57 protein-coding genes and 1 tRNA gene (1 of these 58 running past the window's edge) are annotated in these 55,936 nt (G+C 66.4%); 26 read left to right on the top strand and 32 right to left on the bottom strand.

The window, feature by feature from the left end; all coding sequences use genetic code 11:
• Positions 1–1,102 carry the 5' portion of a phosphoribosylamine--glycine ligase gene (gene purD / locus ACIA75_RS05915; RefSeq protein WP_397100324.1) on the bottom strand. The gene continues 170 nt to the left of window position 1, outside the view, so the window shows 1,102 of its 1,272 coding nt (coding positions 1–1,102); the start codon lies at positions 1,100–1,102; its stop codon lies beyond the left edge, outside the window.
• 189 nt (positions 1,103–1,291) lie between these two features.
• On the opposite strand from purD, the gene ACIA75_RS05910 reads away from it, so the two are divergent.
• Entirely contained in the window at positions 1,292–1,669 is a 378-nt protein-coding gene (locus tag ACIA75_RS05910; RefSeq protein WP_397100322.1) for a PH domain-containing protein, read from the top strand.
• Positions 1,670–1,718: 49 nt separating this feature from the next.
• The gene (locus ACIA75_RS05905; RefSeq protein WP_397100320.1) at positions 1,719–2,144 is read left to right on the top strand and encodes an HIT family protein; all 426 of its coding nucleotides are present in this window, start codon (positions 1,719–1,721) and stop codon (positions 2,142–2,144) included.
• Position 2,145: 1 nt separating this feature from the next.
• Here ACIA75_RS05905 and ACIA75_RS05900 read toward each other — a convergent pair whose 3' ends face one another.
• From ACIA75_RS05900 to ACIA75_RS05885, 4 genes are all read right to left on the bottom strand, one after another.
• Positions 2,146–3,579 carry a sensor histidine kinase gene (locus tag ACIA75_RS05900; protein WP_397100988.1) on the bottom strand — a complete coding sequence of 478 codons (1,434 nt, stop codon included), beginning with the start codon at positions 3,577–3,579 and terminating at the stop codon, positions 2,146–2,148.
• Positions 3,580–3,638: 59 nt separating this feature from the next.
• On the bottom strand, positions 3,639–4,364 hold the full coding sequence (locus ACIA75_RS05895) for a response regulator transcription factor (RefSeq protein ID WP_397100318.1): 726 nt from the start codon (positions 4,362–4,364) through the stop codon (positions 3,639–3,641).
• A gap of 416 nt (positions 4,365–4,780) precedes the next feature.
• Positions 4,781–6,403: a trehalose-6-phosphate synthase gene (locus ACIA75_RS05890; RefSeq protein ID WP_397100986.1), complete on the bottom strand. Its 1,623-nt coding sequence runs from the start codon at positions 6,401–6,403 to the stop codon at positions 4,781–4,783.
• Between the two features lie 201 nt (positions 6,404–6,604).
• Complete coding sequence (locus ACIA75_RS05885) at positions 6,605–6,775, bottom strand: hypothetical protein (RefSeq protein ID WP_168433875.1); 171 nt, start codon at positions 6,773–6,775, stop codon at positions 6,605–6,607.
• A gap of 144 nt (positions 6,776–6,919) precedes the next feature.
• Here ACIA75_RS05885 and ACIA75_RS05880 point away from each other — a divergent pair, with 144 nt between their 5' ends.
• The 4 genes from ACIA75_RS05880 to ACIA75_RS05865 all read left to right on the top strand — a co-directional run bounded on the left by ACIA75_RS05880 (position 6,920) and on the right by ACIA75_RS05865 (position 8,898).
• Complete coding sequence (locus tag ACIA75_RS05880) at positions 6,920–7,753, top strand: alpha/beta fold hydrolase (RefSeq protein WP_397100315.1); 834 nt, start codon at positions 6,920–6,922, stop codon at positions 7,751–7,753.
• Between the two features lie 138 nt (positions 7,754–7,891).
• Positions 7,892–8,122, top strand: coding sequence for an MbtH family protein (locus tag ACIA75_RS05875; RefSeq protein ID WP_030522889.1), 231 nt, complete (start codon positions 7,892–7,894; stop codon positions 8,120–8,122).
• A 243-nt stretch (positions 8,123–8,365) separates the two neighbouring features.
• Positions 8,366–8,438: transfer RNA gene (locus ACIA75_RS05870), tRNA-Thr, on the top strand.
• 55 nt (positions 8,439–8,493) lie between these two features.
• Positions 8,494–8,898: an HNH endonuclease gene (locus tag ACIA75_RS05865; protein ID WP_397100313.1), complete on the top strand. Its 405-nt coding sequence runs from the start codon at positions 8,494–8,496 to the stop codon at positions 8,896–8,898.
• Between the two features lie 5 nt (positions 8,899–8,903).
• On the opposite strand, the gene ACIA75_RS05860 is transcribed toward ACIA75_RS05865, so the two are convergent.
• The 12 genes from ACIA75_RS05860 to ACIA75_RS05805 all read right to left on the bottom strand — a co-directional run bounded on the left by ACIA75_RS05860 (position 8,904) and on the right by ACIA75_RS05805 (position 20,991).
• Positions 8,904–9,464 (bottom strand): h domain protein, encoded by a 561-nt coding sequence (locus ACIA75_RS05860; protein WP_397100311.1) that lies wholly within the window; start codon positions 9,462–9,464, stop codon positions 8,904–8,906.
• On the bottom strand, positions 9,461–10,369 hold the full coding sequence (locus tag ACIA75_RS05855) for a hypothetical protein (RefSeq protein WP_397100309.1): 909 nt from the start codon (positions 10,367–10,369) through the stop codon (positions 9,461–9,463). The genes ACIA75_RS05860 and ACIA75_RS05855 overlap by 4 nt, the downstream gene beginning before the upstream one ends.
• Positions 10,366–11,835, bottom strand: coding sequence for an MCE family protein (locus tag ACIA75_RS05850; RefSeq protein WP_397100307.1), 1,470 nt, complete (start codon positions 11,833–11,835; stop codon positions 10,366–10,368). Before ACIA75_RS05850 ends, ACIA75_RS05855 begins: the two co-directional genes overlap by 4 nt.
• Complete coding sequence (locus ACIA75_RS05845) at positions 11,832–13,121, bottom strand: MCE family protein (RefSeq protein WP_397100983.1); 1,290 nt, start codon at positions 13,119–13,121, stop codon at positions 11,832–11,834. The genes ACIA75_RS05850 and ACIA75_RS05845 overlap by 4 nt, the downstream gene beginning before the upstream one ends.
• On the bottom strand, positions 13,121–14,440 hold the full coding sequence (locus ACIA75_RS05840; RefSeq protein WP_397100305.1) for an MCE family protein: 1,320 nt from the start codon (positions 14,438–14,440) through the stop codon (positions 13,121–13,123). The genes ACIA75_RS05845 and ACIA75_RS05840 overlap by 1 nt, the downstream gene beginning before the upstream one ends.
• Positions 14,441–14,531: 91 nt before the next feature.
• Positions 14,532–15,593: an MCE family protein gene (locus ACIA75_RS05835; protein ID WP_397100303.1), complete on the bottom strand. Its 1,062-nt coding sequence runs from the start codon at positions 15,591–15,593 to the stop codon at positions 14,532–14,534.
• Positions 15,590–16,615 (bottom strand): MCE family protein, encoded by a 1,026-nt coding sequence (locus tag ACIA75_RS05830; RefSeq protein ID WP_397100301.1) that lies wholly within the window; start codon positions 16,613–16,615, stop codon positions 15,590–15,592. The genes ACIA75_RS05835 and ACIA75_RS05830 overlap by 4 nt, the downstream gene beginning before the upstream one ends.
• Positions 16,612–17,919 carry an MCE family protein gene (locus ACIA75_RS05825; RefSeq protein ID WP_397100299.1) on the bottom strand — a complete coding sequence of 436 codons (1,308 nt, stop codon included), beginning with the start codon at positions 17,917–17,919 and terminating at the stop codon, positions 16,612–16,614. The genes ACIA75_RS05830 and ACIA75_RS05825 overlap by 4 nt, the downstream gene beginning before the upstream one ends.
• A gap of 5 nt (positions 17,920–17,924) precedes the next feature.
• Complete coding sequence (locus tag ACIA75_RS05820) at positions 17,925–18,782, bottom strand: MlaE family ABC transporter permease (protein ID WP_397100981.1); 858 nt, start codon at positions 18,780–18,782, stop codon at positions 17,925–17,927.
• 5 nt (positions 18,783–18,787) lie between these two features.
• A complete protein-coding gene (locus ACIA75_RS05815) occupies positions 18,788–19,552 on the bottom strand; it encodes an MlaE family ABC transporter permease (protein WP_397100297.1) in 765 nt (254 codons plus the stop codon).
• A 300-nt stretch (positions 19,553–19,852) separates the two neighbouring features.
• Positions 19,853–20,758, bottom strand: a complete 906-nt coding sequence (locus ACIA75_RS05810) for a 3-oxoacyl-ACP reductase (RefSeq protein ID WP_397100295.1) — start codon at positions 20,756–20,758, stop codon at positions 19,853–19,855.
• Between the two features lie 44 nt (positions 20,759–20,802).
• Positions 20,803–20,991 carry a ferredoxin gene (locus ACIA75_RS05805; RefSeq protein WP_357237955.1) on the bottom strand — a complete coding sequence of 63 codons (189 nt, stop codon included), beginning with the start codon at positions 20,989–20,991 and terminating at the stop codon, positions 20,803–20,805.
• Between the two features lie 249 nt (positions 20,992–21,240).
• Between ACIA75_RS05805 and ACIA75_RS05800 the strand changes: the two genes are divergently transcribed.
• Entirely contained in the window at positions 21,241–22,434 is a 1,194-nt protein-coding gene (locus tag ACIA75_RS05800) for an acyl-CoA dehydrogenase family protein (RefSeq protein ID WP_397100292.1), read from the top strand.
• 33 nt (positions 22,435–22,467) lie between these two features.
• Positions 22,468–23,574 (top strand): acyl-CoA dehydrogenase family protein, encoded by a 1,107-nt coding sequence (locus ACIA75_RS05795; RefSeq protein ID WP_397100290.1) that lies wholly within the window; start codon positions 22,468–22,470, stop codon positions 23,572–23,574.
• 155 nt (positions 23,575–23,729) lie between these two features.
• Here the strand turns inward: ACIA75_RS05795 and ACIA75_RS05790 are convergent, their stop codons facing one another.
• Positions 23,730–24,839 carry an alpha/beta hydrolase family protein gene (locus tag ACIA75_RS05790; protein WP_397100288.1) on the bottom strand — a complete coding sequence of 370 codons (1,110 nt, stop codon included), beginning with the start codon at positions 24,837–24,839 and terminating at the stop codon, positions 23,730–23,732.
• Between the two features lie 233 nt (positions 24,840–25,072).
• Complete coding sequence (locus ACIA75_RS05785) at positions 25,073–25,900, bottom strand: SDR family NAD(P)-dependent oxidoreductase (protein WP_397100286.1); 828 nt, start codon at positions 25,898–25,900, stop codon at positions 25,073–25,075.
• A gap of 72 nt (positions 25,901–25,972) precedes the next feature.
• Between ACIA75_RS05785 and ACIA75_RS05780 the strand changes: the two genes are divergently transcribed.
• The 3 genes from ACIA75_RS05780 to ACIA75_RS05770 are packed head-to-tail and all read left to right on the top strand — an operon-like array spanning position 25,973 to position 27,058.
• Positions 25,973–26,371, top strand: a complete 399-nt coding sequence (locus tag ACIA75_RS05780; RefSeq protein ID WP_397100284.1) for a winged helix-turn-helix transcriptional regulator — start codon at positions 25,973–25,975, stop codon at positions 26,369–26,371.
• Positions 26,372–26,411: 40 nt separating this feature from the next.
• On the top strand, positions 26,412–26,651 hold the full coding sequence (locus ACIA75_RS05775) for a type II toxin-antitoxin system prevent-host-death family antitoxin (RefSeq protein ID WP_397100282.1): 240 nt from the start codon (positions 26,412–26,414) through the stop codon (positions 26,649–26,651).
• Positions 26,648–27,058 carry a type II toxin-antitoxin system death-on-curing family toxin gene (locus ACIA75_RS05770; protein ID WP_397100280.1) on the top strand — a complete coding sequence of 137 codons (411 nt, stop codon included), beginning with the start codon at positions 26,648–26,650 and terminating at the stop codon, positions 27,056–27,058. The genes ACIA75_RS05775 and ACIA75_RS05770 overlap by 4 nt, the downstream gene beginning before the upstream one ends.
• Positions 27,059–27,120: 62 nt before the next feature.
• Here ACIA75_RS05770 and ACIA75_RS05765 read toward each other — a convergent pair whose 3' ends face one another.
• Positions 27,121–28,770, bottom strand: a complete 1,650-nt coding sequence (locus ACIA75_RS05765) for an acyl-CoA synthetase (RefSeq protein WP_397100278.1) — start codon at positions 28,768–28,770, stop codon at positions 27,121–27,123.
• A 61-nt stretch (positions 28,771–28,831) separates the two neighbouring features.
• Between ACIA75_RS05765 and ACIA75_RS05760 the strand changes: the two genes are divergently transcribed.
• Positions 28,832–29,614: a crotonase/enoyl-CoA hydratase family protein gene (locus tag ACIA75_RS05760; RefSeq protein ID WP_397100276.1), complete on the top strand. Its 783-nt coding sequence runs from the start codon at positions 28,832–28,834 to the stop codon at positions 29,612–29,614.
• A gap of 147 nt (positions 29,615–29,761) precedes the next feature.
• On the opposite strand, the gene ACIA75_RS05755 is transcribed toward ACIA75_RS05760, so the two are convergent.
• A complete protein-coding gene (locus ACIA75_RS05755; RefSeq protein WP_397100274.1) occupies positions 29,762–30,181 on the bottom strand; it encodes a VOC family protein in 420 nt (139 codons plus the stop codon).
• 366 nt (positions 30,182–30,547) lie between these two features.
• Between ACIA75_RS05755 and ACIA75_RS05750 the strand changes: the two genes are divergently transcribed.
• The gene (locus ACIA75_RS05750; RefSeq protein WP_397100272.1) at positions 30,548–31,552 is read left to right on the top strand and encodes a sigma-70 family RNA polymerase sigma factor; all 1,005 of its coding nucleotides are present in this window, start codon (positions 30,548–30,550) and stop codon (positions 31,550–31,552) included.
• A 394-nt stretch (positions 31,553–31,946) separates the two neighbouring features.
• The gene (locus tag ACIA75_RS05745; RefSeq protein WP_397100270.1) at positions 31,947–33,206 is read left to right on the top strand and encodes an ATP-binding protein; all 1,260 of its coding nucleotides are present in this window, start codon (positions 31,947–31,949) and stop codon (positions 33,204–33,206) included.
• Positions 33,207–33,315: 109 nt separating this feature from the next.
• On the opposite strand, the gene ACIA75_RS05740 is transcribed toward ACIA75_RS05745, so the two are convergent.
• The 4 genes from ACIA75_RS05740 to ACIA75_RS05725 are packed head-to-tail and all read right to left on the bottom strand — an operon-like array spanning position 33,316 to position 36,008.
• On the bottom strand, positions 33,316–33,981 hold the full coding sequence (locus ACIA75_RS05740; protein ID WP_397100268.1) for a hypothetical protein: 666 nt from the start codon (positions 33,979–33,981) through the stop codon (positions 33,316–33,318).
• Position 33,982: 1 nt separating this feature from the next.
• Positions 33,983–34,504, bottom strand: a complete 522-nt coding sequence (locus ACIA75_RS05735) for a hypothetical protein (RefSeq protein ID WP_397100266.1) — start codon at positions 34,502–34,504, stop codon at positions 33,983–33,985.
• Positions 34,501–35,133 carry a DUF397 domain-containing protein gene (locus ACIA75_RS05730; protein ID WP_397100264.1) on the bottom strand — a complete coding sequence of 211 codons (633 nt, stop codon included), beginning with the start codon at positions 35,131–35,133 and terminating at the stop codon, positions 34,501–34,503. The genes ACIA75_RS05735 and ACIA75_RS05730 overlap by 4 nt, the downstream gene beginning before the upstream one ends.
• On the bottom strand, positions 35,130–36,008 hold the full coding sequence (locus ACIA75_RS05725; RefSeq protein ID WP_397100262.1) for a helix-turn-helix domain-containing protein: 879 nt from the start codon (positions 36,006–36,008) through the stop codon (positions 35,130–35,132). Before ACIA75_RS05725 ends, ACIA75_RS05730 begins: the two co-directional genes overlap by 4 nt.
• A gap of 663 nt (positions 36,009–36,671) precedes the next feature.
• On the opposite strand from ACIA75_RS05725, the gene ACIA75_RS05720 reads away from it, so the two are divergent.
• On the top strand, positions 36,672–36,998 hold the full coding sequence (locus ACIA75_RS05720) for a hypothetical protein (RefSeq protein WP_397100260.1): 327 nt from the start codon (positions 36,672–36,674) through the stop codon (positions 36,996–36,998).
• Between the two features lie 93 nt (positions 36,999–37,091).
• Here ACIA75_RS05720 and ACIA75_RS05715 read toward each other — a convergent pair whose 3' ends face one another.
• Complete coding sequence (locus ACIA75_RS05715) at positions 37,092–38,132, bottom strand: LLM class F420-dependent oxidoreductase (protein WP_397100258.1); 1,041 nt, start codon at positions 38,130–38,132, stop codon at positions 37,092–37,094.
• Positions 38,133–38,193: 61 nt separating this feature from the next.
• On the opposite strand from ACIA75_RS05715, the gene ACIA75_RS05710 reads away from it, so the two are divergent.
• Genes ACIA75_RS05710 through ACIA75_RS05690 form a run of 5 tightly spaced genes read left to right on the top strand, consistent with a single transcriptional unit; the run spans position 38,194 to position 42,797 of the window.
• The gene (locus ACIA75_RS05710) at positions 38,194–39,207 is read left to right on the top strand and encodes a Zn-ribbon domain-containing OB-fold protein (RefSeq protein WP_397100256.1); all 1,014 of its coding nucleotides are present in this window, start codon (positions 38,194–38,196) and stop codon (positions 39,205–39,207) included.
• A gap of 13 nt (positions 39,208–39,220) precedes the next feature.
• Positions 39,221–40,288 (top strand): thiolase domain-containing protein, encoded by a 1,068-nt coding sequence (locus tag ACIA75_RS05705; RefSeq protein ID WP_397100254.1) that lies wholly within the window; start codon positions 39,221–39,223, stop codon positions 40,286–40,288.
• Positions 40,285–41,451: a thiolase domain-containing protein gene (locus ACIA75_RS05700; RefSeq protein WP_397100252.1), complete on the top strand. Its 1,167-nt coding sequence runs from the start codon at positions 40,285–40,287 to the stop codon at positions 41,449–41,451. Before ACIA75_RS05705 ends, ACIA75_RS05700 begins: the two co-directional genes overlap by 4 nt.
• Before the next feature lie 2 nt (positions 41,452–41,453).
• On the top strand, positions 41,454–42,329 hold the full coding sequence (locus ACIA75_RS05695) for a TIGR03619 family F420-dependent LLM class oxidoreductase (protein WP_397100979.1): 876 nt from the start codon (positions 41,454–41,456) through the stop codon (positions 42,327–42,329).
• A gap of 51 nt (positions 42,330–42,380) precedes the next feature.
• Positions 42,381–42,797, top strand: a complete 417-nt coding sequence (locus tag ACIA75_RS05690; RefSeq protein WP_397100250.1) for a nuclear transport factor 2 family protein — start codon at positions 42,381–42,383, stop codon at positions 42,795–42,797.
• A 364-nt stretch (positions 42,798–43,161) separates the two neighbouring features.
• Here ACIA75_RS05690 and ACIA75_RS05685 read toward each other — a convergent pair whose 3' ends face one another.
• The gene (locus ACIA75_RS05685) at positions 43,162–44,418 is read right to left on the bottom strand and encodes a cytochrome P450 (protein ID WP_397100977.1); all 1,257 of its coding nucleotides are present in this window, start codon (positions 44,416–44,418) and stop codon (positions 43,162–43,164) included.
• A 158-nt stretch (positions 44,419–44,576) separates the two neighbouring features.
• Between ACIA75_RS05685 and ACIA75_RS05680 the strand changes: the two genes are divergently transcribed.
• Together ACIA75_RS05680 and ACIA75_RS05675 are read left to right on the top strand one after the other, a co-directional pair.
• Complete coding sequence (locus ACIA75_RS05680; protein WP_397100248.1) at positions 44,577–45,740, top strand: steroid 3-ketoacyl-CoA thiolase; 1,164 nt, start codon at positions 44,577–44,579, stop codon at positions 45,738–45,740.
• Between the two features lie 434 nt (positions 45,741–46,174).
• The gene (locus tag ACIA75_RS05675) at positions 46,175–46,591 is read left to right on the top strand and encodes a helix-turn-helix domain-containing protein (protein ID WP_014348820.1); all 417 of its coding nucleotides are present in this window, start codon (positions 46,175–46,177) and stop codon (positions 46,589–46,591) included.
• 234 nt (positions 46,592–46,825) lie between these two features.
• On the opposite strand, the gene ACIA75_RS05670 is transcribed toward ACIA75_RS05675, so the two are convergent.
• The 5 genes from ACIA75_RS05670 to ACIA75_RS05650 form a co-directional block, all read right to left on the bottom strand.
• Entirely contained in the window at positions 46,826–47,848 is a 1,023-nt protein-coding gene (locus ACIA75_RS05670) for a hypothetical protein (protein ID WP_397100245.1), read from the bottom strand.
• Positions 47,845–48,387: an ImmA/IrrE family metallo-endopeptidase gene (locus ACIA75_RS05665; protein ID WP_397100243.1), complete on the bottom strand. Its 543-nt coding sequence runs from the start codon at positions 48,385–48,387 to the stop codon at positions 47,845–47,847. The genes ACIA75_RS05670 and ACIA75_RS05665 overlap by 4 nt, the downstream gene beginning before the upstream one ends.
• A gap of 5 nt (positions 48,388–48,392) precedes the next feature.
• Complete coding sequence (locus ACIA75_RS05660; protein ID WP_397100241.1) at positions 48,393–49,508, bottom strand: hypothetical protein; 1,116 nt, start codon at positions 49,506–49,508, stop codon at positions 48,393–48,395.
• A gap of 890 nt (positions 49,509–50,398) precedes the next feature.
• Entirely contained in the window at positions 50,399–51,310 is a 912-nt protein-coding gene (locus ACIA75_RS05655) for an SDR family oxidoreductase (protein ID WP_397100239.1), read from the bottom strand.
• Positions 51,311–51,407: 97 nt separating this feature from the next.
• Positions 51,408–52,214 (bottom strand): SDR family oxidoreductase, encoded by an 807-nt coding sequence (locus tag ACIA75_RS05650; RefSeq protein WP_397100237.1) that lies wholly within the window; start codon positions 52,212–52,214, stop codon positions 51,408–51,410.
• Positions 52,215–52,280: 66 nt separating this feature from the next.
• Here ACIA75_RS05650 and ACIA75_RS05645 point away from each other — a divergent pair, with 66 nt between their 5' ends.
• The 4 genes from ACIA75_RS05645 to ACIA75_RS05630 are packed head-to-tail and all read left to right on the top strand — an operon-like array spanning position 52,281 to position 55,799.
• Positions 52,281–53,045: an enoyl-CoA hydratase family protein gene (locus ACIA75_RS05645; protein ID WP_397100975.1), complete on the top strand. Its 765-nt coding sequence runs from the start codon at positions 52,281–52,283 to the stop codon at positions 53,043–53,045.
• Positions 53,046–53,086: 41 nt separating this feature from the next.
• Positions 53,087–53,965 carry a CoA transferase subunit A gene (locus tag ACIA75_RS05640; RefSeq protein WP_397100235.1) on the top strand — a complete coding sequence of 293 codons (879 nt, stop codon included), beginning with the start codon at positions 53,087–53,089 and terminating at the stop codon, positions 53,963–53,965.
• The gene (locus ACIA75_RS05635; RefSeq protein ID WP_397100233.1) at positions 53,962–54,720 is read left to right on the top strand and encodes a CoA-transferase subunit beta; all 759 of its coding nucleotides are present in this window, start codon (positions 53,962–53,964) and stop codon (positions 54,718–54,720) included. The genes ACIA75_RS05640 and ACIA75_RS05635 overlap by 4 nt, the downstream gene beginning before the upstream one ends.
• A complete protein-coding gene (locus ACIA75_RS05630; RefSeq protein WP_397100231.1) occupies positions 54,717–55,799 on the top strand; it encodes an NAD(P)H-dependent flavin oxidoreductase in 1,083 nt (360 codons plus the stop codon). Before ACIA75_RS05635 ends, ACIA75_RS05630 begins: the two co-directional genes overlap by 4 nt.
• The last annotated feature ends 137 nt before the right edge of the window (positions 55,800–55,936 follow it).

Below are 55,936 nucleotides of genomic sequence, written 5' to 3'. Positions count from 1 at the left end.
CGTCCTCGCGGAGGGCCGTCCCGGCGTGCAGCACCGCCGCCGCGTCATCGGTTGCCGCATCACTCGCACCGGTGATCAGATCGCCGGTGCGCGGCCGCCCCGGATAGTTTTCGGCGGCCAGCACCACCGTGACCGCCGCCCCGCCGTGCCAGCGCGGCGCGGGAGCCTCGGCCAAGGTACCGGTCGCGGTGGCGTACAGCAGTTCTCCGAGCGGACTGTCCAACAGGGCCAGCACCGCCTGGGTCTCCGGATCACCGAACCGGCAGTTGAACTCCACCACCGCCGGTCCGGCCGCGCCCATCGCCAGCCCGGCGTAGAGCAGACCGCTGAACGGATTCCCGCGCCGGACCATTTCCGCCGCCACCGGTGCCACGACCTCGGCGACGATCTGCTCCACCATGCCCTCGGGCAGCCACGGCAACGGCGTGTACGCACCCATACCACCGGTATTGGACCCGGTGTCCCCGTCACCGACCCGCTTATGGTCCTGGGCCGGCAGCAACGGAACCACAGTTTCCCCGTCGACCAGGCAGAACAGCGATACCTCGGGCCCGTCCAGGAACGACTCCAACAGCACCGGATGCCCCTGTTCGAGCAGTTCGGCGGCGTGATCGCGGGCGGCCAGCCGGTCCGGGGTGACCACCACCCCTTTACCCGCGGCCAGTCCGTCGTCCTTCACCACCCAGGTCGGGCCGAATCGGTCCAGCGCGGCATCCAGCTCGGCGGGCGTATCCACCACCTCGCTGTGTGCGGTACGCACACCGGCCGCGGCCATCACATCCTTGGCGAATGCTTTCGAGCCCTCGATGCGGGCGGCATCGGCCGACGGACCGAAACACGCGATCCCGGCCGCGCGCACGGCGTCCGCCACGCCCAGGACCAGCGGCACCTCGGGTCCGATGACCACCAGATCGGCAGCCGCATCCCGGGCCAGCGCGACCACTGCTTCGGCGGACCCGGCATCCACCGGCCGCACCTGGGCGTGCTGGGCGATACCGGCGTTCCCCGGTGCCGCGACGAGAGCACTCACCGCCGGGTCACGGCGCAGCGCAAGGACGAGGGCGTGTTCACGGGCTCCGGAACCGATGACGAGTACTCGCACCGGGACAGCTTATAGGGGCCCGCTCCGCCGCCACCGGGCCAGGTTCCTCCCGGCCCGGCCGGTACCAGCAGGTTCACACCGACCGCGGCCGCGCACCGCCGACTTGTGGATGATGGTGGTGAAACATCCGGAACGGGTGGACAACTCGCGCGCCGAAGAGCGCGGCGCGCGCACGGGAGGATCGACATCATGGGTCTGATGGACGGAATCATGGGTAACGCCGGGCAGATCGAACCGGCCCGTGCCCAACAGGAATACCAGCGGTTGCTCGGCAACGGCGAACAAATCTATTCGGCCTACATCCTGGTCCGCGACGCCATGCTGTTCACCAACCGCCGTCTCATCCTCGTCGACAAACAAGGCCTGTCCGGCCGCAAGGTGAGCTACCACAGCATCCCCTACCGCTCCATCACCCATTTCGCGGTGGAAACTGCCGGCACCTTCGACTTGGACGCGGAACTGGTGCTCTGGATCTCCGGCAGCGACACCCCACTCCAGAAGAAATTCAACCGCCAGGTCGACATCTACGAGGTCCAGGGCGTCCTGTCCCACTTCGTCGGCGTGTAGACCCCCGGGCCGGGGCACGCAGGCGCCGGAGCCGCAATAAGCTCACCTCATGGCTTCTGTTTTCAGCGCGATCATCGCCGGGGATCTGCCGGGCCGGTTCGTCTGGGAGGACGACGAATTCGTCGGTTTCCTCACCATCGCACCGGTGACCCCCGGGCACACCCTGGTGGTACCCCGCAAGGAAATCGACCAGTGGCAGGACATCGAACCGGAGACCTTCGCCCGGCTCAACGGGGTGGCGCAGAAGATCGGGCAGGCCGTGCGGGCCGCCTGGGACGCGCCCCGGGCGGGTCTGCTGATCGCCGGACTCGAGGTTCCGCACCTGCACGTGCACGTCTTCCCGGCCTTCACCATGGGCAACTTCGATATCTCCGGTGCCGACCCGAACCCGGCACCGGAAACCATGGACGACGCGCAGACCAGGATCAAGCAGGCACTGCGCGACCTCGGTTACGGCGCGAACGTCCCCGCCTGACTCATTCACCGGCCCCGACCACGGGTTCGGCCGCCGGCCGGTGGCGCGGGAGCCGGACCGTGAAGGTCGTGCCCCGGCCGAGTTCGCTGTGCACCGCCACGCCGCCGCCGTGCGCGGCGACCAGCGCCTGCACGATCGACAGCCCCAGCCCGGACCCGCCGCTACCGCGGCTGCGCGAATCATCGGCGCGATAGAAACGTTCGAACACCCGCTCGGCCTGTTCCGGCGACATCCCCGGACCGGTGTCGGCGACTTCCAACAGGACCTCGTCCGGCCCCGGGGTGAGCCGGACCGTCACCTTCGCCTCCGGCGGAGTGTGCACCAGCGCGTTGTTCAGCAGATTCGCCAGCACCTGCCGCAGCCGGGCCGCGTCCCCCGGAACCTCGGCGGTGCCGGTACCCGGCCGCACCTCCAACCCGATCGACCGGCGCGAATCGCCATCCTCCTGCGTCGCGGCCACCGCGCGGGCACTGTGCACGGCGTCGCTGGCCAGCGACAGCAGGTCGACCGGCGCGTACTCCACCGGCCGTTCGGCATCCAGCCGGGCCAGCATCAGCAGATCCTCGACCAGCAGACCCATCCGCTTCGATTCCCGTTCGATGCGGTCGAGCAGCATATCGGTATCGCCGGTGGCGCCCTGCCGGTACAGCTCCGCGAAACCCTTGATCGTGGTCAGCGGGGTGCGCAGTTCATGGCTGGCATCCGCGACGAACCGGCGCATCTTCTCCTCCGACCGCCGCGCCGCCTCCTCCGACGCCTCGGTGGCGGCGAAACCACGCTGGATCTGGGCGAGCATAGAGTTCAGCGACCGGGCCAGCCGATCCACCTCGGTATTCGTCGGACGCATCGGCACCCGGCGATGCAGATCCCCGGCCGCGATATCGGCGGCGGTCTCCTCGACCTGCTCCAGCCGGCGCAGACTGCGCCGGATCACGAAATACGCGGCCACCGCCAGCACCGCCAGCACCGCCACGCCGATCACCAGTTGCAGCACGATCAGGCGCTCGACGATCGCCTCGGTCTCGTCCAGCCGCAGGGCGACCAGGCTGGTGCCCTCGGCGTTCTCGGTGTATTCGACCCGCCACTCACCGGAATCCTCTCCGGTGGACCCGGTGGTGAACGTGCCCGGTTTCAAGTCGTCGGGTAGATCGGGGGCGCCGTTGCGATCGTCCTGCAGGAACATCCGCCCGCCGGAGTCCTGCACCCGCGTGTAGAACTTCACCGGCGGTCGCTCGCGCCCCGGCTCCCCCGGCAGCGGTACGGGCGGCCGCAGTCCGCCGGGCCGGGCCCAGCTGTGCGCCGCCTCGTCGAGCTGCTGATCGACCCGATCGATCAGCGCATCCCGCAGGGCCGACGTCACCGCCACCCCGGAGGCCAGCAGCCCCACCGCGGAGAGCACGACCAGCGCCAGCACCAGCGTCACCCGCAACGGCATCGCCGCGAACCGACCGGTCAGACCGCTCAGCCGACGATCCGCCGTCGCGACGTTGCCGCTCACGACCGGACCGCGGGCAATTCCCGCATCACGTACCCGACCCCGCGCAACGTATGGATCAGCCGCTGCGGCCCGGTGTCGACCTTCTTGCGCAGATAGGAGACATAGGTCTCCACCACTCCGACCTCACCGCCGAAGTCGTAGCGCCACACATGATCCAGAATCCGCGGTTTGCTGAGCACGGTCCCCGCGTTCACCATGAAGTACCGCAGCAGCGTGAACTCGGTCGGCGACAGCGCGACAGGCTCGCCGGCCTTGAACACCTCATGGGTGTCATCGTCCAGCTCGATATCGGCGAACCGGATCCGCGACCGCTCCCGCTCCGGCGCGACCGCACCCGCTCGCCGCAGGATCACCCGCAGCCGGGCCACCACCTCTTCCAAGCTGAACGGTTTGGTGACATAGTCGTCGGCGCCGAGGGTCAGTCCGGTGACCTTGTCCTGCACATCGTCGCGGGCGGTCAGGAACAGCACGGGAGCGTCGATCCCGTCGGCCCGCAGCCGCCGCAGCAGCCCGAACCCGTCCATTCCGGGCATCATCACATCGACGATGAGCGCATCCGGCCGGAACCCCCGGGCCACGTCCAGCGCCTGCGCCCCATCGGACGCGGAAGCCACCTCGAACCCCTGGAACCGCAGGCTCACGGTCAACAGCTCGACGATCATGGCCTCGTCGTCGACCACCAGCACCCGGGCCTCCGGGGCTGCATCCGGCGCACCACTCATGACCCCATCCTGAACCAGTCCCCTGGTACTCGGCTGCACGCTCCCTGTGAACACGCTGTGTTATCGGCGCGCTGGCGCGCGCGGGGGTTTTGGCCCCCTTGGGCCCTGCTTTCAGCCCTCGAGACTCGCGGCTGCGCCGCATGCGCTTCGAGGGCTGAAAGCAGGGCCGGGCCAAAACCTCCAAGGGCCTCGCTGAACTCGGCACCGCCGCTGGGCACGTCAGGTTCGATCGGGGTTATGAGATCGCCAAGGGCCTCGTAAGACTCGGCGGCGCCGCTGGGCACGTCAGGTTCGGCCGCGGCCATGGGACCGCCGAGGGCCTCACCGAACCCGGCGCCGGGCACGTTCGGGACAGGGGTGGCCCACGGGATAGGGCCCCGGGGGCTCAGCAACCACAGCGGCTGGCGCCGGCGACCCTACTCGGAGTATTCCTGGTCGGCGTCGGCCATCAAGGCTTTGCCCGCGACCTGGCCCTTCGCCAGGGCATCGAGGAAGGCGCGGGCCCAGCGGTCGACATCGTGCGCCAGGACCTGGCGGCGGAGGGAGCGCATGCGGCGGCGGCGGGTTTCGTGATCGTCGGTGATGGCCGAGATGATGGCGTCTTTCACGCTGTCCAGGTCGTGGGGGTTGCACAGGTAGGACTGGCGGAGTTCGGCGGCGGCACCGGTGAACTCACTGAGCACCAGGGCGCCGTTGAGGCCGCTGTGACTGGCCACGTACTCCTTGGCGACCAGGTTCATCCCGTCGCGCAGTGGGGTCACCAGCATGACGTCGGCGGCGACGAAGAAGGCGATGAGCTCCTCGCGCGCGATCGGGCGGTGCAGGTAATGCACGACGGGATGTCCGACCTGCGCGAACTCCCCGTTGATGCGGCCGACCTGACGTTCGATATCGCCTCGCATCTGGATATAGCTTTCCACCCGCTCCCGGCTCGGGGTGGCCAGCTGCACCATGACCGTTTCGGCGGGATCGACGCGGCCCTCGTCGAGCAGTTCTTCCAGCGCGTTGAGCCGGATATCGATGCCCTTGGTGTAATCGAGCCGGTCCACGCCGAGCAGGATGTTCTTCGGGCTGCCCAGTTCCGAACGGATCCGGGCCGCACGTTCCTTCACCGAGCGGCGCCGCGAATGCTCGTCCAGCCCGGCGGAATCGATGGAGATCGGGAACGCGCCCACCCGGACGGTCCGGAAGCCGACCTGCACCACACCCATCTTCGAGCGCACCCCGACGGTGCCGCGCGAGGTGGGCTGTCCGGCCAGCCGCCGGGCCAGATACAGGAAGTTCTGCGCGCCGCCCGGCAGGTGGAAACCGATCAGATCCGCTCCCAGCAGGCCTTCCACGATCTCGGTGCGCCACGGCATCTGCATGAACAGCTCGACCGGCGGGAAGGGAATATGCAGGAAGAAACCGATGGTGAGGTCCGGGCGCAGCATCCGCAGCATCTTCGGCACCAGCTGCAACTGGTAGTCCTGGACCCAGACCGTCGCGCCTTCGGCCGCGACCTTGGCAGTCTCTTCGGCGAAGCGCCGGTTCACCTGCACATAGGCCGACCACCAGGCCCGGTGGTAGACCGGACGGACGATCACGTCGTGGTACAGCGGCCACAGCGTCGCGTTGGAGAAACCCTCGTAGTAGTCGGTGACCTCCTGCGCCGACAGCGGCACCGGAAACAGCTCCAGCCCGTCCTCGACGATCGGTTCCACATCCACGTCCGGAACGCCGGCCCAGCCCACCCAGGCACCTCGGTTGCTGCGCAGAACCGGCTCGAGTGCGGTCACCAGACCACCCGGGCTGCGCTTCCAGCGGGTGCTCCCGTCGGGCAGTTTCTCCAGATCGACGGGGAGGCGGTTGGCCACGACCACGAACCCTGAACCGGCGCCGCGCTCGCGCAGCGGTTCGGCCTCCACCGGCTCGGGAACCGCCACCGCCGGGGCTATCGGCGCGGCGACCGGACCGGAACCGTTGCGGTCACCGGGCAGGTCCGCGGATACGCCGGTTTCATCCTGGGGGGTGGAATCGCTGGACGGCTGATCGGTCATCTGGTCCACTCACGCATCCTTTGCGCGGCGCTGTACGCCGTGTATCGCTGGTGGCATGAGCGAGACCGGCGATCGGTCCGCTTACTCCCGCGGAGGCCGAAGCGCAGGCGAAGGTATCGCACTACCGCCTCCGGGCCTGTCTCGCTCATGGCATGTAGTTGTGTGGATCCGCGGACGTCGCCGTTGGCGCCGGCGGTTCTCTTATTCGGTGCGGGCGCCCGGGCCGATACCGAGCATCGACAGAAGCATCCGGCATTCGTCGGCATCAGCGGCGTAGGCGGCCACGACCCGCTGCGCCTGACGAGCGGTCTCGTCGGCGAGGGGCTCCAGTTCGTCGTCGGCGATACCGTTGGCGCTGCTCTTCGCGGCCATCTCAATCCTCCCGGCAGGTGCGCTGGTATGTGAAATGCCCATGGTATATGTGCCGCCACACGGTCGCTGCGGGCGCGGTAACACAGCGGCACCGATGTGGCTATACCGTGGGCAAGCGGAAACGATCAGGAAGGGGCCGTCAGCATGCCGTTGGCCACGGTGAACGGAATATCGATCAATTATCAGGTCAAGGGAGACCGTTCCAAGGGCACCGATGTGAAAGGCGGCGGCCCGCTCGTGGTGATGATCATGGGAACCGGCAGCCCAGGGCGGGTATGGGAGCTGCATCAGGTCCCCGCGCTGGTCTCCGCCGGTTACCGGGTCTGCACCTTCGACAACCGGGGTATCGCGCCCTCCTACGAGGCCGCCGACGGGATGACCATCCATGAGCTGGTGGCCGATACCGCGGGGCTGATCGAATTCCTGGACGAGGGTCCGGCGCTGGTCGCGGGCACATCGATGGGTGCGCGGGTAGCCCAGGAGCTCGCCTTGGCCCGGCCCGATCTGGTGCGCAAGGCCGTATTCCTGGCCGGGCACGGCCGGCTGGACCAGTTCCAGAAGACCTTGTCGCTGGGCGAGCACGAGATGGACGCCAACGGGGTGAAGCTGCCGCCGAAGTACGATGCCGCGATCACCGCGGTGATGAATCTCTCGCCGGCCACGATGGCCGATCGGAATGCGGCCCGGGACTGGCTGGACTTGTTCGAGTTCACCGGCGGTCCGGTCACGCCGGGCATCCGGGCCCAGCGCAAAATGGATCACGAATTCGACCGGCTCCAGGCCTACCGGGCAATCCGGGTGCCGTGCCTGGCGGTGGGCTTCGCGGACGACCGGATGATCCCGCCGTACCTGTCCCGCGAGGTCGCCGAGGCCATCCCCGGCGGTCGCTACCAGGAGGTTCCGGACGCGGGCCATTATGGCTACCTGGAGCGGCCGGATACAGTGAACAAGATCCTCCTGGAGTTCTTCGCCTCCTGAGGGGAGGCCCACAGTTAACGCCGGCCTTGCTAGGGTCGACACATCGTTGGGTTCGTGACACGGCAGCCGAAGGCCGACCGTCGTCGCGGCGCCCGGACAGATCCGTACACATACGCGCGAGCACCCCTGTGAGGTGAAATGAGCACCAACCCGTTCGACGACGAGGACGGCCGCTTCTTCGTTCTGGTCAACGATGAAGAACAGCACTCCCTGTGGCCGGCGTTCGCCGAGGTCCCGGCCGGCTGGCGGGTCGTCTTCGGTGAGGACAGCCGCGCTGCCTGCGTGGAGTACGTCGAGCAGAACTGGACCGATATGCGGCCCAAGAGCCTGCGTGACGCCATGGCAGCCGACGAAGCGGCTCGCAAGTAGTTCCGACTCCGCAGGCCCGGCCGGCACAGACTCCACCCTGTGCGACACCGATCAGGTGCCGCGTGGGAAGGTTTGTTCGCGCGCAACGGCCGGGCTTGCGCCGTCTCCCGGCCCGGCCCACGACTGCGGCAGGGGGAGTCGCAAAAACCGAACCTCGCATATGGTGATTGTGAATCGGTTTCGCGAACCCGGTGGCGGCCCCGTATGATCGGCTGCCGAGCGTCTCGATATTCGAGCCGCTCCGCCGCCTTGGCGCAACTGGCAGCGCAACGTACTTGTAATGCGTAGGTTGGGGGTTCGAGTCCCCCAGGCGGCTCTTGTTTCGTTCCGGCCCACCGACAATGTCGGTGGGCCGGAGTAATTTCCGCACCATGAGGCGATGCCGGGGGTGCTCCGCGCTACTGATCAAACGCAGCCAGAAGCTGTATTGCGCAACGAGCTGTCAGCAGGCAGCACAGCGCCGAGAGAAGACGCGGCAGTGGCTCGCCACGGGCGTGGCCGATGTCGGTAGCTACCAGGGCCATTACATCCGTGACTATCTCACCCGGGTCCAGGGGAATCGCTGTGCTCTCTGCGAGATCGACAACGAATGGTGCGGAAAACCGCTCAACTTCGTACTCGATCACGTCAACGGCGAATCGACCGACAACCGGCGCGAGAACCTCCGTCTCATCTGCCCGAACTGTGATTCCCAGTTACCGACGTACAAAAGCCGCAACCGTGGGAAAGGCCGGCATCTTCGTCGCGCGCGATATGCGCGCGGCCAGTCCTACTAGATGATTCAGATGGGGGTTACCGAGGCTACGAGCCACTGGTCGTCGGATTTGTCCAGGGCGACCCGGACCCGGCTGCCTGTGGTGGTGCCCTGCGGGCTCTCCTTGCTGGTGGTCAGCTGGTTCAGGAACAGGAGTACCACCGCGTGTGCCCGGTCCGCGGAGACCACTCCGCCGGCTTGTGTGGTGGCCTTGACGGTGAGTTCTTTCTCCTTGGCACCGGGCACGATCGCCTGGTCGATGAGCTGGAGATAGTCCGCCTTGAATTCGGGAGCGAGATTCTCCGCGGCCTTGGGCAGTTCCTTTTCCACCGTCTGGAATTCGTAGCTGAACATGGACGAGACCGTGCTGGTCGCGGCGGCGACGGCGTCGGTGCGCGATTGTTCCGACTGGCGGTAGTCCCAATAGCGGTAGCCGCCGATTCCCGCGACGACAGCGGCCGCGACCACCACGACCGCGGTGAGGCCGATCAGGATCTTGTTGCGCATCTTCATGCCGGTCCTCTCGGCGGAACGCTTTTCCTCGGTCGTGCTGTGCCCATCGGGCAGAACAGGGCCTGACTCGCTCATGCCACGAACTCCACGTCGGAGGCGGTCAGGGTTCCGTCGTCCGCGCGCTGCACGGTGACCCGGAACCGGTAGAACCGTTGCTGTTCGCCTTCGGCGCCCGCGTTGGTGAGCGTTTGTTTGGCGGCGACCAGGACGACCCCGGACTTCTCGTCGTCCCGTTCCACCGCGGCCTCGACGACCTCGCCCGTGGAGACGACCTTGGCCTGTTTGACGATTTCGGTGAACGGGTCGATCCGGCCGTCGAACTCGGTTTTGAATTCGCCGGAGGCCATGGTGAGGATTCTGTCGATATCCTCTTTGGCCGTATCGGCCCGGATGGTGGTCAGGTTGAGCACCGTCTGCCGCGCCGTCGCGACGTAGTCGGCGCGGCGCTCGTCTCGCTGCGCGGTGGACTGGACGGCGATCATCGACACCACCGCGGCGCCGACCAGTCCGATCACCAGCACAGCGGCCGCGGTGAGCGCGACAACCCGCTTCCAGGTACGCCGGGGGCCGGCCTTCTCCGCCTGCTCGCTGTCGAGATCGGTGGAGCCGGGTTCGGGCGTTGCTTCCTTCGCGAGCGTGACGACGACGGTGGGTGCGTCGGATTCCTTGTCGCCGGTACCCGACGGTTCCGCGTCGGACTTGCCGAGCCGGACGGTCGTCGCGGCAGCGGTGTGCTCGGAGATCGCCTCGGACTCTTCGCCCGCGACTCCACCGGCTGGTTCGGCAGGGCTCGCGTCGCCGGTATCCGTCGGCGCAGCAGGCGTGGACTCCGTCTCAGCGATGGTGAGCTTCTCGGTCGCGGCCGTCTGGGGAGCGGCCGCGGTACCGGCGTCGAGCTGCTCGGTCACGTCCTCGACCGGCGGACCCGCTGTCCGGCTCGCCCGCCTGCGGGAACGGCGGGGGTCCTTGGTTTCGCTCATTGTTGCTGCTCCTCGAACATTGCCTGCCAATCCGCGGGTACGGCGCCTGATCCGCCGGGTGAGATATCGCCCTGACGGTAGCTGCGACCGTCGGTGCCGGTATATACCCCGGTGGCCGGATCGTACGAGAGAGCGGCGGCGGGGGTGCTTGCGCCCGAGAAACTAGCAGGTGCGGGGGGTACTCCCGCAACCCCGGGCCCTGAATCGGGCGCGGCGGCCGGGGCCACGCCGGGTGCCGGCGGTTCGGTCGGGGCCACCGGTTGCGGCGGCCCGAACGGCGGATTCGTGCCTTCCGGAACATATCCGGTGCGGCACAGTTCGGGGGTCGGTGCGCGGCGGCCCGGGTATTCCATACACGGCGTGTTGCGAATACCGCGCACCGCGCTCTTGTCGTCCTGCGGAGTCTTGCAGTACAGGCCCTTGGGTGTAGGGATCGTGTCGACCTGGTCGGGTCCGCGGCGTTGATCGGGCGGCAGGAAACCGGTCGTACAGGCCGGCGGATCGTTGAGCACCGTCATGAAGTCGACCAGCGCGCCGTATTCCATGGGGCCGCGCACCGCCGTGAGCAGCGCGGCGATCAGCGGCGGGTAGACGACCAGGATCTGCTCCAGGCCGGGGTGGTAGGTGACACCGACCTGACCCAGACTCACCAGATTGTTCAGCAACAGCGGCAGAGTCGGCCGCAGTTCGTCGAACTGCTGGGTGACCCGGTCCAGTGCGGCGGGGCCGTTGGCGAGAATGCTGCGCAGAGCTGGATCGTGGGCACGCAACTGATCGGTGACGACCGCCAGATCACGGGTCCACGATCGGATCGCGGCATCCGAGTTCACCTGGGTGTCGAGCAGTGGGCCGATCTGTTCGATGAGCTGTTTGGTCGGCTCGACATTGTCGTTCGCTTCCTGCACCAGCAGGGCCGCGGAGTCGAGGAACCGTTGCAGATCCGGTCCGGCACCGTTGAAGGCCCGGAACGCCTCGTCGATAACCTGGCGCAGCCGGGTATCGGCAACGCTGGCCAGCAGCCGATCGGCCTGGTCCAGCAGGGCTCCCACGTCTTGCGGCAGCTCGGTGCGGTCCACCGGGATCACGCTGCCGTCATACAAGTTGGCATCCCCGGGGTTGTCCGGCGGGACCAGGTCGACGTACTGCTCGCCGATCGCCGAGACGCTGCGCACCAGCGCGGTGGAATCGGCCGGAATCTTGTAGTCGCTGTCGACCGACAGCCGGGCTTCCACACCGTCGCTGGTGAGCCGGACCTCGCGCACCACACCGACGTTCGTGCCACGGTAGGCGACGTTGGAGTTCTGATAGAGCCCGCCGGTGGCGGCGAGTTGCAGCGTGACCTCGTAGCGCCCGATGCCGAACATGGCGGGTACGCCCAGGTAGGTGCCGCCCATGACGGTCAGGCCGACGACCGTCAGGATGGCGAAGATGGTCAGCTGGATGCGGACGAATCGACTGAGCGTCACTGGCCTTCGCCCCCTTGCGGCTGCGCGGGCAGCGGCACCGTCAGCCCCGGAATGGCGGGCAGGCCGGGGATGGGCGGCAGCCCGGGGATGGTCGGTTGCGGCTGGTCACTGGGCGTGCCCGGGGGCGGTGCCAGCGGAGTCGTGAGCGGGTTGCCCTGTTCGCCGGCGGGTCCGGCCACCTGTCCGAGCGCGAGTTCCACGCCGCCGAACTTGCCACCGAGGCCGGTGCCGGTGAGGAAGTTCGAGTCCAGCCGTGCGGCGGTCATATCCACCGTCATGAACAGATTTAAGTAGTCGCCCTTGATCGCGTTGTCCAGGTTCTTCAGCGGGAACGGGAACGAGGCGATGATTTTCAGCGATTCGGTGAGATCGGTGCCGGTGTCGGCCAGCGTCTGCAGGACCGGGGCCAGGTTGGCCAGGTTCGCTTTCAGATCGTCGCCGCTGGCGGTGATCAGCCGGTTCACCACATCACTGAGTTCACCGAGTTTGGTGATGGTGGTGGTGATGTTCTGCCGGCGATCGGCCAGCACGGTCAGCGCGGGATGGATTTCCTCGATCGCCGCTTCCACCACATCGGTCTGCTCGACGAATTGCCCGGAGAGCCGGTCCAGTCCGCTTATCGCGGCGATGATGTCGTCGCGCTGCGCGTTCAGGTTGCCGATCAGATCGTTCATCTGCGGGATCAGGTCCCGGACCTCCTCCTCGTTGCCGACCAGGGCCGAGTTGAGTTCGCGGGTGATGTTCTCCAGCTGTGAGATACCGCCGCCGTTGAGCACCACCGACAGCGAGGACAGCACCTGCTCGGTGGTCGGGTAGACACCGGCCCGGTCCAGCGGGATCACATCACCGTCGGCGAGCCGTCCCTCGGGGGCGATACCCGTCGGCGGCGCCAGTTCCACATGGTTGCTGCCGAGCAGACTGGTCTGGCCGATCTTGGCGGTGGCGTTCGCGGGCAGCACCACATCGGGGTTCAGGGAAACCGTCACCAGCGCGTGCCAGCCCTCGACCTCGATATCGGTGACCGCCCCGACCGAGACATCGTCGACGCGTACCGGTGAATTCCGGGTCAGCGTCGTGACATTAGGCATCTGGATCTGCACCGTGTAGGAGCCTTCGCCGGTACCTTCGGTACCGGGCATCGGTAGCGAGTTGAGCCCGTCGTACTGGCAACCCGTGATCGGTAACGCCAGTGCGAGCCCGACGGCGAGGGCTGCGGCCCGGCGCCGGAAACCCGGCGCGGACAATGCCGGCCGGATATCCGGCGCCCACAACGCGAGTCGGCGCATCATCGTCCTCCTCCGGGCAGGCCGGGAACTTCGGGAAGCGGAAGGCCCGGGATCGCCAGCCCCGCGACACCGGCCGGAACCGATATGGGTGCGGGCGCGGGCGCCGCCGGGGGTCCCACCTTCTGCGGATCCACCCGCCCGGGCAGGTCCGGGGTGGTGTAGTCCAACTGGTTCGGGAAGGCGGTCACACCGGTCGCGGGGTTGGTCATGATCGGCACGTAGTTCATCGCCAGCGAACTGATCACCGGAGCGAGATATTGGGCGCACAGGTCGGCGGTGGTATCGGATTCGTGCTGTTCCAGGGACCGCACCGAACCGCACAGGAAGCTCACCGGATCGGCGAAGTTGTTCAGCGAGATGGCACCGGTCAGCGTGCCCTGGGCGGGCTTGTAGATCTGGTAGAAGTTCACCAGCGCGGTCGGGCCGGAGTGCAGCGCCTGTTCCAGCTCCGGCCGTTTGTCGACCAGGATCTGGGTCACGTCGGCCAGCCGCTGGACACCCTCGGTGAGCTCGGTACCGCTGCCGTCGAGGAACCGCCGCACATCGGTCAGTGCCAGGTCCAGGTTGTCCAGGCCGGCGCCCAGATCCTGTGACACTCCGGCCAGCACGGAGGACACCGAAGCCAGCCGCCCGCCGAATTCCACGATCTGGTCGTTGCTCTTGGACAGCACGTCCACGAACTTCTGCAGATTGCGAATGGTGCCGAACAGGTCGGTGCGGCCGTCGGACAGTGTGGTCAAGGTGGCGGACAGTTCCCGCAGGGTGCTGCGGAAGGCGTCGCCGTTCCCGTCGAGGTTGTTCGCGGCCGTGTCCACGAAGCGCCCGAAGGAGCCCTGGGGGTCGTCGCCGACCGGGCCGAGCGCGGTGGAGAGTTTGTTGAGCTCGGTTTTGATGTCGTCCCACTCCACCGGGACCGCGGTCCGTTCGAGGGGGATCTCCGCACCGTCGCTCATTTTGTCCCCACCGGTGTAGGCGGGAGCGATCTGGATGAAGCGGGCGGAAACCAGCGACGGCGCGATGATCACGGCCCGCGCGTCGGCGGGCAGGTCGACGCTGCCGTCGACCGTCATGGTCACCTTCGCCTGGTCCTTACCGGGCTCGACGGAGTCGATCTTGCCGATGGGTACGCCCAGCACCCGCACATCGTCGCCCGGGTAGATACCGCTGGTGGAGGTGAAATACGCGGTGATCTCGTGTTTGGTGAGCCGGTTGTATGCGGCGTAACCACCGACGACCACCAGCGCGATCACCAGCACCCCGGCGACGATCCCCACCCACTTACCGGGAATGGCCCGGACCTTGTCCTGCAGACTACTCACAGGCTTCTCCTCGGAGCAGGTTGATGCGGTGCGCGGAGACCGGAGCAAGTTTGCGGTCCGCGGCGGCCGCAGCGAAGGCGGAGGGATCGCATCATCGCGGCGGCTCCTGTGCGGACGGGCCGATCTTGGGACCGGGTTCGAGCAGATAGGCGCGCAGCGATTCGGGCAGATGCTGCGGCCAGACCAGCGCGTCCACCAGCGGATGCAGGGTTTCACTGCTGGCATTGACGACGTAGGCGTTGAAGTACGGGCCACTGCCGACCTGTTCGCCGAGGGCCGCGGCGAACGGGCCGAGGCCGTCGAGCGCGTCGGTGATGTTGTCCCGGTTGCGCTCCAGCAGGTCGAGCACCGAATTGAGTTTGTCCAGTGCGGGTTTCAGCTGCGCTTCGTTGTCGTGGACCAGCCCGGACAGCTGCTGGGCGAGCGAATTGACGTAGACGATCATCTGACTGATCGCGGTGCGCCGCCGATCCAGTTCACCGAGTAGCTGGTTCCCGTCGACCAGCAGCGCGTTGATCGAATCGGCGCGGTCGGCCAGGATCTTGGTGACGTTCTGCGCGCGGGTGAGCAGATCCGACAGTGCCTGGTCGCGCGCATTGATGGTGCGCGACAGTGCGGTCACACCGTCCAGGGCCGATCGCAGCGGCGCCGGGGTGTCGGCGAAGGCCGCCGAGAGTTCGTCCAGCGTCTGGTTCACCTTCGGCAGATCCAGATCCTGCACGGTCTGGCCGAGGTCGCCGAGCGCCTCGTTCAGGGAGTACGGCGAGGTGGTCCGGGTGAGTGGAATGGTCTCGGTGACCGTCAGGGTTCCGTCGCCGTCCGGAGTTACCGCCAGCGATTTGCGGCCGAGGACAGTATTGGTCTTGATCGCGGCGGAGGTCTTGTCGCCCAGCGCGATCGAATCGTCGACGCTGAACCGCACCAGGACCTGGGCGCCGTCGAGGCTGACATCCTCCACCCGGCCGGACTTCACCCCGGCGACCTCGACATCGTCACCGGTCACCAGCCCGCCGGCGTCGGCGAAATACGCGGTGTACACGGCGCCACCGCGGATGAACGGCAGCCGTTCGAATTGCAGCGCGGTCAGCGCCACCGCGACCGCCAGCACCAATCCCACGATGCCGATGGTCACCGCACGCGATTGCTCCTTCATTCGCTCGCACACCTTCCGGTCGTCTGCTCACCGGGCAGTTCGAGTAGCAGGGGCTTTCCGTCCGGACCGTCGACCAGGAAGTTCGTTCCGCATACGTAGATGTTCAGGAACGACCCGTAGGCGCCGATACGGTTCAGTTTCTTGTAGGCCCCCGGCAGTTCGTCGAGAACATACTGCACAGTGTCCGAACCATTGTCGAGGTTGGTGGCCAGCCGGCCGGTCTGCGCGATGGTCGCGGCCAGGTCGGGGCGGGCCTGCACCAGCAGATCGTTGGCCGCGACCGTGGCGTCGGCGATCTTCGGCAGCGCGGCGCCGATCGGATCGCGATCGGCGGCGAGGCCGCTGACCAGCCGGCGCAGTTCGTCGATCGTGGTGGCGAACTGATCGCCGCGGTCGTCGATGGTTTTCAGCACCGAGTTCAGATTGTTGATCACACTGCCGATGAGCGCGTCCCGGTCGGCGAGGGTTTTGGTGAACGAGCCGCTGCTGTTGAGCAGTTCGACGAGCGTGCCGCCCTGCCCCTGGAAAATCTGCAACAGCGCGTTGGTCAGATCGTTGACCTGGGCCGGATCCAGACCGCGCAGCAATGGTTTGAAGCCACCCAGCAGCATGTCCAGGTCGAGGGCCGGCGCGGTCTTGTCCAGGCCGAGGGTGCCGCCCTCGTGCAGGGTGGTCGCCTCCCCCGGCCCTTCCATCAGTTCCAGGTAGCGGTCCCCGACCAGGTTTTCGTAGCGGATCGTGGCCCGGGTGCTGGTGAGCAGCCGGTACTTCGTGTCGACGTCGAATTCGACGTGCGCGTGGTATTCGTCGTCGACCTTCACCGAGGAAATCGAGCCGACCGGTACGCCGGCGATTCGCACCTTGTCCCCGGGCAGCATGCCCGAGGCGCTGGTGAAGACCGCCTGGTAGCCGTGCTGGCCGGCAAAACGCACCTGGGAGAAAACCACCACCAATCCGGCGAAGACCAGGGTCATCACCAGGGTGAAGATGGCGAGTTTGACTGTCGTAGCGGTATTTTTCATGGCTGGCCCACCCCCGGGAGCCCGGCGAACAGGACCTGGAACACCTTGGGAGCGTTCAGGTTCAGCTTGGTCGAGGGGATGTAGGGATGCCCTTCCGAGGTATCGGTGACGACATAGTCGGAATGGCTGCCCGGCACGCGATCGGTGGTACCGGCGCAGCGCGGTCCACCCGTGGCATTCACCTTCGGCAGGTCGTTCGGATAGGTGTAGGGCGGTGTGCCGTACATGAAACCGGTGTTCAGGGCCACGCCCTCCTGTAGGCCGCCGAAGACCGCCTCACCGACCGGCATCGCCTTGGCGGCACCACCGATGAGACAAGCCAGTGCCGGCTTGTACTGGTTCAGTAGTTCCGTGGTCGGGCGCAGCAGATCCAGGGCGGTGCCGAACTGTGCCTCGTTCTCGTGCAGCACCGCGCCGGTGGTATCGGCGAGCCCGGTGAGATTTGCCAGCAGTGCGTCGACATCCGATTCGGATTCCGTGATGGTGCGGCTGCTGACCGTGGCGTTGTCGACGGTGCGCAGCAGGTCTCCGGAGACATCCGCGTACAGGTTGCCCACGGCCGCGGTGGTCTGGAAGTCGCGCTGCAGTGTCGGCAGCGTCGGGTTGATCTCCCGGAGATAGGAATCGCCGTTCACCAGCAGCTGTCCGAGCGATTCGCCGCGGCCCTGCAACGCGGTACCCATCGCGGTGAGGGTGGCGCTGAGCTTCTCCGGCTCCACCTGGGCCAGTACATCGCTGAGGTGCTGGAACAACGTGTTGAACTCGACGGTGACCTTCTCGGTTGCCAGCCGGGCCCCCGGTTGCAGGCTGCCGGTCTCCGGCTGCTGCGGGATCACGAAGTTGATGTACTTGGCGCCGAACACCGTGGTCGAACGGATATCGACGGTGGCATTGGCGGGAACCAGGTGCAGCAAATCAGGGTCCAGCGCCAGGCGCAGATCGGTGCCCTCGTCGCCGGCGTCGATGGCGGCAACCCGGCCGATCTGGACACCACGGACCTTGACCTTCGCGTCCGGGTCCAGCACCAGCCCGCTGCGGGGTGCCGCGACGGTGACGGTGACCGAAGGGGTGAACCCGCCGAAGAACATGGTCAACGACACGAACACCGCGGCCACCACGGCCAGCACCATGGCGGTACCGGCCAGTTTCAGACCGTATTTTCGCTGGACGAGGGTCCACCGGCTCACCGGACGCAGGGGCGCGTGGGGCTCGTCGGAATCGCGGGACGACCCACCCGCGATGCCGTTCGGTCCCTCGGGCCCCGGCCCGAGCTGGTGGCTGTCCGATCGCATCAAATCCGTCATGGCGCCTATCCGGAAAGGTTGAAGTTGCCGGAGGTGCCGTAGACGGCCAGGGAGACCAGCAGGGTTACCGAGACCACCGCGATCAGCGAGGTCCGGACCGCGTTACCCACAGCGATCCCGACCCCGACCGGGCCGCCGGCCGCGTTGTAGCCGTAATACGTATGGATCATCATCACCGCCAATGCCATGACAATGGCCTGGCCGAACGACCACAGAATGTCGCTCGGAATAAGAAATGTGGAGAAATAGTGGTCGTATACGCCGGCCGACTGCCCGTAGATGATCACGGTCGCGAACCGGCTGGCGACGAAGGAAGCGATCACCGCGAGCGCGTACAGCGGCACGATGGCGATCATCCCGGCCAGCACCCGGGTGCTGACCAGGTACGGCATCGGCCGGATCGCCATCGATTCGAGCGCGTCGATCTCCTCCGCCACCCGCATCGCGCCCAGCTGTGCGGTGGAGCCCGCGCCGATGGTCGCGGCCAGCCCGATTCCGGAGATCACCGGCGCCGCGATGCGCACATTGAGGAAGGCGGCGAAGAACCCGGTCAGGGCCTCGACCCCGATATTGCCGAGCGAGCTGTACCCCTGGACGGCGATGGTGGCGCCGGAGAACAGAGTCAGGAACCCGACGATCACGACCGTGCCGCCGATCACCGCGAGCGCACCGGTACCCATGCTGATCTCGGCGATCAACCGGATCGTCTCGGTGCGGTAGTGCACCAGCGCGCGCGGCATGGAACCGAACGTCTTGGCGTAGAACACGGCCTGTTTGCCGAGCTCGTCCAGCGAGGAGGAGAACCTGCGGACGCGGCGCGTCACTCTGGGGAAACGGGACTGGATGATCACGGAGGCCGACATCTGCGTCACCGCACCGAGAATTTGAGACCGACCGCCGTGACGACGACGTTCACCACGAACAGCGCCATGAAGGCGAAAACCACTGTCTGGTTCACCGCATCACCGACACTCTTGGGACCACCTTTGACATTCAGGCCCAGGTAACAGGCGACCAATCCGGCAATCAGGCCGAACAGGCCGGCCTTGACCTCGGAAATGATCAACTCCGGCAGATTGGTCAGCAGCGTGATGCCGTTGACGAACGCACCCGGGTTCACGTCCTGCAGATACACCGAGAAAAGAAACCCACCGACGATGCCGATGGTGCAGACCAGGCTGTTCAGCATCAATGCGACGAACATCGATGCCAGTACCCGCGGTACCACCAGCCGGTGGATGGGGTCGATACCGAGTACCTTCATGGCGTCGATCTCTTCCCTGATCGTGCGGGCGCCGAGATCTGCGCAGATGGCCGTGGCGCCGGCGCCGGCGACGATGAGCACCGTGACGATCGGCCCGACCTGGGTCACCGCGCCGAAGGCCGCACCGGCACCGCTGAGATCGGCGGCGCCGATTTCGCGGAGCAGAATGTTCAGCACGAAAACCACGAGCACGGTGAACGGAATGGCGACGAGCACGGTCGGCAGGATCGATACGCGCGCTACGAACCACGACTGATCGATGAATTCGCGCAACTGGAACGGGCGGCGAATGCTCGCCCGGGCCACCGATGCGGCAAGTTCGAAAAATCCGCCGACGGCCCGCAGTGGGACGGCAAGGACGTCGTTCACTCTGGATCCTCCTTGCCTAACCACTGGTCCCGCCGGCGGCCGTTGGGGATACACCCTGGGACACGCCCCGATAAGTAGAACACGTTCATTTCCTATTTGGGGCCATTTTGAGGCTTGTGAACTGGAAACTTGCCGCAATCCCAGACAGCGGGATTGGAACAAGATTCATACGCCTTGGGCATCATTGTGTGAGGCCGGGCACAGTGCGACCCCTTTGTTTACCAATGACTGGACGGTTGTTCAACTCTGGCCGGGCACGTTCCGCGAGCGAATCACGCAAACTGCCCGGCCGGGACTCACTCAACCCAGTTCGTGTAGTGCCGTTGCAGAGAAGGTACGACCTGCTTCGCGCCCGGCGAAGTAACCCGTCAGCGTGGTGGCCAGATCGTCATCAGACCATTGCGCGCCCGACGCATCGAAGCGCTGCTCGACCACCGGCGCGGCCATCAACGCCACCATCGGCCCGTAGACCACGAACACCTGCCCGTTGACCAGGTCGGCGGCGGGAGATGCCAGGTAGGCGACCAGACGCGCCACATGCTCGGGCGAGAGCGGATCCACCTCACCTTCGGGTGCCGCACTGAAAACCTGTTCGGTCATGGCGGTACGCGCCCGCGGGCAGATCGCGTTCGCGCGAACACCGAAACGATTCAGTGCGCGCGAAGCCGACAGGGTCAACGCCGTGATTCCGGCTTTGGCCGCCGCATAGTTGGCCTGACCCTCCGGGCCGAGCAACCCGGCTTCGGAAGAGGTATTGACGATCCGGCCGTACACCGGAGCGCCGGTCTCCTTGGACCGCGCGCGCCAGTAGGCGCCGGCATTGCGGGTCAGCAGGAAATGCCCGCGCAGATGCACCGCGAGAACCGCGTCCCAGTCCTCGTCGGTCATATTGAACAGCATCTTGTCGCGGGTGATCCCCGCGTTGTTGACCACGATGTCCAGGCCACCGAAGGATTCCGTGGCGGCGGTGATCAACGCGTCGGCCGTGGCCCGCTCGGCGATACTGCCCGCGACGAATTCCGCCTTGGCACCGAGGGCCCGGATCTGCTCCAGCGTCTCGGCCACCGCTTCGGACTCGCGGAGGTCGTTGACCACCACGGAAGCCCCGGCTCCGGCCAGAGCGAGCGCTTCGGCCTTACCGAGGCCCGCACCCGCTCCGGTCACGATCGCAACTCGCCCGGCAAGGCTGGTATCTGTATCGCTCACCGGGCCGACTCTAGAACGTGTTCTTATTCACGGCAAGAGCCGATTCAGAGCAACCGCAGCGCCGCTTTGGGGCATTGCGCCACCGCTTCGGCCACCTGGGACTCCTGATCCGCGGCGACCTCGCCCTCGGCGACGTGCAACATATCCTCGTCATCGAGTTCAAAGACGTCGGGAGCGATTCCCGCACAGATTCCGTTTGCTTCGCACTGATCGAAGTCAACGCTGACCTTCATCGAAACTCCTTTTCCCCACGTAGCGGCCGAAGCGTAACAAGCGACGGGCGCCGGGGCTGGCAACATGGGCTGATTACCCTTCAATACTGGAACATGTTTCAGTGCATATGCAATGATCGGAGCCAGGCATTCGAGATCCATACCGTGCTCCGCGAGCAGAGCGCGGAACCGCGCCGCCCGCAGGCGCGGCGCGATCCCACGTCCCGCCCCCGATCTCCATCCCGCAGAACGAAGGCTCGAGGTCCCGCCATGCGTATCGCGTATACCCCGCAGCAGCAGCAGCTACGCGCCGAACTCCGCGAATATTTCGCGCGCCTGATCACACCGGAACGACGGGCCGCGCTCAGCGCCCAGACCGGTGAATACGGCCAGGGCAATGTGTACCGCGAGGTGGTCGCGGAAATGGGACGCGACGGCTGGCTGGCCCTGGGCTGGCCGAAGGAATACGGCGGCCAGGACCGGCCCATGATCGACCAGCTGATCTTCACCGACGAGGCCGCCATCGCCGGCGCCCCGGTGCCGTTCCTGACCATCAACTCGGTGGCGCCGACGATCATGCACTACGGCAGCGAGGAACAGAAGAAATTCTTCCTGCCCAAGATCGCCGCCGGCGACCTGCACTTCGCCATCGGCTACTCCGAACCGGGCGCCGGCACCGACCTGGCCGCCCTGCGCACCACGGCGGTACGCGACGGCGACGATTACGTGATCAACGGCCAGAAGATGTGGACCAGCCTCATCGCCTACGCCGACTACATCTGGCTGGCCGTGCGCACCGACCCCACCGCCAAGAAGCACAAGGGCATCAGCATGCTGATAGTGCCCACCACCGCCGAAGGCTTCTCCTGGACCCCCGTGCACACCATGGCCGGGCCGGATACCAGCGCTACCTACTACCAGGACGTCCGTGTTCCGGTGACCTCCCTGGTCGGCCCGGAGAACGGCGGCTGGCCGCTGGTCACCAACCAGCTCAACCACGAGCGGGTCGCGCTGACCTCCGCCGCCGCGCTGCAACTGGCCCTGGCGCAGACGGTGGCCTGGGCCAAGGAGACGAAGGCCGCGGACGGGTCCCGGGTGTTCGACCGGGAATGGGTCCAGCTGAACCTGGCGCGCGTGCACGCCAAGGTCGAATACCTCAAGCTCATGAACTGGGAGATCGCCACCCGGGCCGACGCCGGCGGCGACGCGGCACCCCGGCCCTGGGACGCCTCCGCGTGCAAGGTGTACGGCACCGAACTGTCGACCGAGGCGTACCGCCTGCTCATGGAGGTGCTCGGCCCCCAGGCCGCGTTGCGGCAGGATTCCCCGGGGTCGGTGCTGCGGGGCCGGCTGGAGCGGATGCACCGCGCCGCCCTGATCCTCACCTTCGGCGGCGGCACCAACGAGGTGCAGCGCGACATCATCGCCATGACCGCCCTGAAGCAGCCCGCCTCCGCCCGCTGACCGTCTCGCCCATTCCAGAATTAGGTAGTCACCATGGATTTCACTCCCACCGAAGCCCAAGTGGATCTGGCCCGGCTCACCGGCGAGGTCTGCGAGAAACTGGTCACCGCGGACCGGCTCCGCGAATTGGACGGCGGTACGGCCAAATTCGACGAACCGCTGTGGACATCGCTGGCCGAGACCGGCGTGCTGTCGGCCGCGCTGCCCGAGGAGATCGGCGGCAGCGGTTTCGGCGTCCTGGAACAGACCGCGATCCTGCGCGAACTCGGCAAGGCGGTCGCGGCTGTTCCGTACCTGTGGTCGATCGTTCTCGGCGCGGATGCGCTGGCCCGTTTCGGGTCCGCCGATAGTCGTGACCTCGCCGCCGCGGCTGCCGCGGGCACCTCGATCCTCACCGTCGCCCTGGCCGAGGAACACAACTGGGAGCCCACCCGGCCCGCGACCACCGCAACCGAATCCGCCGGCGGCTGGCGCGTCACCGGCGTCAAGACCACGGTCCCGGTAGCCGACCGCGCCGCACGAATTCTGGTGCCCGCGTCGGTATCCGGTAAGCCCGCGGTCTTCCTGGTCGACCCCTCCGGCGAATCCGTCACTGTGACCGAACAGCAGGTCACCGACCGCAGCGCGGAATCGCTCGTCGAATTCACCGACGCCCCCGCCGAACTGCTCGGCACCGTGGAAGACGGTGCGCAAATCCTGAACTGGCTTCTCGACCGCGCCTGGCTGGGCCTGGCCGCCCAGCAGCTCGGCACACTCGAACGCTCACTGGAACTGGTCGCCGGCTACGCCCGCGAGCGCGAACAATTCGGCCGCGCCGTCGGCAGCTTCCAGGCCGTGGCTCAGCGTCTGTCCGACAGCTACATCAGCGTCCAGGGCCTGCGCCTCACCACCACCCAGGCGGCCTGGCAGCTCAGTGAAGACCTCGACGCCGCCGGAGCGATCCACACCGCCAAATTCTGGGCGGCCGAAGCGGGTCACCAAGTGGCGCACACTCTGGTCCATGTACACGGCGGGGTCGGGATCGACCGCGACCACATCGCGCACAACTACTTCACCGCCGCCAAACACAACGAATTCGCCCTCGGCGGAGCAACCAACCACCTGCTACCGCTGGCCCAGTTCGTTCCCGAATCCGCTTAGAGACCGCCCGCTGGTCAGCGGAGTTACCGCTGACCAGCGCAGCGTCTCCCGATAGGCCCGCTGCACGAACCGGCTCTTCGATGACGTGCTCGGTGTTCAGCAAAGGCGCGACCGCCTCCGGTAGAGGCGCGACGCGCTCGGATTGCACAACCGAATCAGTAGAAGCGGACCTCGGGGCCCGCCGGATTCGGCGCATCGAGGATCGGCTGCGGAATACCGCGCAGGTGGAGGTCGACGAAGGCGGTGACATATCGCCGGGTCAGGTCCATCGCGTGGTTGCCGTCGATCGTCGTATCCGGCACCCGGAAACCGACGGCCGCGGTGATCGGCGCGTAGTCGGTGAAGGACGAATGTGACGTGCCGTCCACCGACAGCCAGCGTTTCCAGCCGCCGAACGCATCGTATGCGGTGGCCCACTTGTCGCCGGACTTGCCGTCGGGTGCGTGCAGCGGTGCGCCCATCATCAGGAACGGCCGGTCGACTGCCCGGCCGTAGGGTGCGGCGGGGAACGTTCCGTCCAGGTTGAACCCGGCGCGGATCCTGCTGTCCTCGGCGAGCGCGTACGGCGCGGTGAATCCGCCCGCGGAATGACCGCCCATGGCGATCCGGGACGAGTCGAGCGGTAGTTGTCCGGACAGTTCGTCGAGAACGAAGGACACATCCTGGGCTCGGTTGCGTGCGACCGCCACGGCGTCCAGACTGCCTCGGCAGGCCGCACATTCGGTGATGCGCCCATCCGGGAAGGTCACGGCGGAGGCCTCGTATGTGTGGTCGATGCCGAGCACGAGATAGCCACGACTGGCGAGTTCCTCGGCGAGGCCGGTGAGCGATGCTCGCGGCATGCTGAAACCCGGCGAAAGCACCACCGTGGGCAGCGGGTGTCCCCATCTCGGCGCGTCGACATAGGCATGCGTTCGTACCGTGCTGAGGAGGCCCGGCGCAAATCCGTCCACACCGAGCGAAGCGAGGATGAGCGCCGACTCCTGGGGCGTGGCATAGGCGTCCGGCCGGCCGACAGGTGCCAGTGCGGGATACCAGGCGGAGACCATCAGTTCACGGTCGCGATCGGGAACCCACGGGTCGGGCCGATCGTCGACCAGGTGGAACTCCTGGGCGCCGACCGCGAACGGGCCGGTCGGGGCCGGCAGTGCCACACCGAGCTCGGACCCGGATGTGGTGGGCGCGGCCGCCCCGGGTGCGGTGGCCGCCGCACCCAGCGCGACCGCGAGGGCCGCCGCGAAGGCGAGAAAACGAGTGATACCCACGGACTCACTTTCGATCGGAACGATCATGTACCGCGAGTCTCGCCGAAGGCCGCAACTCTCGCATCGGGTGTCTCCCCGAATCCGACCCTGAGACAGACGGATCGGGCAGCCGAGTCCCGAACACGAACCGCCGGACTCGCGAACATTTCGACCACCACACGAGTTTCGCGTGCGGGCCCCGGTCGGTGGCGTCCCGTCGCACGGTTCCGGCCGCCCGCAGACGACACCCCGAATCAGGACTGCGCTGCCAGGAGTTCACCGGTGAGTTCGGAAAGGCGACGGGCATCGCCGGGGTCGAGAGTCGGCAGTGACAGCGGTAGCGACCGGCCCCGATCGATTGCGCGGAGCGGCGCCGCGGACGGGGTATCGACGAAATCGTGGATCGGGTGGATCGCGGTGCGCACGGGTCGAGCGGCGAGCGCGGCGAGCGTTCGGATGGCTGTCCTGGCGACCGGATTCAACGGTGTCAGATCCCCGCTGCGAGTGAATCCGGGGTGATAGAGGACGTACCCGATCTTCCCGCCGAATTGTCCGGCGAAAGAAACTCCCAGCAGATCGTTGGCCCGCCCGGCCTGTAGCTGGGCGCGGACCACACTGTAGCCGCGCGTGAGATGCGGATCGTCCCAGTTCACCGCCCCTTTCCGGACACCGACGCCGGCTATGTTCACGATCACCGGCTGCCCGCTGCGCTCCAGCAACGGAACCAACCCGTACGAGAGCAGATACCGGCTCAGGTAATACAGCGCGAACGTGCGCTCGAATCCCTCGGCGGTCCCGATGCGCTTCGGCGAGGTCCGGTTCGCGAACAGCAGCAGCGCATCGACCGTCTCGTAGACCGAATCTATTTCGGCGACAACTCGTCGCGTCTCCGCCACCGAACTCAGGTCCGCCCGCAGAAAGCGCAATCGGTCCGCGTCGGGTCCGGCGGCAGCCAGTAGCGCGTCCCCCTTGGCCGGGTTGCTACCGATCGCCACGACCCGGTCCCCCCGGGCGAGCCGCTCGAGCGCGAACGCACGTCCCATACCATCGGTACCACCACTGATAACAATGGTTCTGGTCATCACACCTCCATCGGTCCACCTGTCGCTCCCCATCCTCGACAGCGGTCACCGACCCCGGAAGAAGGCACTTTTATGTTCCCCACCCCAGCGCAGGCGCCCTCCTTCGCCGCGGCGGAACTCCCCGCGCCCGTCCCCAGCGCCGACTACCAGGCCTGTCCGGTGACCGAGATCGCCAAGCTCCTCGGCGACAAATGGACCCTGCTGGTGATCGCCCTACTGGCCCGCCGCCCCTACCACTACAACGAACTACACCGCTCGATCGAAGACCTCAGCCGCCGCATGCTGACCCGAACCCTCCGCTCCCTGGAAGCCGACGGCCTCGTCGACCGCACCGTCCACCCGACCATCCCACCCACGGTCGAATACACCCTCACACCGCTGGGCGAATCACTCCTGCATCCGCTCTCGACTCTGGCCGATTGGGCGGTGGATCACGCCGGTGAAATCGGCGCCGCGCGGGCCGCACGATAATTTTCGTACAAACATCAGGCAGATATGTACGATTGCCGGTATGACTGCACTTCCTGATTTCGACGCCTGGGAACTACCCGTCAGCGAAGCACGCGACAAGCTGGCCGAGGTAGTCGCGGCAGCCGAGGCCGGCAAGGTAGTCCACCTGACGAGGCACGGCCGTCGCGTCGCGGCAGTTGTTCCGGAAGCGATGGCAGAAACAGCCGACAGCCAGGTCCGCGAACTGTCGCAGCGGTTCGCGTCCAAGCATCGAGCGCTGCTCGACAGGCTTGCCGAATGACCCGGACCGCGATCTACTACCTGACCACCGCAGACCTCCGCGCAATCGCCGGCGATGTCGCAGGCGGGTTCATCGTTCGCGATCCGGGACTCCTCGAATCTGCGTCAGCCCGGCCACAAGCGACAGTTTTCGGTGCTGACGCCTACCCCTCCGTCTGGGACAAGGCCGCGGCGCTACTACATTCCATTGCCAAGAATCACCCGCTGATCGATGGCAACAAGCGGTTGGCCATTGCGGCCGGTGCGATCTTCCTCGCCCGCAACGGTGTGGATATCGGCGGTTTGGACGAGGACCTGGCGTACGACCTGATGATCGCGGTCGCTACCGGCGAACTGGACGAGGTCGCCGATATCGCCGAACAACTCAGGAAGGCGATCGGAGCAACACCTCCGGGCTCACCCGAGTAACGAACGCTCAGCGCGAAGAGGCTGCCGCGTGCATGGCGGCAGCCCCTTCGCGCAGCCGGAGCCTACGACGAGCTTCCCGCCTGACCGTGCTCGTCGGCGTCACGCTCCTCGGTTTGCGCCTTGGCCCACTTGTAGTCGGGCTTGCCCGCCGGGGACCGCTTGATCTCGTCGACGAACCACAGGCTGCGGGGCTGTTTGTAGGAGGAGATCTCCTGGGTCAGTACCGGTCGCAGTTCCTCCAGGGTGGGGCGTTTGTCGCCGCGACACTGCACGACGGCCGCCACTCGCTGACCCCAGCGCTCGTCCGGGACCCCGACCACCAGCGCGTCGAAGATCTCGGGATGGCATTTCAGCGCGCCCTCGACCTCCTCCGGGTAGATCTTCTCGCCGCCGCTGTTGATACTCACCGAACCACGGCCCAGCATCGTGACGGTCCCGTCCTCCTCGACCCGAGCCCAGTCGCCGGGGATGGAGTAGCGGACTCCGTTGAACTCCTTGAAGGTCGCCGCGGTTTTCACCGGGTCGTTGTAGTACCCGAGCGGGATGTGCCCCTTGCGGGCGAGGACACCGGACTGGCCGGAACCGGGGGTCACCGGGTTGCCGTCCTCATCGAGCACCGCGGTGGAGGCGTCGATCTTCACCCGCGGTCCGCCGGTATGGGTGGCACCCTTGGCCGCGATGGAGATACCGCCGAAGCCCGTCTCCGAGGAGCCGATGGAATCGGTGATGACCGTATTCGGCAGCAGGTCGATGAACTCGTCCTTGAGGGTCGGCGAGAAGAGTGCCGCACTGCTCGCCATCGCCCAGAGGTTCGTGTGCTGGTACGGCTCACCGTTTTCCGGGTTGCCCTCCTTCAGCGCATCCATCATCGGACGGGCCATGGCATCGCCGGTCATGAAGATCATGTTGATGCTGTGGCGGTCCACCGCCTGCCAGACCCCGTGCCCGCTGAATTCCGGCAGCATGATGGTCTTACCGCCGTCGAACAGGCCGTGGAACACCGCGGTCTGCGAGCCGCCGTGGATCAGCGGCGGGATCGGGTAACGCACCATCTGGCCGCCGGCCGCGCCCGTCTTGGCCTGCTGCCATTCGTCCTGGACGTATTCACCGGTCATGAAGTTGATACCGCCGCCGAGGACCCGCCACCAGTCTTCGTGCCGCCACATGACGCCCTTGGGCATGCCGGTGGTGCCGCCGGTGTAAAGCATGAAGATGTCGTCGGGGGAACGGTCACCGAAGTTGCGTTCGCCGGACGATTCCGCCAGGGCCGCTTCGTAATCCACGGAGCCTTCCGCAGTGGCGAATTCATCGCTGCCGTCGTCGACCACGAGGACCGTCTTCAGCTTCGCGACCTTCGGCCGCACATTCGCCACCTTGCCGGTGTAGCGCCGCTCGTGAATGAGCGCCACCATGTCCGAATTTTCGAAGATGTATTGCAACTCGTTCTCGACGTACCGGAAGTTCACGTTGATCATCACCGCGCGGGCTTTGAACACCGCCACCATGGCCTCCACGGCCTCGATGGTGTTGCGTGAGTAGATACCGACCTTGTCGCCCGGCTGGACACCGTGTTCCAGCAGGTAGTTGGCCAGCCGGTTGGCCCGGTCCTCCAGTTGCGCGAAGGTGATCGAGCGGTGGTCGTCAGCCAGCGCAACCCGGTCCGGCACGAGATCGATGGTGTGTTCGACGAGGTCGGCTATGTTGTACGTCACAAGGTCAAAAATAGAACGTGTTACTGTTTCTTGCAAGGTCCGAGTAACAGGAGAAACAACGATGCCTCAATGCCTCGTCGAGAAGCGCGGCCACGTCCTCATCGTCACCATGAACCGGCCGGAGGCGCGCAATGCGCTCTCGACCGAGATGATGGCAATCATGCGCGACGCCTGGGACCAGGTGGACCAGGATCCGGAAATCCGGGTCGCCATCCTCACCGGCGCGGGCGGGGCTTTCTGCGCGGGGGCCGACCTCAAGGGCATGACCCAGCAACATCCAGGTGATTCCTTCAAAGGCGGCGGCTGGGATCTGTCCAAGATCGAGGCGCTACTCAAAGGTCGGCGGCTCACGAAACCGCTGATCGCGGCGGTCGAAGGCGCGGCCATCGCGGGCGGCACCGAGATCCTGCAGGGCACCGATATCCGGGTGGCGGGCGAAAGCGCCAAGTTCGGCGTATCCGAAGCGCGCTGGGGCCTGTTCCCGCTGGGCGGCTCGGCGGTCCGGCTGGTCCGTCAGGTGCCCTATACCGTCGCCGCCGATATTCTGCTGACCGGGCGCCACCTCAGCGCCGCCGAGGCAAAGGACATCGGGCTCATCGGCCACGTGGTCCCGGACGGCACCGCCCTGGACAAGGCGCTGGAACTGGCCGACCTGATCGCGGCCAACGGCCCGCTCGCGGTCCAGGCGATCCTGCAGACCATCCGCGAGAGCGAATGCATCCCCGAGGAAGAGGCGTTCCAGATCGACGCCAAACTCGGCACCGCGGTCTTCCAGTCCGCCGACGCCAAGGAAGGCCCCCAGGCTTTCAAGGAGAAGCGCAAGCCGAACTTCAGCGGTAAGTAGGCGAATCACCCCGCGGATATCGGCGTTGCGGGCGCGACACAACCGCAATCCCGCCCGCGAACCGGGCTCGGCAGCCGAAGCGCCCCGAACGAGCTGAACGCCCCCTTTCGATGCATATCGAAAGGGGGCGTTCGCGCCGGTGTTCGCCTACTGCGCGCCGGGGTAGTCCATGAAGAACGGCTCCCACTGATGACCGTCCGGATCCAGGAAGGTCCGGCCGTGCATCCCGACCTGCGCCTCCTGCGCCTGTTTATCGGCATTGACCTCTTCGGTCCCGCCCGCGGCCACCGCGGCCTCGGTGAGCCGGTCGACCTCCTCGGCGCTACCCAGCGACAGGGCATACGCCGCGCCGGTGGCAGCCCGGGTATCGGCGATCGGGCGCTTGCTGAACACCCCGAAGTGCTCATGGGTGAGCAGCATCAGGCAGATATTGTCGTCGACCACGATGCAAGCGGCGTTCTCGTCGGTGAAATCGTCGTTCACCTTCCACCCGAGCGACTCGTAGAAGCCCTTCGAACGAGACAGTTCGGTCACGGGAAGATTGACGAAAATCATTTTGCTGCTCACGATTTCGGTCCTTTCGAAGCTGTGGTGGGTTTCGCCGGCTGCACAGGTAGAGACGCGGACCGCTTCCGGAACTAATCGGCAGTGACGGAAAATTTTCGCGGCCGGGTGAGGGGGCGCCGGGGCGACTCCTGGCGCGGCGCCCCGGTCGAGGGACGGGCCGCGGCCGCGCCCGGCGAGACCGGCAGTGAATCGGCGCAGTTTGTCCGAGACCTACCGTGGCTGCGGTCCACCGCATGGCGCAGCGGGCGGCTTTCGCGGCCGCCCACGGTGTGGCGTCTGCGCCTGTTGAGACAGCAGTGGCAAAGGCGTGAACTGCTTGTTTCATCCCCTGTTCACATGTCGGTGCGCTGTGCCACAGTGACACCCATGAGCGAGCAGACCGGCACTATCGACGCCGACGTACTGAGATCCTTCGAATCACATCGGCGCGAGCTCTGCGCCTACGCCTACCGCATGCTGGGTTCGTCCTTCGAGGCCGAAGATGCCGTCCAGGACGCCTTCACCCGGGCCTGGAAGTCCTACGACTCGTTCGAGGGCCGGGCCAGCCTGCGCTCCTGGCTCTACAAGATCACCACCAATATCTGCCTCGATATGCTCGATGGCCCCCAACGCCGGGCCCGGCCGATGGATCTGTCCAGCCCGTCCAATCCGGATCACCCGCTCGGTCCGCCCAAACCGGATTACGTCTGGGTGGAGCCCATCCCCAACTCGCTCGCTTTCGGCTCCGATCCGGCCGAGTACGCCACCGCCAAGGACAGCTTGCGGCTGGCTTTCGTCGCGGCCTGCCAGCATCTGCCCGCCACCCAGCGCGCCATCCTGATCATGCGCGAGGTGCTGCGTTTCTCGGCCAACGAAACAGCCGAAGCCCTGACCATGAGCACCGCCTCGGTGAACAGCGCCCTGCAGCGGGCCCGGGCGACCATGAGCAAGGTGCAGCCGGCCGAAACCGACAGCTACGACGCCTCCGACGACGATCAGCGCAAACTGATCGACGATTTCGTCACCGCGTTCGAGTCCTACGATATGGACGCGCTCACCACCCTGCTGAAATCCGATGTGGCACTGTCCATGCCGCCCTTCGACCTCTGGATCTCCGGCCCCGAGAATGTGGCCGCCTTCATGCTCGGCACCGGCGCGGCCTGCCGCAATTCCCGGCTGGTCCCGCTGGGCGGCGCCAACGGTCATCCGGCCTTCGGCCACTACAAGCCGAGCGGCGACCCCGGCCGCTGGGTGCCGTGGTCGATCACGGTGCTGGAAATGCGCGACGGCGTGATCGCCGGCCTCAATTTCTTCCTCGACACCGAACGCCTGTTCCCCCTGTTCGACCTCCCACCGGAATGGACCGAAACACCGGCAAGCGCCCCGGCCTGAGACCGTTCGGACAGGCGGCATAACCGTCGGCCCGAACGCATCCCGAGTGCCTGGATGAGGTTTCGCCGGTGATCAGTAGGGACACAGTGGTCGTATCGCACCGAATCCACCGGCGAACCATCGGTAGCCCAATGTCGGTTTATCGGCAGTTTATCGGCAATCCTGCGTACCCTTGCTCCACTGCAACGCCGGGTGCTCGAACTGTTCAGCCTGAATCGGCATCGACCGTTCGATGTCCGGTACCGGCCCCACGCCGCACGCCCCGCACCGCCGTCGCGGCCACGTGCTACCGTCCAGATGTCCACTGGCCTACCGTCCAGGTGTCCAGCAAACTACCGTCCAAGTGTCCACATGTTCTGCGTCCAGTTGTCCACCTGCATGCCATAATGGCTGGATGAGCGGGTTTCGACTCCTACCCAGGCACGCGGAAGAGCTGATCGCCGAGTCACTGGCGGACACTCGAGTGGTGCTGGTCAACGGGGCACGCCAGTCCGGCAAAAGCACACTCACCCGCCTGGCCGGTAGCCAACAGCCGGACACTGTCATCCGGTTGCTCGATGATCCGGCTACCCTGCGCGCCGCCCAGGACGACCCGGCCGGATTCGTCGATCGCGACAGCGGGCTGACCATCATCTACGAGATCCAGCTCGCGCCCGAGCTACTGCGCCCGATAAAAATGACAGTCGATCTCAACCCGACGCCAGGACGATTCCTGTTGACCGGATCAGCGCGCGTCCTCGCCTTGCGGACACTTCCGGACGCATTGCCCGGGCGGATGGAAATCATCGAACTCTGGCCGTTCGCGCAGGGCGAGATCGATGGGCAACCGGACGGATTCGTCGACGCGGCGTTCCGCCACGGCCCCGATATCGACCACTCGTCCACGCTCAAACGCCGAGACTATCTCGAACGAGCCGTGGTCGGCGGATTCCCGGAAGCAGTCCAGCGCAACGCCCGCCGCCGCTCTGCCTTCTTCGATTCGTACCTGCAGACTCTTATCGAGCGCGATGTACTCCAACTCGCCGCCATCGAACGCCACGGTGAAATGTTGAAGCTGCTGGCACTGCTTGCGGGCCGGGTGGGCAACTTACTCGTCCCCGGAACGCTGGCGGGGCAATCGGGGCTCGCCCGGAACACAGTCGTCCGCTATCTCGAGCTGCTGCAATCGGTTTTCCTGATCAAGAGCATCCCCGCCTGGTCACCCGGACCGACTTTCCGGGCGATCGGGACCCCCAAACTGGCATTCGTGGATTCCGGAATCGCCGGTCACCTCCTCGGCCAGGACGCCGCACGGATGGACGACCCCGGCGGGGCAGCCGGCCCGATGCTGGAGAACTTCGTGGCCATGGAACTCGCGCGCCAGCTGACATGGTCCGAGCAACGGGCGCGAATGTATCACTATCGCACCAAGGACAAGGTCGAAGTCGACGTGGTACTGGAGACCCCTGACGGCCGTGTTGTCGGTGTCGAAGTCAAGGCCGGGGCAACAGTAAGGACCGAGGACCTCACCGGCCTGCGCAACCTCGCGCAGAAACTGGATGACAAGTTCGTCGCGGGCTACGTGCTGTACACCGGCAAACAGACCTTGCCCTTCGGACCCAAGCTGCGCGCGGTCCCGATGGATGCGCTCTGGCGGCTCGCGCCGGTCCGATGAGCACCGGTCGGCGGCGACCTCGAAATAGGTCTGCGAACGATGCCGGCCGGGGCCGATACCTAGACGAGTTCGGCGGTCGACCAGTGCGGCTTGTGAATGTCGACGGTCTTCACGACGAACCCGCCGACCTATCCTGATGTGCGCGGAGTTCGTCCAATGCAGCGGCGAATTCCGGGTGGGTAGCCGACACGATCAGCACGGACCGGCCTTCGTTGAGCCGAGCATGCAGGATCGGCCGCGCGTAGCTGAAAGCTCCCCGTGCCGCTATGAGCGCAGATATGAAAATAGATATGAGGAACTCAGCCAGGCCGAAGAACGCCATCCTGTTGTCGTAGATGGCCAGCGAGCGAAACCAAGTCGGCGCGGCAATCGGCAGGAGTGACAAGGCGGGTATCAGCACCGCGACTCCAATGAGCACCCGGCCGGTCCAGCGGGAGAATTGCATTCGGCGCAGGCATGAGGAGCAACAGGGCCACTCCGCAGTGACCACCGCATCGGCAGCGGGGTCCCGGAACGCGCTCATCACGGTGCCCCGGCCCGGCATGTCGACGATGCTCCGGGTGAGAGTCAACTGCTGGGATTCCGGATCGGGCTCGGCGAACTTCACTTCGACCGGAAGCCGTACCGCCACGTCGCGTCCGTGCGGGCTGCACCGATCCGGCAGTAGCTCGGCCACCGTGAAGGCCGACGGGTGCCTGGCGGCGATGCCGTAAACCTCTGCCGCGGGATCGGGACGGATCGCGATCGACACCGGCCCCCGGCGGTCCGTGGTCACGTCACTCCAGCCAACCACGGCGGCGTCGATCTTGGAAGTACAGGTCGTCCTCATCCGGTTCGTCGGGCGTGACGACGATATCGCGCCACGACTTCTTCGGACCGGGTGCCGGCCCGGCTTCGCGGGGGCGGGAACTTTCCGGATCACTCCCCGCCGAATCGCCGGAGGGGCGACCAGGTGCGTCTGCCGGTGACGACGCCTGCACTTCTGGGGCAGTCGACTCCATCCCCAGCCTATCGAGTTCGGCCTGGCCCTGCTCGGCGAGTCGCTCACGCTCGGCGGCGGGTGTTTCGGCAGCCCACCGGATCGCGGCCGGGGCCACATTGTCGAGAATACGGTTGAAAGCCGGGTTGTTCATCAGCTCGCGCGCACTCGACCGGCCACTGGCGATATCGCTGATCTGCTTCTTCAGGTCCGGATCCGAAGAATGCTGGGCCAGGATCCGCAGAGCACGGGTGGCTTGCTGGGAGAGCGCCTTGTCGCCGTGTGCGACGTCCAATATCGGTTGCTCTGGTGTATTCATGTTGCTATCGCTCCGGGATGGTCATAGCCCTCGGCGGCTGCACCGCCGGGGAGCTCCGGGAAGTCCAGGAGAGCGTTCATACCTGACTCGACCAGCCCGAGAGCCCCTTCGGAGGCGGCGAACCACATCCCGAACTTGCCGTGCATCGCTATCCCCTGTTTGATCACGCCGAGCGCTCGAAGTGCCGCCGCCTGCATGGCCGCCCCCGCCGGAGCTCCCGCGACACTCGATGTCAAGGAGGCGGCTGCGGCCTGGAAGACAAAGTAGAGGAACGCATCGTCGAACATCTTCTGCACGAGCGCCGAGATGGTCTGTGCCATCAGGTACGACTCCATTGCGAAAGAGTCGATCCTGTCGGATATACCTTGTATAGCCTCGATTTGGGCATTCAGCCCATCGACGAGCTCCTGAAAATATTCCCGGGATCCGTCGGCCGCGTTTCCCTTCCAAGAAGTCTCGAACTCCTTGATGGCATCTTCGATCGCAATGCCGAAATCGGCGTTATATTTCGCCATGTTGCCGATGGCGATTCCTGCATCGCCCCCGATGAACGCCACCTCGACACACTCTTGACTGCCGCCACTATGGCTGCTCTTGAACCAGCGAGCTTCGGATAGATGAGCGCTCACCCTGCGAACTCCCTTGCCTTTTCGCGAAGCAGTTTCCTGCTGTCCTGCACATCCAACGCTACCCGCCGCAGGCTCGAGTGCGCGTTGCGATATCGGTCCACGAGGTCCGGATCATCGAAGTACATCGCCCCGGTATAGCCCTCGGTATACACCACAGGCGGCTCACCGGACTCCCCCTCCGACTCCAGCGCGAAATCAAGGATGATGAACGGCCCGGTCAGATCACCCAACGGCAGGCCCCCAGCGAAGGGGAGAACGCGGACCGAGACGTTCGGACGGGTTCCCATATCCGCCAGATGCCGAAGCTGCGCTGCCATGACACGTCTGCTACCGACAACCCTGTGCAGTGCCGATTCATCCAGAATGACATCTATCGGGAGTGGCCCCGACTTCTTGATTATCTGAACTTGGCGGCGGATCCGCATCTCGACTCGTCGAACGATTTCACTATCGAGTTCGGCGGGATGAGCCAGCCGGATCACGGTCCGCGCATAGTCGGGTATCTGTAGCAGGCCCGGGACAAGTTCAGCGAAGTAGGTCAGTTTCCGCGCCCCCGCTTCCAGCCCCATGTACACATCGAAATTCAGGGGGATCAGGTCGCCGTCCTGATGCCACCAGCTCTTGCTGTTGCCCTGCTGAGCAAGACCTTTCAGGGCATCGAGGGTGGTCTCGTCGGCACCGCATACCCGGCAGATCGCTTCGATATCCCAGAGCCGGATCCGGTCGGCCGCACCGGTTTCCAGGCGCTGCACGGTGGTGGCACCGCGTTCGATACGCCGTGCCAGCTCCGCGATCGTGAGCCCGGCGCCCTGCCGTAGGTCGCGCAGATATCGCCCGACTTGGCGACGCGGGAGGGTCGAGCCGATATCTGCCATGACAACCTACTTCCCCTTGGATCACGCGCTCGAACTTGTCCCGATCGGATCATCGCCACGCGCAGCGCCGGTGTCAGTCGATAAACCCACCGAATCGAGCCGAAATCGCACTGCCCCAATGAGAATCATTACACATGGCTGCAACGCCCAGGGCGTGGAACGCCTGGGTTATCCCGCATACGCCGGATCGAGCCGATATCCACAATTCGCATCCGTTTTCTTTGGATGCGGCCGCTTCGTTTCCTGGATGACCGTCGAATATTCGCCGGATCCTGTTCTCGGCCTTCGGTTCGATTCGATCGGATCATCCGCAGCGCGACGGGTTTTTCCGATGGGTCCGCTCTACTGGGCCTGCGAAGAGCACAGCCCCCCAACGAGAAGTGATCGACGATCGGAGGCAACCATGCCGGGGTTCCACACCGAGCAGCCCGAGACCTGGGCACCCCCGCTACCGCGGCGAACCACGCCGAGCCACCGGACGGCGGTGGCGGCAGAGCGACTCTGGCGGGCAGCCGAATGTTACGACCTCGGCGTGCTCGAACGAGTCGCCCGAAGCCTGCGCGACCTCGATACGGACCGTGGATGCCGGTCCCGCACCCAGCACGAAATCGACGGAGTCATCGCCCGATACCGCGCGGCCCACCCCGAGGCGCGGTATGGCCGTTGACCCCTGCGCACTGCACGCCGAGCCCTGGGTCCCGCCGGCCGCGCTGGACATGGATCGGGGTCGGGGTACGGGACACCGCGCCTCCGTGCGGTTGCGGGCCGTTCATCACCACCCGCCAACTGCGCATCGTCACCCATCACGGCAGGAAGCCATGGGGACCCCTCGCCGCGATCGCCTGCCCTGGCGGATGCCGGGAATTCGCACCGGTCCAGGACGACGGCAGTATCGGCCGGCACGGCTGCCCTGCCTGCCCCTGGACGGGTATCCAGGTAGTCGAGAAGGGTCTGTATCCGCCGTTGCTCGCCGCCCAGGACTACCGGTGAACGCCGCCTACGGTCGACCTAGGGTGCGCGGTGACCCGATACCCGCCGGAGGCGTCCGGCGGGTATCGGTAGGGGTCATTTTCTGAAACAAGTTCAGCGGACGCCGACCAGGGGCGCCAACCGCTTCAGCTGCTCCACATCGGGCACCGAGACCAGCAGCATGGTGACGCCGGCGGCCTCCCAGACGCCGATCTGCTCGCGGACCTGGGCCTTGTTGCCGATGATCGCGGTTTCCAGGACCAATTCGTCGGGGACAGCCGCGGCCGCCTCGGCCTTCTTGCCCGCCTGGAACAAGGTGCCGATCTCGTCGACCTCCTTCTCGTATCCCATCCGGCGATACACCTGGGCGTGGAAGTTGAGTTCGGGTGCGCCCATGCCACCGATGTAGAGCGAGGTGATCCAGCGCATCCGTTCGATCTCGGCCGCCGGATCGTCGGTGATGATCACCTGCGCGGTGGCGGCGATCTCGAAATCCTCCCGCGAACGCCGGGCACCCGCCCGCGCGAAGCCCTCGTCGAGCCATTCGTTGTAGACCCCGGCCATCCGGGGCGTGTAGTAGATGGCCAGCCAGCCGTCGGCGATCTCGGCGGTGAGGGCCACGTTCTTCGGGCCTTCGGCGCCCAGCCAGATCGGCAGATCAGCACGTAGCGGGTGGGTTATCGGCTTGAGCGGTTTACCCAGTCCGGTAGCGCCCGGGCCGGTGTAGGGCAGCGGATAGTTCGGCCCGTCGTTGGTCACCGGCCCCTTCCGGGCGAGCACCTGGCGCACGATATCGACGTATTCGCGGGTGCGCTGCAACGGTTTGGCAAACGGCTGGCCGTACCAGCCTTCCACGACCTGCGGGCCCGATACGCCGAGGCCGAGGATGGCCCGGCCGCCGCTGAGGTGGTCGAGAGTCAGCGCGTGCATCGCGGTGGCCGCGGGGGTTCGCGCGGACAACTGCACCACGGAGGTGCCCAGCCGCACCCGTTCGGTCGCCGATCCCCACCAGGCCAGCGGGGAGAATGCGTCCGAGCCCCAGGATTCGGCGGCGAAGACCGCGTCGAACCCCGCTTCCTCGGCCGCGACGACCACCTCGGCGGCGTGTTCCGGCGGTCCCGCGCTCCAATATCCGAGCTGCAATCCGAACTTCACATCCGACCCCTTTCCGGCCCACTGCTTGCCAGCAGAATAAGAACCTGTTCTACTCGATATCGTGACTCATGGGAATACTGCACCCACGGTAATTACGCAGGAACGCCCGCCGGGACTGAAACCGAGCGATGTGCTCAGTGCGCCCCTGCGGATGCAGTTCGACTACACGCGTTCCGTGGGACCCACCATCGGCAAGTATCTGACCGGACTCCGCGAGCGCCGAATCTTCGGCAACCGCGGCTCCGACGGCCGGGTTCTGGTACCGCCGGCCGAATACGATCCGGTGACCGCCGAACCGCTGTCGGAGTTCGTCGAGGTCGCCTCGACGGGCACCGTCAAGTCCTGGAGCTGGGTCCGCGACCCGCTCCCGGGCCAGCCCTTCGACCGGCCGTTCGCCTTCGCGCTGATCCAGCTCGACGGCGCGGACACCGCATTGCTGCACGCGGTGGATGTGCAGAGCCCGGAGCAGATCAGCACCGGTATGCGGGTGGTCGCCCGCTGGGCCGCCGAGACGACCGGCACCATCCACGACATCGCGTGCTTCGAACCCGGTGAGACGCCCACGGCGACACCGGCTCCGGCATCCGACGCCGAACCGGTCACCATGATCACCACGCCGATCTCGATGGATTACAAGCACACCGCCTCCCCCGAGGAGACCGCCTTCCTGCGCGGCCTGAAGGAGGGCAAGCTCATCGGCGGTCGCGCCGACGCGGACAGCAAGGTGTACTTCCCGCCGCGCGGCGTCGATCCGGTCGACGGACGCTCCACCGCCGATATGGTCGAGCTGTCCCATACAGGCACCGTCACCACCTTCTGCATTGTGAACGTGCCATTCCAGGGGCAGCGGATCAAACCGCCCTATGTGGCCGCGTACGTACTGATCGACGGTGCGGATATTCCTTTCCTGCATCTGGTGCTCGGCTGCGAGGCCAGCGAGGTGCGGATGGGCATGCGGGTCAAGGTGGTGTGGAAGCCCCGCGAGGAGTGGGACTACACCATGGCCAATATCGACCATTTCGAGCCGACCGGCGAGCCGGATGCCGACTACGACACCTACAAGCATCACCTGTGAGAGGGCTCCCCGCGTGACCATCACCGAGCGTTCCACCGATAACGCCACCGATATCGCCGTCGTCGGCTTCGCACACGCACCGCATGTGCCGGAGACCTACGGCACCACCAACGGTGTGGAGATGCTGGTGCCCTGCTTCCAGCAGCTCTACGACCAGCTCGGCATCACCAAGTCCGATATCGACTTCTGGTGCTCCGGATCATCGGACTTCCTTGCCGGGCGTTCCTTTTCGTTCATCTCCGCGATCGATTCGATCGGTGCCGTGCCGCCGATCAACGAATCCCATGTGGAAATGGACGCCGCCTGGGCCCTGTACGAGGCGTGGGTGAAGCTCCGCTCCGGACAGGCGAAGACCGCCCTCGTGTACGGCTTCGGGAAATCCTCCGCGAGCACGCTGCGCCAGGTACTGGCCACCCAGCTCGACCCCTACCTGGTCACTCCCCTGTGGCCGGATTCGCTGGCCATCGCCGGACTCCAGGCCCGCGCCGGGCTGGATGCCGGCCGCTGGACCGAACGCGATATGGCGGCCGTGTCGGCGGCACATACCGTCGACGGAACATCGGTCGACGATCTGCTGGCCGCCCCGTACGTCGCCGACCCGCTCCGGGCGCACGACTGCGCGCCGATCACCGACGGTGCCGCGGCCATCGTGCTGGCGGTCGGTGACCGCGCCCGCGAACTGAACGAACGTCCCGCGTGGATCACCGGTATGGCGCACCGGATCGACTCCAGCGCTCTGGGCGCCCGCGATCTCACCACCTCGCCCTCGGCGGCGGCCGCGGGGCAGTCGGTGACCGGCGGCGACACCACCGGGATCGATGTGGCCGAACTGCACGCGCCGTTCAGCCACCAGCAGCTCATCCTCGCCGAAGCGCTCGGACTGAAACCGGAGACCTCGGTGAACCCGTCCGGCGGCGCGCTGGCCGGAAACCCCATGTTCGCCACCGGGCTGGAACGTATCGGCTATGCCGCGCTGCCCATCATGGCGGGCACCGCCGGGCGCACGCTGGCGCATGCCACCAGCGGCCCGGCCCTGCAGCAGAACCTTGTGACCGTCCTGGATTCGGAGGCCCGCCGATGAGTTTCCCCGCCGCGGTGCTGGGCACCGGACAGACCCATCACGTTGCCAAGCGCAGCGATGTCTCGATGGCCGGGATGTGCCGTGAGGCGATCGACCGGGCACTGGCCGATGCCGACCTGACCATGGCCGATATCGACGCGATCGTCATCGGCAAGGCGCCCGACATGTTCGAGGGCATGATGATGCCCGAGCTGTACCTGGCCGACGCACTGGGTGCCCCCGGCAAACCGCTGCTGCGGGTGCACACCGCAGGATCGGTCGGCGGCTCCACCGCCTGCGTGGCCGCCAATATGGTGCAGGGTGGCGTGCACGAGAAGGTGCTCGCCATCGCCTGGGAGAAGCAGTCGGAATCGAACGCCATGTGGGCCCTGTCGATTCCGGTGCCGTTCACCATGCCGGTCGGCGCGGGCGCGGGCGGTTATTTCGCACCCCATGTGCGCTCCTATATCCGGCGTTCGAACGCTCCGCTGCATATCGGCGCCACGGTCGCGGCCAAGGATCGGCGCAACGGGGCCAAGAATCCGCACGCCCATCTCAAGCAGGGTGATAAGACCGCGGAAGAGGTACTGGCCTCCCAGATGCTCTGGGACCCCATCCGGTTCGACGAGACCTGCCCGTCCTCCGACGGCGCCTGCGCCGTGGTGATCGGCGGCGAGAAGTCGGCGACCGCGGTGGAAGCGTCGGGCAAGAAGGTCGGCTGGATCCACGCCACCGCGATGCGCACCGAGCCGCTGGCCTACGCCGGCCGCGACCAGGTGAACCCGCAGGCCGGCCAGGATGCGGCCAAGGCCCTGTGGGCGCAGGCCGGGATCACCGACCCGCTCGCCGAGATCGATGCCGCCGAGATCTATGTCCCGTTCTCCTGGTTCGAGCCGATGTGGCTGGAGAACCTCGGTTTCGCCGCTCCCGGTGACGGCTGGAAACTCACCGACAAAGGGGAAACCGAAATCGGTGGCGCGCTCCCGGTCAACCCGTCGGGCGGGGTGCTCTCTTCGAACCCGATCGGCGCCTCCGGCATGATCCGGTTCGCCGAAGCCGCCAAGCAGGTGATGGACCGGGCCGGGGACTACCAGGTCGAAAACGCCCGCAAGGCGCTGGGCCACGCCTACGGCGGCGGTTCGCAGTACTTCTCGATGTGGGTTGTGGGATCGGAACGCCGATGACATTGAAGTTCAGCCTGGGCATCGCGCTGAGTCCGCTGGACCAGCTGCCCGAACTCGCCCGCACCGCGGAGGAGGTCGGGTTCACCTCGATCGCCCTGCCGGATTCGCTGTTCTATATGAAATCCCAGGCGGCGGACTATCCGTATACCCCGGACGGCAGCCGCTTCTGGGGTCCGGAGACACCGTGGGTGGACCCGCTGATCGCCGCGACCGCCATGGCCGCGGTGACCACCCGGCTCCGCTTCTACACCAATGTGCTGAAACTCGGTTCCCGCAATCCGCTCCTGCTCGCCCGCCAGGTCGGGTCGGTCGCGAATCTGTCCGGTAACCGGTTCGGGTTCGGTGTCGGAATCGGCTGGGCGCCTGAGGAATTCGAATGGTGCGGCGTGCCCTACGCCCGCCGCGGTGCGCGGGTCGACGAGATGATCGAGGTCATCAAGAAGGTCCTCGACGGCGGCATGGTCGAATATCACGGCGAGTTCTTCGATTTCGACGAGCTGCAGATGAGCCCCGCGCCGAGCGAACCGGTTCCGTTCTATATCGGTGGGCATACCGAGGTGGCGCTGCGTCGGGCGGCCAAGGTCGGTGACGGGTGGACCTCGGCGATGATGAAATTCGCCGATCTCCAGACCACCATCGCCCGCCTGGGTGAGCTGCGGGCCGAACACGGGCGCGCCGATATGCCGTTCGAGATCCAGGCTGTCTGCATCGACAAGTTCGGCCGCGACGGATACCAGGAGCAGTACGACGCCGGTGTCACCGACGCGATCGTGGTGCCCTGGCTGGCCGCCGGTATCGGATTCGACGGTGAACTCGAGGCGAAGAAAGACGCACTGCGCACATTCGCCGAAGAGAACATCCAGAACCCGATCACCTGAGCACCCGTGGTGCCGCCCCCGGCGGCACCACGGTTTGTCGAGAGGAAACTCATGAGCACCGACGAGCATCCCGCACGCGCGGCCGGTCTTGCTTCCCAGGCCGCGGTCCGCGCCCGGGACAAGGACGCCTGGCTCGCGCTGTTCGCGCCGGACGGGATCGTGGAGGACCCGATCGGGCCGTCCGGTTTCGACCCCGAGGGCAAGGGACACCGCGGACCCGAAGCGATCGCGGCCTTCTGGGACAAGGCGATAGCGGGCACCGATTCGATCGAGTTCCTGTTCGGTGATTCCTTCGCCTGCGGCGGAGAGGTCGCCTTCACCGGCACGATCCGCAGCATCATCGGTGGCCACCGCATCGACGCCGAAGGTGTTTTCACCTACAAGGTGGACGACTCCGGGAAGATTCTCGCCCTCCGCGCGTTCTGGGAAGTAGATCGCGCGATGGCCACGGCCACCCCGATCGGCTGATCGGTTCCCGGACTGCCCCTCACAGTCCGCCGTCCGATCAGCTTCTCCAACGAATCGGCCCCCGCACCATTGGTGGTGCGGGGGCCGATTCGTCTGCACCCCACCGGCTTCCGGTCCGTGTGCGGTCGGTCGTACGAACCGGCAGTCCTCCGACCACGGAAACCGGATAACCTACGCGGCGAAGGCCGCGGGCGGATCGCCCGACGATAGTGCGAGGAAAAGCTTCGGCCCCGCACCCATTCATCCTGGTGCGGGGCCGAAGCTGTGGGCCGCGCCGCCGCCACAACTGCGCGACGCACACTCGTTTCCGATACTGCCCGGCCCACGGCGTCGCCGCGGGCGGGGCACCCTCGCGCCGCGGAACTCAGCTCGCGGTCTTACCCGTCATCGGGCAGGTCTTGTAGTCGACCTGGAACTCCTTGACACCGTTCAGCCAGCCCGAACGCAGCCGCTTGGGGTCGCCCAGCTTGGTGATATCGGGCATGTGATCAGCGATCGCGTTGAAGATCAGGTCGATTTCCAGCTTCGCCAGGTTGGCGCCGATGCAATAGTGCGCGCCGGTACCGCCGAAGGCCACATGCTGGTTGTCCTCGCGCATGATGTCGAACTTCTCCGGGTTCTCGAAGACGTCCTCGTCGAAGTTCGCCGACCGGTACACCATCAGGACCCGCTGGCCCTTCTTGATCTGGACGCCGCCCAGTTCGGTGTCCTCGAGCGCGGTGCGCTGGAAGGTGGTGATCGGGCTGGCCCAGCGGATGATCTCGTCGGCAGCCGTCTTGGGGCGTTCCTTCTTGTAGAGCTCCCACTGGTCCGGGTTCTCCAGGAAGGCGATCATGCCGTGGGTGATGGCGTTGCGGGTGGTCTCGTTGCCCGCGACCGCCAGCAGCATCACGAAGAAACCGAATTCCTCGGATTTGAGGGCTTCGCCGTCGATATCGGCTTCGACCAGGGTGGTGACGATATCGTTGGCCGGGCAGGCCTTGCGAGCCTCGGCCATCGCGTAGGCGTATCCGAGCAGTTCGGTGGAGGCCTGCACCGGGTCCACATCGATTTCCGGATCGTCGTAGCCGGTCATCTCGTTGGACCAGGTGAACACCTTCATCCGGTCTTCCTGCGGGACACCGATCAGTTCGGCGATCGCCTGCAGGGGCAGTTCGCAGGCGATCTGGGTGACGAAGTCACCGGACCCGGTCTCGGCAGCGGCCTTGACGATGGCCTCGGTCCGCTTCGACAGCTCCTCCCGCAGCGAGTTGATCGCGCGCGGGGTGAACCCGCGGGAGATGATCTTGCGCATCCGCGTGTGCTCGGGCGGATCCATGTTCAGCAGAATGAAACGCTGCAGTTCGATCTGCTCACGTTCGATATCGTCGTTGAAGCGCGGCAGCGCGGTGTTCTCGAACGTCGAGAACACATCGCTGCGCCGCGACACCTCCTTGACATCAGCATGTTTGCTGACGACCCAGAAGCCGTCGTCGTGGAAACCGCCGACCTCCGGCGATTTCTCCTGCCACCAGATCGGTGCGGTACGGCGGAGTTCGGCGAACTCCTCGACCGGCACCCGCTGCACGTACATGTCGGGGTCCGTGACATCGAACCCGTCCGGCAGGTTCGGCCGGCCCATGCGCGTATCCACCACCAGATGTCTCCTTCGACAAACTGAAACACGTTCTACAATCATTGAAGCACAGGCGGGTGTATGAGGAAAGAAACCGGACTGAACTTGCCCTTGCCTGTGTGCGGAACACGTTACAGTTTTATGTCCGAAACGAAAGGTTCACCATGGGCACTCCCGTTATCGTCGAGGCAGCTCGCACCCCCATCGGCAAGCGCAACGGCTGGCTGTCCGGCCTGCACGCGGCCGAGATCCTCGGTCTCGCCCAGCGCGGGCTGCTCGATCGCGCCCACCTCGACCCCGCGAAGGTCGAACAGGTCATCGGCGGCTGCGTCACCCAGGCCGGCGCCCAGTCCAACAACATCACCCGTACCGCGTGGCTCACCGCCGGTCTGCCGTGGCAGATCGGCTGCACCACGATCGACTGCCAGTGCGGATCGGCCCAGCAGGCCAACCATCTGATCGCCGGTCTGATCGCCACCGACGCCATCGATATCGGTGTCGCCTGCGGCGTCGAGGCCATGAGCCAGGTCCCACTGGGTGCCAACGTCGGCGAGAACGCCGGCCCGCGGCGGCCCGAATCCTGGGATATCGATATGCCCAATCAGTTCGAGGCCGCCGAACGGATCGCCAAGCGGCGCGGTATCTCTCGCGAAGATGTGGACGCACTCGGTGTCCGGTCGCAGCGGCTGGCCGCCCAGGCCTGGGCCGAGGGCCGGTTCGACCGCGAAGTCCTGACGCTCACCGCCCCGGTCGTCGACAAAGAGGGCAACCCGACCGGCGAGAAGCATGAAGTGAGCCGGGATCAGGGTCTGCGGGAGACGAGCGCGGAGAGCCTCGCCAAGCTGAAGCCGGTTCTGGAGGGTGGTATCCACACCGCCGGCACCTCTTCGCAGATCTCCGACGGCGCCGCGGCAGTGCTACTGATGGACGAGAAGGCCGCCCAGCGCGAAGGCCTGCGTCCGCGGGCCCGGGTGGTGACCCAGTGCCTGGTGGGCGCGGAGCCGGAGTTCCATCTCGACGGTCCGGTCCAGGCCTGCAGCCGGCTACTCGAGCGGTCCGGGATGAGTATCAACGATATTGATCTGTTCGAGATCAACGAGGCATTCGCCTCCGTGGCATTGTCGTGGGCCCAGGTTCACCAGCCGGATTTCGACCGAGTGAATGTGAACGGCGGGGCGATCGCGCTGGGCCACCCGGTCGGCTCCACCGGGTCCCGGCTCATCACCACGGCACTGCACGAACTGGAGCGGTCCGACCGCAATGTCGCCATGGTGCTCATGTGTGCCGGTGGCGCACTCGCGACAGGGACGATCATCGAGCGTCTCTGAATCATCAGCCGAATTCTCGGTACAGCCCCCGGGATCCGGGGCAGTAGTGCCACATCACATGTGCAAGCCCCGGATCCCCTGGAAATTCCACACCGTAGGTTGAACGTTCATCTCAACGTTCAGCAGACGTGTCGTACGCCACACAAAGTGATATAGACCGCCTTCCAAGGGGTATCAGCTACCCGGAGGTTACTCGCCGCCTGTCCGGGAAGACCCCCGCGACGGGCGGCGACCTGCCTGTATCAGGTGTCCGCAAGATCCGTGCGGGTAACCCGCAAACGCGATGCCTCGGTCCACTTCTCCGGATACACACCTAGAAGCTTCAAGGAAATCCCGAATCAGGCGTAGGTTTTCAGTTACTGAGCCGCTAATATCAATGATAGGTATCCGAGATAACGACTGTTAGTACAGTGAAGGGAATTGGGCGGCTCACAATGGCTGATTTCGCGGCGCGGCTGAACAAGCTGTTCGAAACCGTGCATCCCCCGGGGCGAAAGCCGCATACCAATGCAGAGGTAGCGGCAGCACTGACGGCATCCGGTCATCCGATCTCCAAACCGTATCTGTCGCAGTTACGGTCGGGCCAGCGGACGAATCCGTCCGATGAGACAGTCGCCGCCCTGGCGAAGTTCTTCAAGGTCAAGCCCGATTACTTCTTCAACGACATCTATGCCGCGAAGATCGATCATGACCTCGAACTCCTCTCGCAGCTACAGGGTTACGGGCTGCGGCGGCTCTCCAGCCGGGCCTTCGACCTCTCCGAGGAGTCGCAGAACCTCCTGACCTCCATGGCGGAGAAACTGCGTGCGAGCGAGGGTTTGCCTGAAGTTCCGCCGGACGGGACCGAATAAGACCGGAAGCAGACGCGGTGCGATCCGAACCGGGTCGCACCGCGTCTGCTCCTGTTCGACGAAATCCCTACCGTGGTGTTCCCACCGGCGGAGAAAATTCCTGCGGTGGCAGTATCGTCGCACGCGAAGATCTGCGGTATCCGATAATCACGGTACCGACCACTCGGCATGATTCGAGCCCGCACCACTGCCATATCACAGTGACGTAACGGACATACCGCACACGCCGGGCAACTAGCGAACCGCAGCCTCCTGTTGCGGTGTTTGTTCCGGCAGCGCGTCGAAGGCCTGCGCGATCGCCTGCACCCAACCGCGCGGACTGATGCCCGCCGGCGGCGCGATCCACCGGGCGTCCACCACTGCGGGGCCCAGCGGATGCTTCGCCCACTGCGCCACTCGTTCGGCGCGCCTGCCGACCGCCGCGGGAGGCTCACCTGCCGCCACGATCTCCACTCCACCACCGGACTGCAGGTACAGGGCGTCCATAATCTGCGCCACTCGGTCCGACGCCTTGAGCTGCGTGGATGTACCGGTCTCTTCCTGGACCACCTCCGGGAAGCGTTTCACCAGAACCTTGTGCAAGGTCTGCACGCGGCGCAACAACAACCGCGCCCGCATCCACATCTCGACCACGATCCATACCGCGCCGAATGCGATCAGCAGTGCCGCCACCTGCCAGAACGGCCAGGCCCAGGCCGGCTGCCCCGGCTCGGCGCCGGAAGCACCGGTGAGCCCGCGCTGGATCTGCCCGGCGGCCAACGCGACGGCCAGCGCGGTCCCGGTGATGTAGATCGCGATACCCCGGCCGAGCGCGGTCCAGCTCAGGTTCCGCAGCCCGGTGACGAGAACGAAGATTCCCGCGGCTGCTGTCACGGCCCAGCCGAGAACGAAGGTCCAGGCCAACGCGCCGGCGATGGAGAGAACACCGATCCCGTATATGCCCCAGGCGATTTGACGTAGGTTCCGGCGCGAAACCACCGGCCAGGCCGCCGACGCGACCACCGAGGTCGCGGTGACGAACAACAGCCAGGAACCGGTCACCACCCCTTCGGAGAGCAGCCCGCCGGGCAATCCGCCGGGCAGCAGGTTATCGATCGCCAGCCCGACCTCGGGAATGGCCGCGGTACAGGCCAGGGCCACAGCGGATACGGCCACCACGATCGCCACCCGGGCGGTGGTGGCCGGTTTGACGAGTACGCGCCCCACCCGGGCGCCGGCCGCGACCCACACCACCAGGGCGGTCAACCAGAACGTCATCCCAGAGCCTCATCGAATCGAAGGACCGAGACGCCCGCGCCCCGGCTGTTGAATACGCGCAACCGCGTCATCAGCATGGCGGCGAAGGTTTCGGCCTCCCATTCGGCCTGATCGTCCTCGCCGTCGTCGACCGCGGACTCATGCGCGCGCTGACTGAGCATGTAGGCGATGAGCTCATCGCTCACCTCGAGCGTGACATCCGTGGCCGGGGCGCCTTCGTGATCGAAGACGATATGCCCCAGTTCGTGCGCGAGCGTATGGTCGCGGCTCGGCAGCGCGCTGGCCAGGACGATGATGTCCTTGGCCGGGTAGTACCGCCGCTGCCCGCATACACCGGGACCGAGATCGGCATCCGCGATCTCGATCGGCCGGCCGCGCTCGGCGGCCACCGCGTCCACCACCTGTTCCAGCGTGGTGGCGTCGGCGTCGGCCGCTATCGCGCAGACCGCATCCACCGCGGCCGCGACCCGGCGATAGGCACGAGTGCCCGGTGTTCTGCTCTGCGAGGTACGAGTGTTCTCGGTTCCGTGCTGCGTCATGGCGATCACGCACCCGTTCCGAAGAATTCGGCGCGCGCGGCGTCGATCCGGGCCTGCGCCTGTGCCGCGCTCTGATAGCTCATCACGGCCGAACCACCACCGGCGATTGCCAATGCGATCAGGCCACCGATCACCGACAGCAGTTTCGGTTCGGGGAGCAGTCCCTCTGCGCTGGTAGGCCGCACGGCATGGCTCGGCGGAGCCGCGACCACCGACGGCGCAGCGGTATCCGGGGCAGAACTGCCGGGTGCCCCGACAGGCGGCACGGCAAGAGCGGGAACACCCGCACCGGCCGCAACAGCGGGTGCACCTGCCCCGCCACCGGCGCCCGCGCCGCCGCCTCCCGGAGCCGGCAGTGCCAGCGGTGGACCGACCGGCGCCGGCGATACCGGAGGCACGGGCAGCAACAGGAGAAGCAGCGGCGCCGCCGAACCCACACCGGCCGAACCCACGGCCGCGGACCCCACGGCAGCCGAACCCAACGCCGCCGAACCCGTGCCCAGCACACCGACACCGGCCGAACCCAACGCCGCCGAACCGGTACCCAGCACACCGACACCGGCCGAACCCAACGCCGCCGAACCGGTACCCAGCACACCGACACCGGCCGAACCCAACGCCGCCGAACCCGTGCCCAGCACAGCGGAGCCCGTGCCCAGCGCGGCCGAGCCGGTCACACCGGCGCCCAGCCCGGCGGAGCCGACGGCAGCCGAACCGGTACCCACGGCAGCCGAACCGGTACCCACGGCGGCGGAGCCTGTTCCGGCGGCGGCGGAACCGGTAATCGCCAAGGGGGCGACCGCGGCCGACCCGACGGCCGCGGAACCGGTGGCGAGAATCGTTCCGAGCGCCGTACCGAGACCGACGGGCCCGACAGGTTCTGCTACCTGCACGGGTGCGGCGGGCGCCGCGGGCTCGACCGGTTGCCCGGTGTCCGCGGCGCTACTCCGGCCCGGGATGTTCAAGGGTTCCCACTGGGCCACGTCTCCGGAATCCGTTCCGCTGCTACCGGTATCGGTACCACCCGGCGTCGCGGGAGATGCGGGAGGAATGTTCGCCGGTGCGGGGGCAGCACTGCCGGTACCCAGGCCGGGGACGGGCAGGGCCCCAAGTGGCGGCACAGCTTCTTGGTTCGCCTCGGCGCCGCCGTTCGGTTGCCGGCCCGGGATCGCGAGTGGACCCACCGGCCCGGATTCGGGCGCAGTATTTGCTGGTGGCGTAGTCCCCTGGTCCCCGCTCCCGGTCGGCCCCTGCTCCACAACGGGAGCGCGGCCCGGTTCGGCTACGGCGTATCCCGGCCCCCCGAGTAGCCCGAGGCAACCAACGGCCCCGGCTACCGCGAGTAATCGCTTGCTGCGACCAACGGCCATGCGCCAGCCATCCCCTCGATCGATATTGCGGATCCCCCGGTGATGACGCCTTCCGGGCAGAACGAACAGATGGTTGCCCATAGTAAACCAGCGCCCTGACCGGCGCATAACAAAGCCGCGAGACAGCAGCCGCCCCGCACTGCGCCGCAGGTGGAGCGAGAGGCCACAGCGGTGGCACCACGAACGAGCATGGAATTACTCACAGTTACCGGTCGGCGGATGCGGTAACTGAGCCACCCGCACAGCGGCGGATTCCGGCGGCGCACGGCGTCCCGTCTCCCCATGGCGGCGTCCCTCGGCCGGAGACACCATCGGCACTACGGACCAGCGGACGACAGCGAGATCCGGCGACCCGCGCCACTCCCGGCGCCCGGGTACCCCGCCACCGGGTGAGGTCCGCAAGCTGTGAATGTGGATTTCGCACACCATGCTGCCGACTTGCGGCCGGGCAGGCCGGCTCATCGGCCGGTCGATGCAGCCGCGACTCGGCGGGCCGACTCCCCGGCAGTGGCGGCCCCAAATCGCTTCAGGGCGACCGCAGGCACGCCGGACCGCGATCCATCGCGGCCCGTTGACCGGGCCGGAGCAACCCGGCGGGCGCAGACTCGACTATGCGGCCCGCCGGGTACTCAGGGTGGGGTTTACGCCCCGTAGACCGGCTCCGGCGGGTTGCCCTTCGAGATCAGTTCCGACACCACCTGGCCGAGTTCGGCCGGGTCCCAGCGGGTTCCGCGGTCCACCGGAACGCCGTGCCGCCAGCCTTCGGCCAGGGCGATACGACCACCCTCGACCTCGAACATCCGGCCGGTGATCCCGGCCGATTCCGGGCTGCCCAGCCACACCACGATCGGCGAGATGTTCTCCGGCGCCATGGCATCGAACCCATCGTCCGGTTTGGCCATCATGTCGGCGAAAACTGTTTCGGTCATCCGGGTGCGGGCGGAGGGCGCGATGGCGTTCACGGTGACGCCATAGCGGCCGAATTCGGCCGACGCGGTGAGCGTCAGACCGGCGATACCCGCTTTGGCGGCACCGTAGTTGCCTTGACCGACGCTGCCCTGCAGGCCGGCGCCGGAGCTGGTGTTGATGATCCGGGCGTCGACCGGACGGCCGGCTTTGGATTCCGCGCGCCAATACGCGGCCGCATGCCGCATGGTGGCGAAATGGCCCTTCAGATGGACTCGGACCACCGAATCCCATTCGTCTTCGGCGAGGTTGACCAGCATGCGGTCGCGGACGAATCCGGCGTTGTTCACGAGCACATCGAGTCCGCCGAAGGTATCTACGGCCTGCTGGATCAACCGCTGCGAGCCGTCCCAGCTCGCCACATCGTCGCCGTTGGCGACCGCTTCGCCTCCGGCCGCACGGATTTCGGAAACCACCTGCTCGGCGGGCGTTTCCGTCGTCGATTCACCGCTGAGACTGGTGCCGATGTCATTGACCACGACCTTTGCGCCTGCGGCCGCGAAGGCCAGTGCGTGCGCGCGGCCGATTCCCCGGCCGGCGCCGGTGATGATGACTGTCCGTCCGGCGCAGATGCCCTCGGTTGCCATATCCGTTCCTATCGTCGATGGTCGTAACTGGTGATCGTCGTGCCCGGTGAACCCGATCCCGAGTGGGAACTGCGGTGCCACCGCCCGCCGCGTCGATTCATGAGTGCGCGGTGTTCGCCGAGTCGGCGGAATGGGCCGCGGTGGCGGCCGAGAGGAACGCCGGCGGTTCACCTCCGCCGTGGATCTGCAGGGTCGCGCCGCTGATATACGCGGCGAGCGGAGAGAGCAGGAAGGCCACGCCGTTGCCGACATCTTCGGGCCGGGCCAGCCGGCCCATGGGAATGGTTTTCCCGACCGCGGCGACACCGTCGGCGTCCCCGTAGTGCAGTTCGCTCAGTTCGGTTTCCACCGCGCCGACGACCAGTGAGTTGATCCGGACGCGCGGTGCCCATTCCGCGGCGAGCGAGACCGTGAGCGCGTCGACACCGGCCTTGGCCGCGCCGTAGGCGGCGGTGCCGGGCGAGGGCCGGTGACCGCTGAGGCTGGAGATATTGACGATCGATCCGCCGGACTCCTGCCGGCTGATCACCGCATGTGCCGCCTGCGCGACATGCAGGGCGGCGACCAGGTTCAACTCGATGATCTTGGAATGGAACCTCGGGCTGGCGTCGGCGGCCAGCGCGTAGGGCGCTCCCCCGGCGTTGTTGACCGCATGGTCCAGCCGGCCGTGCCGGCGCACGATCTCCGCGATCATCGACTGCACCGCGTCGGCGTCGCGCACATCGCAGGGCAGGAAGTCGACTTCACGCCCGTCCGCCGCGACCGGCGTATCCGCTGGTCGGCGCGCGCAGGCCACCACCGTCGCCCCGGCGGCCAGCAGGACCCGGCTGATACCGGCACCGACACCGCGGACGCCCCCGGTTACCAGAACGACGCGATCGGACAGGTCGATTTCGAGTGCCACCGTGTTAACCTACCAAGCAATTGCTTGCTTAGCCAAGATGCTCGAGAATGCGAGATGGGATACGCGATGGGGATCAAGCGCCATACGGAATCCGCCGGTATCGCCGTGGTCACGGTCGACTATCCGCCGGTCAACGCCATACCCTCGGACGGCTGGTTCGCCCTCGCCGACGAGATCCGCGCCGCCGGGCGCGACCCGGAAACCCGGGTGGTGGTTCTGCGCGCGGAGAACCGCGGCTTCAACGCCGGCGTGGATATCAAGGAGATGCAGCGGACGCCGGGACACCAGGCGCTGATCGACGCCAACCACGGCTGCTTCGAGGCGTTCGGCGCGGTGTACGACTGCCCGGTACCGGTGGTCACCGCGGTCCAGGGCTTCTGCCTCGGCGGCGGTATCGGCTTGGTGGGCAATTCCGACATCATCATCGCCTCTGAGGACGCCACCTTCGGCCTGCCCGAGGTCGACCGGGGCGCGCTCGGCGCCGCGACCCACCTGTCCCGGCTGGTCCCCCAGCACCTGATGCGCGCGCTGTTCTTCACCGCGAGCACGGCCACGGCCCAGCAACTGCACCACTACGGCTCGGTGCTGAAGGTAGTTCCCCGTGCAGAGCTGGATGCCGCGGCGCTCGAGGTCGCCAAGGACATCGCCGCCAAGGACGGCCGGGTGATCCGGGCGGCCAAACGCGCGCTCAACGGTATCGACGTGCAGGACGTGCACCGCAGCTACCGCTACGAGCAGGGGTTCACCTTCGAACTGAACCTCTCCGGAGCCTCGGACGAAATCCGCGAACGCTTCGACGCGGATCTCGCGGCGCAAAAGGGCAAGAACTGACACCGATCCGGAGGATCGTTAAATTGGTGGAACGGAAAACCATGCGAGACAAGCGGAAATCGCTGGACGAGATCGTCGGCGAACTGCGCAGCGGAATGACCATCGGGATCGGCGGCTGGGGGTCGCGACGTAAGCCGATGGCCCTCGTCCGGGCACTGTTGCGGTCGGACATCACCGACCTGACGGTGGTCACCTACGGCGGGCCCGATCTCGGCCTGCTGCTCTCGGCCGGAAAAGTACGCAAGGCCTACTACGGTTTCGTCTCCCTCGACTCGGCGCCGTTCTACGACCCCTGGTTCGCGAAGGCCCGCACCTCCGGGCAGATCGTCGCCCGCGAAATGGACGAGGGCATGCTCAAATGCGGGCTCGAGGCGGCCGCGGCGCGGCTGCCGTTCCTGCCGATCCGCGCGGGCCTCGGCTCGGATGTGCCGAACTTCTGGGACGGCGAACTCCGGACCGTCACCTCGCCGTATCCGGGTCCGGACGGCCGGGCGGAAACCCTGATCGCCATGCCGGCGCTCAACCTCGACGCGGCGCTGGTGCACCTGAACCTCGGTGACGCGCACGGCAATGCCGCCTACCAGGGCGTGGACCCGTATATGGACGATCTCTTCTGCATGGCCGCCGAGAAGCGCTACCTCTCGGTCGAACGCATCGTGGAGACCGAGGAACTGGTGAAAACCGTTCCCCCGCAATCGTTGCTGCTGAACCGGATGATGGTCGACGCGGTCGCCGAGGCCCCCAACGGCGCCCATTTCACGCTCGGCGGCGAAAGCTACGGCCGGGACGAGAAGTTCCAGCGGCACTATGTCGAAGCCGCCGGGTCGCCGGAGACCTGGCAGACCTTCGTCGACACCTACCTGAGCGGCTCGGAGGACGACTACCAGGCTGCCGTCGCGCGATTCAAGGAGGAGCGGTGACCAGCACCGAAACCATCACCCGGGCCGAGGTGTGCGCGATCGCCTGCGCCGAGATCTTCCGCGATGCCGGAGAAATCTTCGCCAGCCCCATGACGCCGATGGCCCAACTGGGGGCGCGGCTCGCGAAACTCACCTTCGAACCCGATTTGCTGCTCTCCGACGGCGAGGCGTTCTTCCTCGCCGAAACACCGCCCATCGGCGGTAAGGCACCGGTGGAGGGCTGGATCCCGTTCCGCCGGGTCTTCGATGTACTGGCCTCGGGCCGCCGCCATGTGGTGATGGGCGCCAACCAGATCGACCGCTACGGCAACCAGAACCTCTCCGCTTTCGGCCCGCTGCAGCAGCCGACCCGGCAGATGTTCGGGGTGCGTGGCGCTCCGGGAAATACGATCAACCACCCGACGAGCTATTGGGTCGCGCGGCACAACAAACGGGTTTTCTGCGACAAGGTCGATATCGTCGCCGGCATCGGCTACGACAAGGTCGACCCCGAGAACCCCGCCTTCCGCTTCATGAAGGTCCACCAGGTGGTCACCAATCTCGGTGTTTTCGATTTCAACGGTCCCGGCCACACCATGCGGGCACTGAGCCTGCACCCCGGCGTGACCGTCGACGAGGTCGCGGAGAACACGTCATTCGAGATCGCCGATCTGGGCACCGCCGGGGAAACCCGGCTGCCGAGCACCGAGGAACTGCGGATCATTCGCGAAGTTCTGGATCCCAAGAAGATCCGCGAGAAGGAGGTCCCGCAATGACGCCCCGGCTGCGGACCCCGCTGACCGAACTCGCCGGGATCGAGCACCCCATCGTGCAGACGGGTATGGGCTGGGTCGCCGGGCCCAGTCTGGTCTCGGCCACGTCCAACGCCGGCGGATTGGGCATCCTGGCCTCGGCCACGATGACCTACGCCGAGCTGGAAACAGCGATCACGAAAACGAAGGCACAGACCGATAAACCGTTCGGCGTGAACATCCGCGCCGATGCCTCCGACGCACCCGAGCGGATCGACCTGCTCATTCGCGAGAAGGTGAAGGTCGCGTCCTTCGCTCTCGCCCCGAAGAAGGACCTCATCGCGAAGCTGAAAGACGCGGGCGTGGTGGTGGTCCCGTCGATCGGCGCGGCCAAGCACGCTGTGAAGGTCGCGTCCTGGGGCGCAGACGCGGTGATCGTGCAGGGCGGTGAAGGCGGCGGGCACACCGGGCCGGTGGCCACCACGCTGCTGCTGCCGTCGGTACTGGACGCGGTGGATATCCCGGTCGTGGCGGCCGGCGGTTTCTTCGACGGACGCGGCCTGGCCGCGGCTCTTTCCTACGGGGCGGCCGGGGTCGCGATGGGCACCCGCTTCCTGCTGACCCAGGAGAGCAGCGTCCCCGAAGCGGTGAAGCAGGAATACCTGAGCCGGCAACTCGGCGAAACCGTGGTGTCCACGAAGGTGGACGGTATGCCGCACCGGGTGCTGAACACCGAACTCGTGCAGAAGCTGGAGAACTCCGGCCGGATCCGCGGCCTGACCGCGGCGGTCGGCAACGCGGCCCGCTTCAAGAGCATGACCGGGATGAAATGGTCCACGATCGTCCGCGACGGCCTGGCCATGCGCAAAGCCAAGGACCTCACCTGGTCCCAGGTCATCATGGCGGCCAACACACCGATGCTGCTGCGCGCCGGGCTGGTCGAGGGCAACACCGAGGCCGGGGTGCTGGCTGCGGGTCAGGTCACCGGCATCCTGGAAGACCTCCCTACCTGTCAGGAACTGATCGACCGGATCATCGCCGACGCGCTGACTCGGATCGAGACGGTCGCAGCCCTCGCCCGCGGCACCGAATCGGCCGGCTGAGCCCGAGCCCGTTTCGCGCAGGTGCATCCGGACCGCCGGTACACCCGCCGTGTGGTGTTCGTCCTGCCGAGAGGGGCGAACCCGCCCACTGTTGTAATAGTTTTTGTCGCACAATGGGCGGGTGTCGACTACACGTG

This window comes from Nocardia sp. NPDC051750 (assembly GCF_044453135.1).
GTDB lineage: Bacteria > Actinomycetota > Actinomycetes > Mycobacteriales > Mycobacteriaceae > Nocardia.
The sequence above is the reverse complement of the archived record's forward strand: the minus strand, read 5'-3'. Positions and strand labels throughout refer to the sequence as shown.

What these genes read in the sequence shown, in the direction of transcription:
- ACIA75_RS05910 (WP_397100322.1), top strand. Translation starts at nt 1,292, where the DNA reads ATGGGTCTGATGGACGGAATCATGGGTAACGCCGGGCAGATCGAACCG.
- ACIA75_RS05905 (WP_397100320.1), top strand. Translation starts at nt 1,719, where the DNA reads ATGGCTTCTGTTTTCAGCGCGATCATCGCCGGGGATCTGCCGGGCCGG.
- ACIA75_RS05900 (WP_397100988.1), bottom strand. Translation starts at nt 3,579, where the DNA reads ATGCCGTTGCGGGTGACGCTGGTGCTGGCGCTGGTCGTGCTCTCCGCG.
- ACIA75_RS05895 (WP_397100318.1), bottom strand. Translation starts at nt 4,364, where the DNA reads ATGAGTGGTGCGCCGGATGCAGCCCCGGAGGCCCGGGTGCTGGTGGTC.
- ACIA75_RS05890 (WP_397100986.1), bottom strand. Translation starts at nt 6,403, where the DNA reads ATGACCGATCAGCCGTCCAGCGATTCCACCCCCCAGGATGAAACCGGC.
- ACIA75_RS05885 (WP_168433875.1), bottom strand. Translation starts at nt 6,775, where the DNA reads ATGGCCGCGAAGAGCAGCGCCAACGGTATCGCCGACGACGAACTGGAG.
- ACIA75_RS05880 (WP_397100315.1), top strand. Translation starts at nt 6,920, where the DNA reads ATGCCGTTGGCCACGGTGAACGGAATATCGATCAATTATCAGGTCAAG.
- ACIA75_RS05875 (WP_030522889.1), top strand. Translation starts at nt 7,892, where the DNA reads ATGAGCACCAACCCGTTCGACGACGAGGACGGCCGCTTCTTCGTTCTG.
- ACIA75_RS05865 (WP_397100313.1), top strand. Translation starts at nt 8,494, where the DNA reads ATGAGGCGATGCCGGGGGTGCTCCGCGCTACTGATCAAACGCAGCCAG.
- ACIA75_RS05860 (WP_397100311.1), bottom strand. Translation starts at nt 9,464, where the DNA reads ATGAGCGAGTCAGGCCCTGTTCTGCCCGATGGGCACAGCACGACCGAG.
- ACIA75_RS05855 (WP_397100309.1), bottom strand. Translation starts at nt 10,369, where the DNA reads ATGAGCGAAACCAAGGACCCCCGCCGTTCCCGCAGGCGGGCGAGCCGG.
- ACIA75_RS05845 (WP_397100983.1), bottom strand. Translation starts at nt 13,121, where the DNA reads ATGCGCCGACTCGCGTTGTGGGCGCCGGATATCCGGCCGGCATTGTCC.
- ACIA75_RS05835 (WP_397100303.1), bottom strand. Translation starts at nt 15,593, where the DNA reads ATGAAGGAGCAATCGCGTGCGGTGACCATCGGCATCGTGGGATTGGTG.
- ACIA75_RS05830 (WP_397100301.1), bottom strand. Translation starts at nt 16,615, where the DNA reads ATGAAAAATACCGCTACGACAGTCAAACTCGCCATCTTCACCCTGGTG.
- ACIA75_RS05825 (WP_397100299.1), bottom strand. Translation starts at nt 17,919, where the DNA reads ATGACGGATTTGATGCGATCGGACAGCCACCAGCTCGGGCCGGGGCCC.
- ACIA75_RS05820 (WP_397100981.1), bottom strand. Translation starts at nt 18,782, where the DNA reads ATGTCGGCCTCCGTGATCATCCAGTCCCGTTTCCCCAGAGTGACGCGC.
- ACIA75_RS05805 (WP_357237955.1), bottom strand. Translation starts at nt 20,991, where the DNA reads ATGAAGGTCAGCGTTGACTTCGATCAGTGCGAAGCAAACGGAATCTGT.
- ACIA75_RS05800 (WP_397100292.1), top strand. Translation starts at nt 21,241, where the DNA reads ATGCGTATCGCGTATACCCCGCAGCAGCAGCAGCTACGCGCCGAACTC.
- ACIA75_RS05795 (WP_397100290.1), top strand. Translation starts at nt 22,468, where the DNA reads ATGGATTTCACTCCCACCGAAGCCCAAGTGGATCTGGCCCGGCTCACC.
- ACIA75_RS05785 (WP_397100286.1), bottom strand. Translation starts at nt 25,900, where the DNA reads ATGACCAGAACCATTGTTATCAGTGGTGGTACCGATGGTATGGGACGT.
- ACIA75_RS05780 (WP_397100284.1), top strand. Translation starts at nt 25,973, where the DNA reads ATGTTCCCCACCCCAGCGCAGGCGCCCTCCTTCGCCGCGGCGGAACTC.
- ACIA75_RS05775 (WP_397100282.1), top strand. Translation starts at nt 26,412, where the DNA reads ATGACTGCACTTCCTGATTTCGACGCCTGGGAACTACCCGTCAGCGAA.
- ACIA75_RS05770 (WP_397100280.1), top strand. Translation starts at nt 26,648, where the DNA reads ATGACCCGGACCGCGATCTACTACCTGACCACCGCAGACCTCCGCGCA.
- ACIA75_RS05760 (WP_397100276.1), top strand. Translation starts at nt 28,832, where the DNA reads ATGCCTCAATGCCTCGTCGAGAAGCGCGGCCACGTCCTCATCGTCACC.
- ACIA75_RS05750 (WP_397100272.1), top strand. Translation starts at nt 30,548, where the DNA reads ATGAGCGAGCAGACCGGCACTATCGACGCCGACGTACTGAGATCCTTC.
- ACIA75_RS05745 (WP_397100270.1), top strand. Translation starts at nt 31,947, where the DNA reads ATGAGCGGGTTTCGACTCCTACCCAGGCACGCGGAAGAGCTGATCGCC.
- ACIA75_RS05735 (WP_397100266.1), bottom strand. Translation starts at nt 34,504, where the DNA reads ATGAATACACCAGAGCAACCGATATTGGACGTCGCACACGGCGACAAG.
- ACIA75_RS05725 (WP_397100262.1), bottom strand. Translation starts at nt 36,008, where the DNA reads ATGGCAGATATCGGCTCGACCCTCCCGCGTCGCCAAGTCGGGCGATAT.
- ACIA75_RS05700 (WP_397100252.1), top strand. Translation starts at nt 40,285, where the DNA reads ATGAGTTTCCCCGCCGCGGTGCTGGGCACCGGACAGACCCATCACGTT.
- ACIA75_RS05690 (WP_397100250.1), top strand. Translation starts at nt 42,381, where the DNA reads ATGAGCACCGACGAGCATCCCGCACGCGCGGCCGGTCTTGCTTCCCAG.
- ACIA75_RS05685 (WP_397100977.1), bottom strand. Translation starts at nt 44,418, where the DNA reads ATGGGCCGGCCGAACCTGCCGGACGGGTTCGATGTCACGGACCCCGAC.
- ACIA75_RS05680 (WP_397100248.1), top strand. Translation starts at nt 44,577, where the DNA reads ATGGGCACTCCCGTTATCGTCGAGGCAGCTCGCACCCCCATCGGCAAG.
- ACIA75_RS05675 (WP_014348820.1), top strand. Translation starts at nt 46,175, where the DNA reads ATGGCTGATTTCGCGGCGCGGCTGAACAAGCTGTTCGAAACCGTGCAT.
- ACIA75_RS05670 (WP_397100245.1), bottom strand. Translation starts at nt 47,848, where the DNA reads ATGACGTTCTGGTTGACCGCCCTGGTGGTGTGGGTCGCGGCCGGCGCC.
- ACIA75_RS05665 (WP_397100243.1), bottom strand. Translation starts at nt 48,387, where the DNA reads ATGACGCAGCACGGAACCGAGAACACTCGTACCTCGCAGAGCAGAACA.
- ACIA75_RS05655 (WP_397100239.1), bottom strand. Translation starts at nt 51,310, where the DNA reads ATGGCAACCGAGGGCATCTGCGCCGGACGGACAGTCATCATCACCGGC.
- ACIA75_RS05645 (WP_397100975.1), top strand. Translation starts at nt 52,281, where the DNA reads ATGGGGATCAAGCGCCATACGGAATCCGCCGGTATCGCCGTGGTCACG.
- ACIA75_RS05640 (WP_397100235.1), top strand. Translation starts at nt 53,087, where the DNA reads ATGCGAGACAAGCGGAAATCGCTGGACGAGATCGTCGGCGAACTGCGC.
- ACIA75_RS05630 (WP_397100231.1), top strand. Translation starts at nt 54,717, where the DNA reads ATGACGCCCCGGCTGCGGACCCCGCTGACCGAACTCGCCGGGATCGAG.